Here is a 57671-nt window from a genome sequence, read left to right on the forward strand (position 1 = left end):
GTTGGCGCACCTTCAGGTATTCGGCGGTGACCTCGAGGGTCTTCTCCATCACCCCGATCAGCTCGGCGCACAGCGCCACGGTGGCGTGGGCCAGGCCTTCCTGCAGCGCCTCCAGGCCCTGGCCCGGCTCACCGAGCAGCGCCTCGCGGCCGATAGCCACGCCATCGAAGTGCAGTTCCTCGACCCAGCTGCCGTCATGCAGCGGCAACGCCTGGCGGTCCAGTCCGAGGAACTCGCCTTCGAGCAGCACCAGGCTCAGGCCAGGCACGTCGTCCAGCTGTACCGACACCAGCAGCGCATCGGCGCCGGGAGCGCCGAGCACCAGGCTCTTGCGACCGTGCAGTCGGTAACCCTCGCCGTGGCGTTCGCCCCGCAGCGCAACCGGCAGCGGCATGCCGCGCGAAGCCGGTTCGCTGTAGGCCAGCGCCAGGCGCAGCGAACCGTCGGCCAGTTGCGGCAGCAGACGCGCCTTCTGCGCCTCGCTGCCGCCGGCTACCAGCGTCTGTGCCGCCAGCACCGCGCAGCCCAGGTAGGGCTCCAGCACCAGGGCACGGCCCAGCTGCTGGGCGATGATCACGGTCTCCTGCAGCGAGCCGCCGAGGCCACCATAAGCCTCGGGCAGGGCCGCCATGAGCCAGCCGTTGTCGGCGAACACTTGCCAGTTGTCGGCGCGGCCGTTGCGGCCGCCCTTGAGCAGCGCGTTGCGTGTCTCGAAGCCGTAAGCCTTGTCGACATAACGGCGCACGCTGTCCTGCAGCAGCTGTTGTTCCGAATTCAGATCGAAATCCATACCCGTGTCCTGACTCAAAGTTGGAACAGCATCTTGGCGATGATGCCGCGCTGCACCTCGCTGGTGCCGCCGTAGATGGTCGAGGCGCGGCGCAGGAACATGTCGTTGGCAATGCCGCGGGCCAGCTCCTGTAACGGGTACGCCTGCGCCGGCGCCGCCTCGTGGGGATGCGCGTAAGCCACGGCACCGTAGTCGCCCAGCGCCTCCAGCTGCACCTCGGTGATGCGTTGCTGCAGCTCGGTCGCTCGGATTTTCAGCATCGAGCCCAGCACGTGCGAAGCCGGGTCGTGCCGCTGCTCCATCTGCGCGACGCGCTGTACCAGCATGCCGATGGCCTGCAGCTCGGCATCCAGGCGCGCCAGCTTCAGGGCGAACTCCGTACGCTCGATCAGCCGCCCCTCGCCGGCCGGAATGGCGGTGGCGAACAGGCGCAGCTCACGCATGTAGCGCTTGAGCTCGGGGAGGTCGGCGGTGGTCGCGTGCTCGTTGTTGAGCAGGAACTTGGTGATGTTCCAGCCCTGCCCTTCGGCGCCGATCAGGTTACCCACCGGCACCCGCACGTTGTCGAAGAAGGTCTCGTTCAGGTGATGGGCGTCGTCGATGCTGCGGATCGGCCGCACGGTCACGCCCGGGGTATTCATGTCCACCAGCAGGAAGCTGATCCCGGCCTGCTTCTTCACCTCGAAATCGGTGCGCACCAGCAGGAAGATCCAGTCGGCATGATGGGCGTAGCTGGTCCAGATCTTCTGGCCGTTGATCACGTAGTGGTCGCCGTCGCGCTCGGCGCGGGTGCGCAGCGCGGCGAGGTCGGAGCCGGCGCCCGGCTCGGAGAAGCCCTGGCACCACAGGCGCTCGCCGTTGAAGATGGCCGGCAGGTGCTCGGCCTTCTGTTCCGGCGTGGCGAAGGCATTGAGCACCGGGCCGAGCATCTTGTGCACGAAGGCGTCCTGGGTTGGGGTTCCGGCCGCGCTGCACTCATCGTCGAATACCAGGATCTGCGGCACCGACCAGCCGGTGCCGCCGTGCTCCTTCGCCCAGTAGGGCGCACCCCAGCCGCGCGCCTGCAGCAGCTTCTGCCAGCGCATGATCTGCTCGCGGGGCGAGCGCGTGCAGCGCTGCAGCCCCTTGAGCTCGGCCGGCACCTGGGCCAGGAAGTCGCGGACCTCCTGGCGGAACGCCGCGAGTCCGGCGTCAGGTTGAAAGTCCATGGCCGTTCCTCGTCAGTCTTTGCGGTACATGGTGACTACACAGGCGCCACCGATACCGATGTTGTGCTGCAGCGCGATACGCGCGCCTTCGACCTGGCGCTGCTCGGCCTGGCCGCGCAGCTGCTGGACCAGTTCGGTGCACTGCGCGAGGCCCGTGGCGCCGATCGGGTGGCCCTTGGACAGCAGGCCGCCGGACGGGTTGACCACGTAGCGGCCGCCGTAGGTGTTGTCGCCGTCGTCGACGAACTTCTGTGCGCCGCCTTCCGGGCACAGGCCCAGGGATTCGTAGGTAAGCAGCTCGTTCTGCGCGAAGCAGTCGTGCAGTTCGACGACGTTCACCGCTTCGGCGCCGATACCGGCCTGCTCGTAGACCTTCTGCGCCGCCGCGCGGGACATCGAGTAACCCGCCACGTCACGCATGTCGCCGGACTTGAAGGTCTCGGCGCCATCGGTGGTCAGCGCCTGGCCGGCGATCCACACGCGCGAATCCAGGCCATGCTTCTTGGCGTAGGCCTCGCTGCACAGCACCGCCGCCGCCGCGCCGCAGGTCGGCGGGCAAGCCATCAGGCGCGTCATGACTTCCGGCCAGACCACCTGATCGGCGAGCACGTCTTCGCTGCTCACGACCTTGCGGAACACTGCCTTGGGGTTGTTCGCGGCGTGGCGGCTGGCCTTGGCGCGAATCTTGGCGAAGGTTTCCAGGGGCGTGCCGAAGCGCTTCATGTGCTCCACCCCGGCGCTGCCGAAGATGCGCAGCGCCGCGGGGATTTCCGAGGCGCCGGGGATGGCCGCGTCGCACTGGTCGAGGAATAGCTCCAGCGGGCTGGGACGGTCGGCGAAGGCGCTGGGAATGGCCCCCGGGACCATTTGCTCGAAGCCTACGGCCAGGACGATGTCGACCATGCCGCTGGCGATCGCCTGGTTGGCCAGGTACAGCGCGGTGGAGCCGCTGGCGCAGTTGTTGTTGACGTTGATCACCGGGATACCGGTCATGCCCACGTTGTAGAGCACACGCTGGCCGCAGGTGGAATCACCGAAGACGAAGCTGGCATAGGCCTGCTGGACCGACTCGTAGCCAACGCCGGCATCTGCCAGGGCGATGCGTACGGCCTGCTCGCCCATGGCCACGTAGGTCTCGTTCTGGCCCGGTTTCACGAACGGGATCATGCCGACCCCGGCGACAACGACTTTCTGCGCCATTTGCTTCTCCTCAGAATTGCCAAGCCCACCGGGAACGCGGCGCCGCTGCGCGGCCGACGCGGATGGGCGTCATGAGTCTCAAGGATAGGCAGACCGTTCGCCCCGTCGCCCCTCCCGAATGGGATGGGTCCGCGGCCGTCGGGAGCGGCCGATCCTCACGTTTATTCGTCGCGCGCGCCCCGTGGCACAACGCGGATGTTTCATCGGGCCTACGCCCAGTCTCTCACGTCGTCGTATCGGCATCGGCCAGTACGACGGCAGGTCGAGCGCCGCTCAAGGTGCGAGGCGCGCTGCGCCGCGGTAGGGCAAGCCTTCCTTGGCCAGGAAACGGCGTACCGCCTCGGCGTGGTAGTTGCTGTCACCGCACAGCGACTGCGCCAGCGCCTCGAACTGGTTCATGGCGTGGCGATCGGTTTCGAAGCTGCGGTTGAGCAGAGTCTTCACCAGGCCCAGGGCATGGGTCGGCGCCTCGTCGAACTGCTGGGCGTATTCCAGCACGCTGTCGCGCAACTGCTCGGGCGCCACCACCGTCTGCGCCAGGCCCAGGCCGATAGCTTCCTCGGCGCCCAGCGCGCGAGCAGAGAACACGATCTCCTTGGCCCGCGCCAGGCCGATCAGGCGCGGCAGCACGTAGAGCATCGACAGGTCCGGCACCAGGCCCAGGCCGAGGAAGGTCGGCAACAGGCGGGTGCGCGGGGTGACGAAGACGAAGTCCGCCGCCAGCGCCAGGGAGAAGCCCGCGCCCACGGCTACGCCGTCCACCGCCGCGATCACCGGCTTCTCCAGATCCTGCAGCTCGCCAAACCAGCGGTGGAAGCCCAGCACCAGCTCACGCCCGGCGAACGCCGGCTCATCGCCCGGGTCCAGGCTGCCCAGGTCGAAGCCGGAACAGAAGCTGCCGCCGGCGCCAGTGAGCACCACCGAACGGACTTCGCGGTCCTCGCGGGCGGCCCGCAGCGCCGCCGGCATCGCCTCGCTGATGGCCTCGCACAGGGCGTTGCGTTTCTGCGGCCGGTTCAGCGTGATGATCGCCGTCCGCCCGACCTTCTCGAACACTACTGCGTCGTCTGTCACCTGCGTCTCTCCTCTTCGCCAGACGCCGCACGGAACGCGGGGCGCCGGCCGCTGGCTCAGCCCAGGTTGCGGGCGATGATCATCTTCTGGATGTGGCTGGTGCCTTCGTAGATCTTGGTCACCCGCACGTCGCGGCAGTAGCGCTCCACCGGGAAGTCGGCGAGATAACCGTAGCCGCCGTGAATCTGCAGGGCTTCGGAGCAGACTTTCTCGGCCATCTCGCTGGCGTACAGCTTGGCCATCGAGGCTTCCTTGGTGCAGGACACGCCGGCCGCGTGCAGACGCGCGGCATGCAGGGTGAACTGGTGCGCCACCTCCACCTGGGTGGCCATGTCGGCCAGGTCGAAGGCCACGCCCTGCAGCTGAATGATCGGCGCGCCGTAGGCTTCACGCTCCTTGGCGTACTTCACCGCGGCATCCAGTGCAGCTCGGGCGGCACCGACGGCCACCGCAGCGATACCGATGCGACCTTCGGACAGGGTGCCCATCAAGCGCTTGTAGGCAGTGCCCTCCTCCCCCAGCAGGTTCTCCGCCGGAACCCGGCAGTTGTCCAACTGGATAGCCGCTACCTGGGCGGAACGCTGGCCCATCTTTTCCTCGACGCGCGCCACGTTGTAGCCAGGGCCGCGCGGATCGACGATGAACATGCTCGCGCCCTTGCGGCCTTCCGGGGTATCGGTGTGAGCGGCAATGGCGAAGGCGATTCCGGCTTCGTTGCCGTTGGAGATGAACTGCTTACTGCCGTTGAGCACGTAGCCATCGCCGTCACGGCGCGCGGTGGTGCGGAAGGCGCCGGTATCCGAGCCGGCCTGCGGCTCGGTCAGCAAGCCGGCGGCGATCAGCTCGCCCGAGGCCATGCGCTGCAGGTACTTGTTCTTCTGCGCCTGGGTGCCGTAGCGGCACAGCATGTCGGCCAGGCCATTGTGTACGTGAAGGATGGTGGCGAAACCGGCATCTGCTGCGGCAAATTCCTCGATGGCCAGCACATACTCCGGGAAGGACATCGCCGAACCGCCGTACTCTTCCGGCAGGTGTATGCCAAGGAAGCCCAGCTCCGCTACCGCCGCCAGCTCATTGCGCGGCCATGCGCCCGTACGGTCACGCTCTGCGGCGGTCGCCGCCACCACGTCCTGAGCCACCTTGCGGGCGGTATCGCGGATCATGACTTCCTGTTCACTCAGGAACACTGCGGATGTATCGCTCATTTTCTTCCTCACGAATGGGATCGGGTTGCCGATGCTTTGCCGTGCGACGCGGCCTTGGCGGCGCACTTCGCAATGTCCGCAGGATGCCGACGCGCTTCAGGGGGGCGCGCCTCCCCTCTTGGTAGGGGAGCACCCTGCCGGGCACCTCCGCTCCGACGTCCTCAACGGATCAGCCCATGCTGGCGCGCCAGGCTGATGGCGGCGTAGCGGCTGGAAACACCGAGCTTGGCGAGGATGTTCTTCACGTTCCATTTCACCGTGCCGAAGGTGATGTTCAGGGTCAGCGCAATCCGCTTGTTGGACATTGCCTGGGCGATCAGGCCGAGGATTTCCACCTCGCGCGGGGTCAGGCTGGCGCGTTGCTCGCCGCCCGCCGCCCGCCGAGCCGGCACCGGCTCGGCGGCGCTCTCTGCAGGCGCCACATACGCCAGCAACACGTCGAGATAGCCATGCCCGGCCTCGTCCAGCCCCTCGTCCTCGCGCAGTGCCCTGAGCCGATCCAGCAGGCGAGGCCCCTCGTCGAGCAGCGTGCGTACCAGGCCGAGGCACGCACCAAGCCGGAGGGCCTCGCGCAGGCGTTCGCGGTGTTGCTCGTCCTGCCCGAGGTCATCGTGGGCAACTGCGCAGAGCAGCAAGGCCTTCACCCGCGTGCGACCGCGACCGTAGCCTTCTGCGAAGCATCCGATCAGGGCCAGCGACTCCAGCGCCGCCGCCGGCTCGTGCCCAGCCAGGGCTACGCGGGCGCGGGCGAAGGCAACCATGGTGGCAATCTCGTCCTGGCAATCGCCACGGTATTGCGCCAGCAGTTCTTCGAGACGTCCCAGGCGCTCGCCGGCGCGGCGCGCATCGCCCTGCGCCAGCAGAACCTTGACCTGTTCGGCGAGCATCAGGGCGAGCAGGCGATCCAGACCCAGCGCATGGAAATGCGCGGCCTGCGCCTCGAGGAACTCCAACAACGCCTGCGGCGTATCGCGCAACGCGGTGAGGCGCGCCCGGCACATCGAGGCGCGAGCCATCACATCGGGCATCGACGACTGCAGGATGCCGCTGCGATTGGCCAGCACGGCCAGGGCCTCGTCGATGCGATCGAGCTCGTAGTAGGCGTCGCACAGGTTCGCCGCGCACAGGTTCGCCGAGACCGAACCGCGCCCGTAGTCTTCTTCTGCCCGCGCCAGCAGGCTGGCCCCCAGGCGCGCAGCCTCGCGGGCATCGCCGATACGCAGCCAGGCCTGGGCCTGGGTGTTCTCGAAGACCATCGCCATGTCGTTGTCGCGGTCGCCCGGATCGATGGGATTTTCGTCGTGCAGACGACGCGCGGCGTCGATGCGCCCCAACGCCAGGTAGGCGCTGGCCAGCGCCGAGAGACTGATGTAGCGCAGCGAGCGGTTTTCCAGCGGCGCCTGGTGCATCGGCTCGAGCAGGCCGATGACCCGCCGCGGGTTGTCCAGCTGCAGGGCGATGGCTGCATCGGCCAGGGCGAAGCGCGACGACAGCGCAGGATTGCGCGCCGCTTCGGTACGGCGGATCTGCTCCAGCCAGCGCGCGGCCTTCTCCGGACGGGCGGTGAAGGCGTAGGTCAGGCAACCCAGGATGAACAGTCGCGGGTGAGCGAACAGGGTTTCCTGTGGCAGGCGTTCGAGCAAGTGCAGCATCGGGCTGATGTAGGCCATGCTCCAGGTGGCGCTGGCGGCCTGCTCCATGGCGGCGACGGCGAAGTCCAGGTCGCCGCCGAGGTTGGCATGGCGCACCGATTCGACTAGCAGCTCATGCTCGGCGAACCACTGGCTGGCGCGCCGATGCAACGCCTCCACTGCCGCCGAGCCCTGCTGTGCCAGGCGCTGGCCGAGAAATTCGCCGAACAGCGGGTGGAATCGGTACCAGGGCGTCTGGTCGTCAGAATCGACCCGGTAGATCAGCAGGTTCTCGTCCTCGACGCGCTTGATCAGGTCCGCCGCGTGCGAATTGCCGGTGACGAAGGCCGCGAGATCGGCGTTGAAGCGACGGAACGGCGACACCTGCTCCATCAGGCCGAGCAGTTCGGGCGCCAGGCACGCCACCACGTCCTCGGCCAGGTAGGCCTGCAGGTCCGCCGACTTCCACAGCAGCGAGCGCAGCTTGGGACGCTTGGCCGGGCGGTTGCGCAGCAGGGTGGCAATGGGTTGCAGGCTCGCCGGCCAGCCGCTGGTCAGCTCGTGAATCAGCTGTTCCTCGTCGGCGGTGAGCTTGAGATTGCCGAGGTTGTGCTCGAAGAAAACGCGAGTCTCCTCCAGGTCGAACGGCAGTTCGGCAAAGTCGATTTCCGCAACCTGGCCCTGCATACGCAAACGGCCGAGGCTCAGCGGCGGCGAGCTGCGCGAGGCGATCACCAGGTGCAGGTTGGGCGGACAATGGTCGAGCAGCTTCTGCATCAGTCGATGCGCCAGCGGCGCCTCAACGTGCTGGTAGTCGTCGATCAGCAAGTACAGCTCGCGGCCCAGTTGTTCGGCGATGCGCGTGACCTGCGCGACCAGCGCATTGAACGCGGCCTCGCCGCTGTCGCCGTGCAGCAGTTCCGCCTCGATGGCGATGTCCAGGCGCCGCAACGCCGCCAGCAGATAGGTCAGGAAGCTGGGAAACAGTCGGTCGTCGTGGCTGAGCGATAGCCAGGCGACGTCCAGGCCATCCTTGAGCAGCGCCTGGCGCCACTGCGCGAGCAGCAGGGTCTTGCCGAAACCGGCGCCGCCGGTGATCAGCGTGACGCAGCCCAGGCGCCCCTCCTGCAGCCGCTCCAGCAGGTGCGTGCGGGGAATGTGCCGGGTGTTCAGGCGCGGCGGGGAAAACTTGGTCGCGACCAGCAGGTCGTCGGCGTTCATTAGTGACGTTTGCATGTTGTCGTTCACTCTTGCTCTGGCGCATGCGGAGTCCACAGGACACCCCGCTGCAACGCTCTTTAAACGAATGGCCAGCCCCGGCGAGCGGCTTTGCGACCGCTCGGCTGCCTGGACGGCCAGGGCCATGCTGCAACAGCCACATCTCCGCCCGCCCCGTCCGCAAGGGGGGGGTACGCCAGGGAAACCCTGGCGTAAGTTCGATTGCGACTGGATTGACCGCTGTGAACGAGCGAGGAGCAGAAATGAGCGAGTCGGTTTCTTTTGAAGTGAAAGGCCAGGTGGGCTGGATCACCCTCACCCGTCCGAAGGCGATGAACGCGCTGAATCGCGAGATGCTCGATGCCATGATCGAGACCCTGAAAGCCTGGGAAGGCGATGCCGGCGTGCGCGTCGTCGCCCTCACCGCCACCGGCACTGCGTTCTGCGCCGGCGCCGACCTGAAGGCCACGGGCAGTGCCCAGCCCGGCGAGATGGACCTGCTGGACACCATCGTCGCCTTCTTCGACCGCCTGCGCGCCTTCCCCAAGCCGGTGATCGCCGCGGTCAACGGCCTGGCCCTGGCCGGCGGCCTGGAAACGGTGCTGTGCTGCGACTTCGTGATCGCCGCCGAGACCGCGCGCTTCGGCGACGCCCACTCCAACTTCGGCGTCTTCCCCGGTGGCGGCGGCGCTGCCGTGCTGCCGCGCAAGATTCCGGAGAACATCGCCAAGTACATGCTGTTCACCGGTGACGCCCTGCCGGCCCAGGACATGAAGCTCTATGGCCTGGTCAGCGAAGTGGTGGCCGACGCCGAGCTGGTCGGCCGGGTCCAGGCCATAGGCGACAAGCTGGCCGAGAAGAGCCCGCTGGTGCTGCGCAAGATGAAGAAGGTCGCCGACGAGGCCACCGACAAGAGCCGCGCCGACGCCCTGCGCCACGAGCTGCTGGAGCTGCGCAACCACCAGCGCTCCTACGACATGGCCGAGGGCGTGCGCGCCTTCGCCGAGAAGCGCAAGCCCGACTTCAAGGGCTATTGATCCCGCCCCCTTTCCGAGAGCGAATTCAGATGGAAAACGTATACATCGTCGGCGTCGGCATGACCGCGTTCGGCCGCCACACCGACAAGACCATCAAGCAACTCACCGCCTGGGCCGTCGAGGACGCCCTGGACGATGCGGGCTGCGACCGCAAGTGGATCCAGGTCGGCTTCTTCGGCAACTGCACCCAGGGCCATTTCGACGGCCAGCACATGATCCGCGGCCAGGTCGCCCTGCTGCCGCTGGGCCTGGACGGCATCCCGATCTTCAACATCGAAGGCGCCTGCGCCTCCTCCAGCCACGCCTTCAACCTGGCGGTCACCCAGCTGCAGGCCGGCGCCGCTGACGTCGCAATCGCCGTGGGCGCGGAGAAGATGTTCTACAGCGACAAGATGAAGATGTTCTCCGCCTTCGAGTCCGCCTGGGACATCGAGACCTTCGAGGAGAACAAGAACTACCTGGCCGCCATGGGCAAGAACATCGTGCCGCCGCCCGGCTCGCAGTCCGAAAAGCCCTACAGCCCGTTCATGGACGTCTACGCCGCCCTCGGCCGTGGCGGCCTGATGGAGCGCTACGGCATCACCCAGCGCCAGCTGGCCGCCGTGTCCTCGAAGAACCACGGCCACTCGGTGCACAACGTGCGCTCGCAATACCGCAACGCCATGAGCATCGAGGAAATCCTCGCCGCGCCGCCGATCACCTACCCGATCACCCTGCCGATGTGCTCGCCGATCTCCGACGGCGCGGCGGCAGCGATTCTCTGCACCGAGTCGGCGCTGAAGAAGTATGGTTTCGACAAGAGCCGCGCGATCAAGGTGCTGGCCAGCGTCGTGCGCTCGGCCTCCGCTCGCGCCGCCGAGGACTTCGACAAGGGCTGCACGCATTTGGCCGGCAAGGCCGCCTTCGAACAGGCCGGCATCTCCCCGCAGGACGTCGACGTGGCCGAGGTGCATGACGCCACCGCCATCGGCGAGCTGCTCGCCATCGAGGCCCTGGGCCTGTGCGAGCCGGGCATGAGCGGCGTGATGGCCGAGCGCGGCGACAGCGCCCTCGGCGGCCGTCTGCCGGTCAACCCGTCCGGTGGCCTGGAATCCAAGGGCCACCCGATCGGCGCCACCGGCATCGGGCAGATCTTCGAGCTGGTCGAGCAGCTGCGCGGCAACTGCGGCCCGCGCCAGGTCGAAGGCGCGCGCATTGCCCTGCAAGGCAATGGCGGCGGCCTCTGGCGCGTCGAAGAGTCCACCGAGCACGTCGGCATCTTCGCCCGCGCCTGAGGCCGGTCGGAGAGACTTTCGCGGAGGTGCCGCCCCGGCGACACTTCCACCTTTTTCCCTTAGTACCCGTAGGTGAACAACAATGACAATTCGCTTCGACGGCCGCGTGGCCATCGTCACCGGCGCCGGCAATGGCCTGGGCCGCATCCATGCACTGCAACTGGCCGAGCGTGGCGCCAAGCTGGTGATCAACGATTTCGGCGGCAGCCGTGACGGTAGCGGCAGCTCCTCCGAGGCCGCCCTGGCGGTGGTAGAGGAAATCCGTCGTGCCGGTGGCAGCGCCATCGCCAACGGCGCCAACGTCGCCGACTACGAGCAGGTCCAGGCCCTGGTGGCGCAGACCGTCGCCCAGTTCGGCCGCGTCGATGTCCTCATCAACAACGCCGGCATCCTGCGCGACAAGTCCTTCCCGAAAATGGAGATCGCCGACTTCCGCGCGGTGCTCGATGTCCACCTTATGGGCTCGCTGTACTGCACCAAGGCTGTCTGGGACCTGATGAAGGAACAGAACTACGGGCGCATCCTGATGACCACCTCCGCCGCCGGCCTGTTCGGCAACTTCGGCCAGGCCAACTACGGCGCGGCGAAGATGGCGCTGGTGGGGCTGATGAACATGCTCGCCATCGAAGGCCGCAAGAACAACATCCACGTCAACACCCTGGCTCCGATGGCGGCCACCCGCATGACCGAGGACGTGATGCCCGAGGAGTTGCTCAAGGCCAGCCGTCCCGAGCAGGTCAGCCCGGGTGCGCTGTTCCTGGTCAGCGAAGAAGCGCCGACCAAGCTGGTGCTGGGCGCCGGTGCCGGCGTGTTCTCCGCCGTGCGCATGGAAGAGACCGCGCCGGTGTTCGTCGGTGCCAACGTGACGCCCGAAGACGTCCAGGCGCATCTGGCGCAGATCACCGACTGGAACACCGCCGGTCCGCGCAACGATGCCAACCAGCAGGTGCAGATCTTCATCGAGACCGCCATGCAGGCCCTCAAGGGCGCCTGACGGCCGCGGATTCCGCTACGCCCGAACATCGCGGAGAATGCCGGCCCAACTGCTGGGCCGGCATGCCGGCTGCCCGCCCGGAGCCGCTGCCGTCCCTGACCGGCCTATGCTGATCGGCATGCGCGCTCACCTGGATAGCCCGTCACCTGGAACGCCCGTCGCCTGGGTCAACGGCAGGAGAACAAGAATGACACTGATGAACTTCGGCCGGACGTTCGGCAACCTTGCCGTCCGCTTCGCCGAGCGCGAGGCGCTGGTCAACATCGAGCGCAAGCGCCGCTACACCTTTCGTGAACTGCACGCACTGACCAACCGCATCGCCAACATGCTGCACGACAAGTTGCAGCTGGAGCGCGGCGACGCCTACCTGTGCATCCTCGACAACGACAACCTGTCCCTGCTGCACGCCTGGACCGCCATGAAATGCCAGGCGGCCGGCGCCTACGCCAACTTCCGCGACTCCCTCGAGGAGCATTGCGCGCAGATCACGCTGATCCGGCCGAAAGTGGTGTTCCTCGAGAACGCCCTGCTGGAGCACTACTTCGACGTGCTTCGCACCCAGGACATCCGTGTGGTCTGCATGGACCCGCCGGCACAGCCGCAGGACGGCCTGCTGTACTTCTGGGACCTGCTCGAAGGCGTTTCCGAGCAGACCCCCGACGTAGTCCGCGACACCCGTAACGAAGTGGTCTCCTACCGCTTCACCGGCGGCACCACCGGCGCCAGCAAGTGCGTGCCCTACACCACCGACAACTGGATGTCGCTGCGCGACTCCATGTACATGGACGGTGAGCAGCCCTACCAGGCCGACACCCGTTTCCTGCACATGGCGCCGATCAGCCATGGGTCCAGCCTCGGCTTGCTGCCGACCTTGTTCCGCGGCGGCTGCACCCTGACCCAGAACATTCCCGATCTCGCCCAGCTGTGTCGCAACATTGCGGCCGAAAAGGTCACCATGACCCTGCTGGTGCCGACCATGATCTACCGCCTGCTGGAGATGCCCGACATCGACCTGTCGTCGTTGCGCACCCTGGTCTACGGTGCCGCGCCCATGAGCCCGGCGAAGCTGCGCCAGGCCCAGGAACGCTTCGGCAACATCTTCATGCAGATCTATGGCGCCACCGAATGCCTGCACGCGGTAGCGCTGATGAACAAGGCCGACCACCTGGAGGCCAGCGACCGGCAGATCGGCTCCGCCGGCCGGATAGTCGCGGCTGCGGAGATCATGATCGTCGACGAGCACGGCCAGGAGCTCGCCCAGGGCAACACCGGCGAGCTGTGGATCCGCACGCGCGGTACCGTGTCCGGCTACTTCGCCAATCCCGAGGCCAGCGTCGCCGAGTTCACCGACGGCTTCTGGAAATCCGGTGACCTTGGCTACATCGACGAGCAGGGCTTCCTGTTCCTGGTCGACCGCAAGAAGGACATGATCATCAGCGGCGGCTTCAACGTGTATGCCGTCGAGGTCGAGGCAGCCCTGAACGCCCATCCAGCGGTGTCCAACTCCGCGGTAGTCGGCATCCCCCACGAGGAATGGGGCGAGGCCGTGCACGCCGAGGTGGTCCTCAAGGCCGGCGCCCAGGTGTCCGTCGAGGAGTTGCAGGCACATGTGAAGGGCCGGCTCGGGCGCTTCAAGGTGCCCAAGTCAATTCTCTTCGTGGAAACCCTGCCAGTCAGCGTGGTCGGCAAGGTCCTGCGCCGCCAGGTACGCGAGAAGTACTGGAAAGACCGCGAGCGCCGGGTGTCCTGACCCCCAGGCGAAGAACAGCTCCAAGCCCCCGAAGCGCCCGGTGCCCTGCACCGGGCGCATTGTCTTTCAGGGCATTCAAAGCGAGGTTCGCGAGCAGGCTCGCTCCTACGAAGAGCGGCATTTCTGCCCGAGCCGCCGTCCTGGTGGTTGACTCCACACCCTCTCCCGCAAACGATAGCAGGTGCTGTTCGGCGCGAGCGCAGATGGCGACACCATCCTGTAGCAGCGGATCTCATCCGCGAGAATCCCCACACCGGCGCCCCTGTGGGCGCGGGCCATGCCCACGATTCGCGGACTGGGTCCGCTCCTACGACCCGGGAGGGTGGCGCGAGGCAAATCCGGACTCGTAGGAGCGGCCCATGGCCGCGATTCGCCCCCTAGGCTTCAGGACAGCGGACGCAGCCCCGGCATCTTCCAGCCACCGTCGAGGATCGCCGGTTGCGGCAGGTAGTAGCGCACCATGTAGTTCCAACCCGGCATGATCGGCAGGCAGTTGTCGCTGTCGGCCGTGCAGCCGCCGAAGCGGATGCTGACCTCGCCGCCCATCCCCTTCTTCGCCGTCAGGTTGTTCAAGGTGTAGGCATTCAGCGAGTTGGGCTGGAAGCTCCCCTCGGCGTCGTAGACGCTGATCGACCAGAAGGCCCCCACCGGTACCGGCGGCACATCCAGACGATAGGCCGTGGTGCCGTCGTCGCGGGGCGGACGGACGATCTGGTAGAAGGCATCCTTCTCGGGGTTGCCGCCCCAGGCGATGGCGCTGCCGATCAGGTGGCGCAGCGGGTCGACTTCCGCGGGCTTGCCGAACATGCCGTGGGAGTCGCCGATGGTCTGGCCGAGCGTGACCAGCGCGGCGCGCAGCCGCTCTTGCCCCTGCTTGTCCCAGTTCGGCACCTCGAAGCGCCCCGGCCCGCCGGGCTGGCTGACACCGATGCGATCCTGCAGCCCATGGGCCTGCGCCATGTCCTGCGGGTTGGCCGGATCGACCAGGGTGCGGACGCCGACCAGGACGTAGCGAGTACCGGCCATCTGGCGACTGATGAGGTAGTGGCCCGCCTGGTAATGCATCGCGAGCACATGGTTGTCTTCGTCGATGATCGCCAGCGAGCGGTAGCGCTGGCCAGCGTCGGGCAGCTCGACGGTGACCGGGCCAGCGTCCAGGTCGAACACGGCGGTGGAGTACAAGGTATCGCGGTTGGGCCTGACCACAGTCTTGGTTCCTACTGGCATCAACTCGCGCCAATGGGTGAACTGGCCGAAACCGCCACGCATCACCGTGAGGCCGAAGTAGCGATCGGATTCGGCACGGCTGAAGTTGTCGACAGTGACCGCCACCGGCGTCGTGGAAGCGGTCTCGGCGTGGGCCGCGCCGGCAAGCAGCAGGCAAAGGACAGACGCCAGGGGCGTAAGGGAACTCTTGAGCATGAGGGGACCTCGGGGTAATTGCCGGCGGGCCGGGCGCCGTCTGACTGCGCCCGGCCCACCAGGCGGTCTCAGGAACGCTTGACCAGCACTGGCGGGAAGTAGCTGCCGTCCGCCACCGCGCCTTGAGCGCCGTAGTAGCGGAAGATCAGGCGGTATGGCAGGCCCGGGCGGGTCGGCAGCCAATTGCCCTCCGGTGCATCAGCCGGTTTCTGCGGGCCGAAGTACAGCGTCAGCGAACCATCCGCGCCGTAGGTCAGCTTCGAATGGTTGTTGAGCAGGAAGCGGTTCAGCTCATTGGGCAGCACATGGAAGGTCTTCGAGTCGGTCGCGGTGATCGACCAGAAGTAGTGCACCTGGCTCGCCGGCAACTGCGCCTTCGGGAAGGTCAGGCTGTAGGTCCTGGCACCATCCAGCGGCGCGCCGTCGGCGTCGAGGAAGCCGCGGAAGTAGCTCACCTCATCGCGGGTGTTGGCCCAGATGCCGCCATAGTCGATCAGGGTGCGGGTGACGTAGTTGCTGCCGTAGGTGCCTGTCGCCGGCGGCCGCGCCCAGCCGTTGCGAACCACGCCGCCGCCGATCGTCGGCGAGGCCTTGGCGATGTTGGCATAGGCGAGGGTATGGATCAGGGTGTCGATGCGCTGGCGCTGCTGCGCATTGGCGACCACGGCGGCGACGGCGCGCACCTTGGCCTGGATGTCCGCCATGCCGGGGTTGAGGTCGGTTTCCGCCAAGGCCGCCGGCGCCGTGTCGAAGATCTCCACGCCCGGCAGCATCGGCCAGGCGAAGGGCGCCGTCTGCGGCACCTCGGGAAGCCGTGGTGAGCCGGTTGGTTTCAGGGTGAAGGCATGCTGCAGGCGCTCGGCCTGTTGCGGATCGGCGCCCAGCTCGATACGGGTCAGCACGCGCGCTGAACGGACCGGCAGGTCGATGCGCTTCGTTGCGGCCGGCAGCTTGACCTTCGCCCCCTTCAGGCAGAAGGCGAACGAGCCGTCGCGGTGCTCGGGGTAGGTGCGCTCGTTGACGTTGGCCAGCGTTTCGCCCCAGCCGTTTAGCACCTGCGTGGTGTAGTAGCGGCCCTCGATCTTCGGTACGCCGAGCAGCGTGCAGCTGTGCTCGTCCAGCGCCAGCCAGGCCTCGGAGTAGGCGACGTCGAGGTTGGGATTAGCCCAATCCACCGCGCCGGGCTTGCGGTGCACCAGCTGGTTCCACCCCATGCCTTCGTGCACGTCGAGTTGCTGCTGACGCAGTACCAACGCGCGACCGAGCAGATAGACATAGGCGTCGCTGACATCCTGATCGGCGATGGCTGCGGGCGCTTCGCCGGCGCCAGCCGTGGCACAGGCCGACAACAGCACCCCCGCCGCGATGGCGCTGAGGGCATGTGGTATACGCATGACGCTTTTCTCCAGCAGGAAGGAAAGGGCTAGCGTAGTCCGCCCCTCCCTTCCACCGGCCCCCTTTTTAGTGGGGGGATCAGTCGCGCAGCGATGCCATGTCGATAACGAAGCGGTACTTCACGTCGTTGCGTTCCAGGCGCTCGAATGCCGTGTTGATGTCCTGCATGGCGATCAGTTCGCACATCGGCAGCACCTGGTGCTCGGCGCAGAAGTCCAGCAGCTCCTGGGTCTGATCCAGGCCGCCGATCAGCGAGCCGGAGATCGAGCGGTTGTTCAGCGCCAGCAACGCGCCATGGATCGGCTCCAGCGGCTCCAGCGCACCGACCAGGACCAGCTTGCCGTGGCGGCCAAGCAGCATCAGGTAGGGGTTGACGTTGTGCTTGCGCGGGATGGTGTCGAGGATGAAATCGAAGCGGTTGGCCGCGGCCTTCATCGCCTGCGCGTCGGTGGACAGCAGCACGTGGTGCGCACCCAGCGCCCGCGCATCGTCAGCCTTGCCCGGCGAGGTGGTAATCACCGTGACTTCGGCGCCCAGGGCGACCGCCAGTTTGACCGCCATGTGCCCCAGGCCGCCCAGGCCAACCACCGCGACCCGGTGGCCCTGGCCGATGTTGTGCTCGCTCAGCGGGGTCCACACGGTGATACCGGCGCACAGCAGCGGGCCGGCGAAACGCAGGTCCAGGGCCTCGGGAACCCGCAGGACGAAGGCATCGCGCACCACTATGTGCTGTGCGTAGCCGCCCTGGGTGACCTCGCCGGTGGCGCGGTCGCGGCCATTGTAAGTCGCGGTGATGCCGTGTTCGCAGTGCGGTTCCTCGTGGGACTCGCAGGCGGCGCAGTGCTGGCAGCTGTCCACCATGCAGCCGACCGCCACCCGGTCGCCGATCTTGTAGCGGCTGACCGCGGAGCCGACAGCCGTGACATGGCCGACGATCTCGTGGCCGGGTACACAGGGAAAAACGGTGCTGTTCCAGTCGTTGTGCGCGTAATGCACATCGGTATGGCACACGCCGCAATAGGCGATTTCGATGGCGACGTCGTCGTCGCGCAGGGCACGGCGCTCGATGCGCAGCGGCGCCAGTTCGGCGCGGGCTTCATGGGCGGCATAGGCAAGGCAGTGGGTCATGATCGGTTCTCGATAAATGGAAAAAGGCCAGGGAGCACTGGCCAAGCCCTCGCGCCGCCAGGCAGTCGTTCATGCCGCTGCGGCCACCGGACCGCAGCGGGACGTCCGCCCGCTCCTGGCGTGCGCGAAGGTGAAACCTCATATAGACGGGCGCAGCCAGGGCGCCGGGGTAGTCTTGGGCGCGGCTATCTGGTTGGAGATCCACTTGCCCATGCGCCGCATGGGTTCGATGGAGTCCTGCGGGGCGGCGAATTTCATGGCCGCGGCATAGCCCAGCGAGACGATGCGCTGCGCGCCATACAGCGGCAGTAAGTCCTTCAGTTGGTCCTTGATACTTTCCGGGTAGATGCCAACGGTCTGGGTGTAGGCGTCCACTGCGCCCATCACTTCGTCCAGTTCGTCGACCGGCACCAGGTTGGCGGTGCGGTCGTCGAGCAGCGTCGAGAAGGACACTGGCTCGGGAATCTGCGAGCAGATGATCGCGCCTTCGCCGTCCTTGCCACCGATGACGCGATACCACTCGTCATCCAGGCGCAACGCGTCGACGTGCGCCTTGAGGCCCTGGTCGTAGCGCTTGGGGTGGGTGCTCAGGGTATTGGGCAGCTTGAGCATCGCGTCGTAGACGTAGCTACCGAAGGTATTCAGCCGCTCCAGACCCGCCTCGTCGGTGCCCGACTGCACGTAGACGGTGCGCGCGCAGACGCAGCCCTTCTGGTTGATCGCGCCGATGTCGGAGGCCAGGCGCACCGCCGCTTCGCGCATGCTCGCCTCGCTGGCGAAGGTGTCCTGGCCGATGATGCTTGCGCTGCGCTTGGGGTCTAGGGAGATCAGTTCCAGGCCCGGCTGGATATAGCGGGTGACGTGCTTCATCGAGGCGAAGCCGCCCCAGGCAACGATCTTCTCCAGGTTCTGCGGCTGGTACAGGCGTTGCTCGAAGGCCTCGTCGCCGCCCTTCCAGTAGGCCACGGTCAGGTGCCGGGTCAGCGGGTGGTCCGGCGCCATGTCGATCATGGTGCGGGCGACGGCCAGAGCGGTGAAGGGGTCGTTGGACGGTGCCTTGATGATGGCGTCGCTGCGCAGAACCATGTTGCGGATGATGGTCCACATCGACAGCGCCACTGCGTTGCCGGCAACGATGTGCAGGGTGCGCGCGCCGAAGCAGCGCACTTCCAGTTCGGTGCCGTCGAGCAGGCGCCGCTTCACCCAGCCTTCCAGGTAGTTCACGCCCACCGTGGCTTCCGCCATCTCGCGGATCGACTCGCGGGTCAGCAGGTTGCGCAAGCCCATGTAGGAGCCGCGGACGATGCTCGGGGTGGTCGGCGCGGTCTGGTAGGACAGCTCGCAGGCTTCCTGCAGGTAGCGGTTGCTGGCGAAGTCCAGGCGCTCGCCGAGGGCGACGCAGTAGTCGAGGATGTCCTCGAAGCTCAGGCTGTACAGGTCGGCCAGCTTCGCCGGGTTGCCCAGCGGCAGGCGGTCGATGTAGCGGTGCGCGTCGGGCGTGAGGAAGGTCAGGTCGCCGCCGCGGCCGCCCACTTCGATCAGGTGGTCGGTGATGACTTCGCCACGGATGACCAGGGGCGCGATGGGATGGGTCATGGCTCAGCCCTCCAGGGTGTTGAGGAAGTCCATCGCCTCGCGATGGGACTGCTCGGACGCGGCGCAGGTGATCTTGTCGTCGCCGCAATTCTTCTCGCTGTAGCGCTGGATGGCGCCGACGACGTAGCGGCTCGGGCGGCCACAGGCGCAGGGCGCATCCCACTCGACGGTGACTTCGTCACCGGTAATGAAACCGCCCCAGTGCACGTCAGCGCCCAGGTCGAAGAAGGCCGCGCGGCCAGTCTGGCGCCCCTTGCGCGGCAGCGGCTTGCTGGTTTCGGGGTCGAGCAGGAACGGAATCGCGGTATGCGCGAAGTGGTAGTGGCCGTGCTCGCAACGCAGGTGCGAACCACTGACCACCTCGGACATTGCGTAAGACTCGTACAGCGCCTTCACGCCGGTGAAGCGCATCACCTCCTCGCGCCAGCCCTCGGGCTGGACCACGCCCTTGGCGCCGCCGGTGGTGATGATGTACGACTCGCGGTCGAACACCCCTTCCAATCCGCGCTCCAAGCCCGCCTTGGCCATGTTGTGGAGCAGGTTCCAGGTGCCGCCGATGTACACCCGCTTGCCCTTCAGGCGGGTGGCGATGTCCTCGAAGAAGGTCGCCAGGTGCTGCGGCATCTCGGCCTGCTGACGGTCGAAGGCCTCTTTCTTGGCCAGCATCTCCGGTGCCACCACCAGGCGGTCGAGGGTGCCCTTGGCATGGGCGGCGCGCAGCTTGGCGCCCAGGTGCAGGACATCGCTGGACAAGGTCGAGGGATAGGCCGGATGGAAGTGCGAGGCATCCGGCAGCAGTACGCGGGTGATCGCGGTGACGCCGCGCAGGTGGCTGAGATAGCCCTTGCTATAGTACGGATAGGCCGTGTGCATTTCCGGCTGCGGCGTCTGCAAGCCGCGCATGTTCCAGGCGAACAGCCGGCGCACTTGCGCCGCCTTTTCGAACTCGCGGGCACTGCACGGCAGGAACGACAGGGTGCCGGAGGTGCCGGAGGTATGGCTGATGATCAGCTGCGGCACCTCGCGATCCATGGTCTCGAACCAGTCGTCGAGCCCCTTGCAAGCGCTGACGTCAGCCGCGAGTATCGCCTCGCCGACCTCCGGGGTGACCAGTTTGGCTAGCCATTTGTTGATCGCGGTGAAGTTGTTCTTCTCCAGCAGCGACGGCGGATAGGACTTGAACACGGTGTGCTCGAACAGCAGCGGGACCATGTCGTCGAGTTGCTCGATGCGCTCCACGCCTTCACCTTCGGCGAGCTTCTTCAGCACCGGTATGCGCTCGCGCAGTTCGGCGAAACGGCGCTTGAGGCCGGCGAGCTGGAGCGCGTCGATCTCGGCGCGGGGCATCTGCTCCCAGGTCTGGCGGCAGTGGTTGGCGAGGGCTTCGGGATCGCTGAGCAGCAGCTCCACCCGTTGGTCGATTGTTCTTGTCATGGCGCATAGGTCCTAGATTCACCCGTCCGCGCCAAGGCGCGGAGGACCGGCCGCCCGCCGCGGGCTGCCTTCTTGGTGCAGCCAGTCTAGGGGCGCAAGAGGTTGCGCTGTTCCGGATTCCGGCACCCGAAAATTCATATTAAATATATGTTTTTAAAGGATTTTTTAATCCAACTCGATTTGGCTTCCGAATCTTCCGCGGTGAGCAGCGCATGGAGCATGCGCGCCAGCAGTCGCAGGGTGTCGGCTTCAACCAGGTAGTTCGGTCGCTCGATGACCAGCGCCCGCGGCAGCGCGGTCACCGCGTGGTAGGCCAGGAACCCCGCCTTCTCGCGGTCGCGCACCAGCACCTGCGAGGAGAAACGCCGTACCAGCGCCGGAATCGCCTCGGAGGTCCAGAAGCCTTCCGAGCGCACCATTTCCAGACGCATCAGCTCCGCGTGGTAGGCGGCCTTGACGCTCAGGTCGGAGTCCAGCTGCAGCCAGCGATGCAGGTTGGCGAGGCCGGTCTGCAGGAGCATTTCGATGCCGTCCAGCAGGGTCGCCGAGACCGGCAGCTTCTCCAGGCTGGTGATCACCTCGCGGCGCGCCTCGCGACGGTAGTCCTCGAAGATCGCCGCGACCAGCGATTCGATGGTCGGGAAGTACTCGTAGATGGAGCTGATGGCGACCCCGGCGTGCTCGGCGAGGCGGTGCACGCTGAGCGCCGCCCTGCCCTCGCGTTCGAGAATCTGCCGGCCGGTGAGCATCAGTGCTTCCACCAGAGCCACCGAACGCGCCTGGCGCGGCCGCTTGCGCTGACGTGCCGGCAATTCGACGCATAGCAACGGCTCTTCCGCCGGCGCAGGACCGGGGACGTCCCGCGGCGGCTTGCTGCCGGACTTGCGGGTCATGGTGTTTGGAGCGAGGCGGCGTCACCCAGCAGCGACTGGGCGATCAGTCGCTGGTGCCATTCGGTGCTGCCTTCGCAAAGCGGCAACGCGATGGCTTCCCGCGCCAGGCGCTCCACGTCGAAGGCCCTGGCCAGGCCATCGGCACCGTGCAATTGCACGGCGTCGCGGCAGACCCGCACGGCCATCTCCCCGGCGTACCACTTCGCCATGGCAACCTGCAGGTCGCAGGCCTGGCCGTCATCCAGCAGCTCATAGGCGCGTAGGCAGAGCAGCCGCGCCGCGTCCACCAGCGTAGCCATCTGAGCCAGCGGCGCCGCCAAAGTCATTGAGGCGTCCTCGCGGCGTCCGGCGCACTCCAGACATAGATCCAGCGCCGCGCGCATCAGGCCGACGCCAAGCAGGCCGGTGTCGATGCGTGCCGCCGTCAGCGCCCGCAGGCTGTCCCGCAGCTCGGCGCCCAGCAACTGGCTGGCCGGCACCCGCGTGCCGCTAAAGCAAATTTGCGCAGTGGAATGCGAGTTCAACGCGATCCGCTCGCTGTTGCGCGCCACGAACCCGTGGGCACGGCGCTCCACCAGCAGGTGAATGCAGCTGCCGTCCTCGATACGAGCCGCAAGCACGACAAAGTCGGCGTAGCGCCCATTGGCCACCCAGGCCTGCTCACCATCGAGGACGAACTCGTCGCCTTCCCGGCGAGCGGTCACCGTGCCAGCAGTCTCCGCCTCATCGAGGCAGAAGGCGCCGAAGCCCCGTCCGCTGAGGATGTCGGGCAGATATCGCTCACCGGCTGCCGCCTGTTGAGGCGGCAGTGCGGCCAGGAAAGCGGCGATGGCCTTGTTGGTCTTCACGCACAAGGCGACGTCCGCCGAAACCCTGGCCAGCTCCTCGAAGAGCATCGCCTCAGTATGCCGCGCCAGGCCCAGGCCGCCCTGCTCCTCGCTGAGGCTGGCGCCGGGCAGTCCGAACTCGGCAAGACCCTGGGTCAGCTCGCGCATATGCCCCTTGGGGATCGGCCGATCACGGGATTCCCGGACCACCGGCAGCACCTCGCGCTGGAGGAAGGTGCGAAAGCTCGCTACCGCCAGGCGCTGTGCGTCGTTCGGCATGTCGTTGTGCATGTCCTTTCTCCCATCCCCGTTATACCGGAGCCACTCGTAGTAGCGGCGATCGTGCAAGCCTATGCCGCGCGCGCGGCAGAGCGCCTCCCCCCACGGGGAGGGGTAAGCCTTATGCCAGGTTGCGCGAGATGATGAGCTTCTGGATGTGGCTGGTGCCTTCATAGATCTTGGTCACCCGCACATCGCGGCAGTAGCGCTCCACCGGGAAATCGGCGAGGTAGCCATAGCCGCCGTGGACCTGCAGCGCGTCGGAGCACACCTGCTCGGCCATCTCGCTGGCGAACAGCTTGGCCATCGAGGCCTCCTTGGCGCATGGCACCTCGGCCTCGCACAGGCGCGCGGCGTGCAGTAGGAACTGGCGCGAAAGCTCCACGCGGGTCGCCATGTCAGCCAGGTCGAAGGCCACGCCTTGCAGCTGGATGATTGGCGCGCCGTAGGCTTCACGCTCCTTGGCGTACTTCACCGCGGCATCCAGCGCGGCTCGGGCCGTACCGGTAGCCACTGCGGCGATGGCCACGCGCCCTTCGGACAGCGAACCCATCACGGCGCGGTAGCCGCTGCCCTCCTCGCCCAGCAGGTTATTGGCCGGGATCCGGCAGTCGTCCAGCTGGATCTGCGCAACGTGCGCCGAGCGCTGGCCCATCTTGTGCTCCACGCAGGCCACCACGTAGCCAGGATGCTCCTGCGGGTCGACGATCAGCAGGCTGCTGCCGCGCTTGCCGGCATTCTTGTCGGTCACCGCCAGCACCAGGCCGACCCCGGCCTCGCTGCCGTTGGAGATGAATTGCTTGCTGCCGTTGAGCACGTAGCTGTCGCCGTCGCGGCGCGCGCTGGTCCGGAAAGCGCCGGTGTCCGAGCCGGCATGCGGCTCGCTGAGCAGGAAGGCGCCGATGCGGCTGCCGTCGGCGATGCCCGGCAGGTATTTGCGCTTCTGTTCCTCGTTACCCAGGCGGGCGATGGCCATGCCCACCGAGTTGTGCACGTGGATCAGGGTGGCGAAGCCGGTGTCGGCGGCAGCGAATTCCTCGATGGCCAGGCAGTACTCGACGAAGCTGGTGCCCGAGCCGCCGTACTCTTCGGGCACCAGCATGCCCAGGAAGCCCAGCTCGGCCACGGCTTGCAGTTCGGCGCGCGGCCAGGCGGCGGTGCGGTCGCGCTCGGCGGCGGTGGGTGCCACCACTTCGGCGGCGACCTTGCGCGCCGAGTCGCGGATCAGCAGTTCCAGTTCGCTCAGGAAGACAGCGGATGTATCGGTCATGGTGCTTACCTCGAAATCAGCGTGAATCGTCAGGAATGCCGGCGCGCAACGGTGCCGCCGGCAGGATGGTCAAACGCAACGGGCTATCGGTTGATCGTGCCGTTCAGCCTGCACCGGCGAGGCCGCGACGCGGCGGCCGGGCTCGCCGCGGCCGCGCAGCAGGAAGTGCGAGAGCGCGGGGATCAGAACCAGGGCGCCGAGCATGTTCCAGACGAACATGAAGGTCAGCAGGATGCCCATGTCGGCCTGGAACTTGATCGGCGACCAGGCCCAGGTGACGACACCGGCGGCCAGGGTGACGCCGACCAGCGCCACCACCTTGCCGGTGAAGCGCAGGGCTTCGCGGTAGGCTTCGGCCAGGCTCGCACCGTTACGCTGGCTGGCCAGCTGGATGCTCAGCAGGTAGAGCGCGTAGTCGACGCCAATGCCGACGCCCAGCGCGATCACCGGTAGGGTGGCGACTTTCACGCCGATGCCCAGCAGTACCATCAGCGCCTCGCAAAGCACCGATGTGATCACCAGCGGCACGACCGCGACTATCACCGCGCGCCAGCTGCGGAAGGTGATGAAGCACAGCACCACCACGGCCGCGTAGACGTACAGCAACATGCTGAAGTTGGCCTTCTCCACCACGATGTTGGTCGCCGCCTCTATGCCGGCGGTGCCGGCAGCGAGAAGGAACTGGCGCTCCGGCGTGCTGTGCTCGTCGGCGAAGCGCGAGGCCGCATCGACCACCCGCTCCAGGGTGTCGGCCTTGTGGTCGGCGAGGTAGGCCACCACCGGCATGATCGAGCACTCAGTGTTGAACAGCTCGGGGTTGGTGGTGCTCGCGGTACGCGCTGCGTAGTTGAGCACGTCCTGGTTCGGCGACAGGGTCAGCCACTTGTTGCTGCCCTCGTAGGAGCCGGCGGTGATCTTGCGCACGGCGTCGGCCAGCGACACGGTGCTCTGCACGCCCGGCACCTGCTGCAGGGTCCAGCCCAGACGGTCGACCTCGATCAGCGTCCTGTAGTCCAGGCAGCCCTCGGCGGGCGTCTTGACGATCACCGCGAACTGGTCGCTGGAGAGTGTGTACTTGCCGGTGATGTAGGCGTTGTCCAGGTTGTAGCGCGAATGCGGGCGCAACTCGGAAGCGCCGGCGTCCAGGTCGCCGATCTTCAGGTGCGTGCTCACCGCGAAGCCGCCCGCCGCCAGCACGGCCGCACCGGCCAGCAGCAGCGTGGCCCAGCGCCGCTCGGTTAAGCGCTCCAGCAGTGTCCAGACACCGCCGATCTCGCGCTGCTCGGCACGCAGGCTGCGTGCGGCGGCGTGGGGGCTGACGCCGGTGTAGGACAACATCACCGGCAGCAGGATCAGGTTGGTGAACACCAGCAGCGCGACGCCGATGGACGCGGTGATCGCCAGGTCCTTGATCACCGGAATATCGATCAGCATGAGCACGGCGAAGCCCACGGCGTCGGCGGCCAGCGCGGTTAGACCGGCAAGGAACAGGCGGCGGAACGTATAGCGCGCCGCCACCAGGCGGTGAGTGCCGCGACCGATGTCCTGCATGATGCCGTTCATCTTCTGCGCGCCGTGCGACACGCCGATGGCGAAGACCAGGAACGGCACCAGGATCGAATACGGGTCCAGCTCGTAGCCCAGCAGCGCGATCAGCCCCAGCTGCCAGAGCACCGCGGCGCACGAGCAGCCCAGCACCAGCAGCGTGCTGCGCAGGCAGCGGGTCCAGGCGAAGATGATCGCCGCGGCGATGGCCGCAGCCACAGCGAAGTAGAGGATCATCTGGCTGAGGCCGTCGAGCAGGTCGCCGACTACCTTGGAGAAGCCGACAATGTGCACCTGGATGTCGGCGCTGCCTTGGGCGCCGGCGTACTTGGCGCGAATCGCTTCGAGGCGCTTGGACAGTTCCCAGTAGTCGATGGCCTTGCCGCTCTCGGCATCCCTGTCCAGCAGCGGGACGAACACCATGCTCGAGCGGTAGTCGCTGCCGATCAAGTTACCCAGCAGCTGCGCGCGGCCTATGTTCTGCCGCAGTTGCTCGATGTTGGCGGGCGAGCCGGAATAGTTGTCCGGCATCACCGGGCCGCCGGCGAACCCCTCTTCGGTGACCTCGTTCCAGCGCACCACCGGCATCCACAACGATTTCACGTTGGCACGGTCGACGCCCGGGGTTAGGAAAAGGTCGTCATTTATGTGCTTGAGCACCTGCAGGTAAGCCGGGTCGAAGATGTCGCCCTTGCGATTCTCGACCACCACCCGCACCGCGTTTCCCAGACCCTTGAGCTCGTCGCGGTTGGCCAGGAAGTTGCGGATGTACGGCTGGTTGTGCGGGATGGTCTTCTCGAAGGCGGCATTGAGCGTCAGCCCGCGCGTCTGCCAGCCGAGCAGCCCGCTGACGAGCACGCAAAGCAGCACGACCAGCAGTCGATTGTTGAAGATCAGGCGCTCCAGGCGGCTGCCCGAAGCGTGGTCGAAATCCCGCAGGTCGCTGATGCTCAGCAGCTTGTCGGTGGAATTGGTCGCAGTCATCACGTTACCCCGAATACCTTTGTTCTCACTGCGCGCGCTCCAGGCGCACACCACCGATGCCAGCCAACGCGACGCCCGCCTGCGGCGCCGGCGCCACCGCGAAGTTCGGTGCGACGCGGGCCAGCTTCACGCGCTGGAAGGTTGCCCCGCCATCGCGGGAGTGCAGCAGTTCGCCGGCCTGGCTGGCCAGCACGATGGTGCCGTCGGCGAGCACCGCGCCGCTGGTGAGGCCGGCGTCGGTGCCGGTCTCGACCTTGTGCCAGCTAGCACCGCCGTCGATGCTGCGGTAGGCGTTGCCGCGCAAGCCGTAGACCAGCACCGCATCGGCACTGCCGACCAGGCCGAAGAGCGTGCCCTGGTAGGGAAACTCCAGCGGTAGGAAGCGTTGCGTCGTGGCGTCGAACTTCAGCACTAGGCCCTGCTCGCCGACCACGAACAGCGTGCCCATCGCCGGGCGCATGGCGTACAGGTGCATGCCGCGAGGGTTGGAGACGTACTCTAGCCAAGGCGTCCAGTGCTGGCCGCCATCGCTTGTGCGCAGGATCAGGTTGAAGGCGCCTAGGGCATAGCCGTTGCGCTCGTCCTCGAACCACACGTCGAGCAGCGGCTTGTCGGCGCCCTGCGCCACGGCGGCCTCGGCGTCACGCTGCAGGCGCGCGGCCTCCGGATCGGCGGGATCGGCTGGGTGGCCGTACTGGCGCATCAGCAGATCGGCGATCTGAGGACCGTCCAGCTGCCGGCTCCAGGTGCGGCCGCCATCGTCGCTGTGCAGGATCACGCCCTCGTGGCCTACCGCCCAGCCTTGGCTGGCACTGGGAAAGGCCAGCGCGGTCAGGTCCGAGCTCACCGGCACCTGTGCCTGGGTCCAGTGTTGGCCGTCGTCCGAATACAGGATGTGGCCACGCTGACCGGCGGCGACCAGGCGCTGGCCGGCCAGCACCAGGGCGTTGAGCGGTACGCGAGCGGCCAGCGGCGACTGCACGGCCGGCTGCGCCAGCGGCGGAACGAAGGTCGGCTGCGCCTGCACCTGGCCTGCCAGGACGGCCAGGACGGCCAGGCCGAGCGCCAGCGGCGCCGCGAAAGTGATTCTGAACATCGATTGCCCTCACATCGAATTCGCCTCGGCTGCCGGCCCGCTCATGGCAGGACGGCGGGAATGCCGAGGTTGGCAATAGCGAAAGGAGGCGTGTCCGCCTCCTTCACCATCCGGGCGCGGCGCGTGGCGACGAAAGGCTTGTGTCGCCACGCGGCCCGGGCCAGCGCTTAGATGCTGGTCTTGAAGGTGAAGTAGACGGCGCCGCGGTCCTCGAGCAGCGCCTGGCTGCCGTTGGGGGTGAGCGCCGCACCGCTGGCGTTCTTCGAGTAGTCGCCGAAGTAGTCGACGTACTTCAGGTCGAAGCGGTAGCGGCTGTACAGGTCCAGGCCCAGGCCCGCGGCGTAGCTGCCGGCGTCCTCGCTGCCGCCCAGGGCGACTGCCGAGTTGCCGTTCAGACCTACCGAGTAGCTGACCGGCATCGACAGGTCGCCGCCGGGGAACACCTGGTACCAGGTTGGCGTGAAGTTCACCGCCATGGTGTAGGCGTTGCGGTCGACGGCATCGATGTTGGTGGACACCGAACGGTACTTCGAGCTGCCCTTGAACAGGTTCATAGGGTCGGAGTTCACCGAGACCCAGTGGCTCCAGGTCAGTTCGGTGGCCCAGGTCGCGGAATCGAACAGCGGGTTGGAACTGATCGAGCCGAGGGCGTTGACCACACCGTGCAGGGTGTCACCACGGGCGCCGAGGATGTCGCCGTCGTCCGGCAGTGCCTTGGCGGAAGTGACCACCGCCGCACTGCTGGCCAGCGGCATGTTGTGACGGTAGTTCAGGTCCGCGCCGAAGCTGATGCCGGCCACCTCTTTCGACAGGCTGATGCCGTACATGTCGATGTCCGAGGCGTAGTTCATGAAGTACTGCGGCTGCTTGGCCTGCAGCAGAATGACCTGCGGGACGGTGTCGGAGAAGTTGCGTACGTAGAAGCCGAGAGTGCCGTCGAGCCATTCCGGGCTCCAGCGCGCCATCAGGCCCCAGTCGCCGACATCCTTGGGCTCGATGTCGTCGCCATGCGTGGCACGCAGTTTCGGGCTGAGGATGTAGGACTCGCCGCCCTGCAGATAGATGTCGGAGAAGCCCAGGTAGGAACCCGACTCCGGCACGCGCGTGGGGCGCCATTCGAGGAAATACTGCGCACCGAAGGACCACTCGGGCGTGGCCTGGAACTGCGCCGAAAGCTGCGTGCGCGGGATGTACAGTTCCTTCGCCTCGATACCCGGCAGGGCCAGCGCCTTGCCCTGGTCGAGCGGGGCCTGGCCATAGGAAATGCCATTGATCGCGCCGCTGCCCAGCAACGACTCGCCCCAGTTCACGGTATGCCGACCGGCACGCAGCTGCAGCGGCGAGTCACCCAGGTTGAAGGTGCCGAAGACGAAGGCGTCGAGGATCTCGCCCGACGGACCTTCGTAGTAGCGGTTGGCGTAGCGGCTCAGGCCCAGGGCCGGCTTGCCGTCGCTGCCCAGGTGGTTCGACGTCGCCAGGCTGTCGTTGTCCAGCCCACCGGAATAGGCGTCGTCGTACCAGAGCGCGGCACTCATGCGGGCACCGTACTTGTCCTTGTAGACCAGGTCGGACTCGCTGAGGATGTCCAGGCGGTTGTTGACGATGCTGTTCTTCTTGAAGTTGCGATCGCCGTCGTCGTAGTTCGGGTTCTTCAGGATCGGAGTGCTCTGGTTCTCGACCCGCTTGCCCAGGTTGTAGCGGAAGGTGTTGTCGAAGCGTAGCTTCAGATCGTCGTTACCGGTGTCGATCTCGACGGCATGCGCGGTGCTCCAACCCATTGCGCACACCATCAGGATGCTCGTGCTCAGCTTGTGTGGAACGGGTCGACTCTGCTTCATCTTGTTCTTCTTGTTCGCCATGTTTTCCTCTCTCCCCTCGATTAACCAAGGCTCGGGCCGACGGCACCGAACCAGGAAGAAGCTCAATCAGTGATCGAGTGGGGCAAGGGTGCAGCGACGACCCGATTCTCTCCCCCCTATTAAATGGGGGCGTCCCCCCCTCCCTACCGGGCGAAACTCGTCACATGGCCGGCTTGCCAGCCCGCTTTGGAGGATCCGCAATGAACAAAGAGTTCGCCCCGCTTGCCGCCGATGACGCACTGTGCTTTCCCTGTGGCAGCCCGCCCGCCATCGGCGAGTGGTGTGAGGTGGCTCCGGGCGTGCACTGGACCTGCATGCCGCTGCCAATCTACGTTCCGACCATCAATCTGTGGCTGCTCGAAGACGGCCCTGGCGTCGCCGTGGTGGACACCGGAATCAACAGCAACGACACCCGCCAGGCCTGGGAGCGATTGTTCGACGGAGTACTACGTGGCAGGCCGGTGACTCGCGTGCTAGGAACGCATATGCACCTAGATCACATCGGTCTGGCTGGCTGGCTTGGCGAGCGCTTCGCCTGCCGTCTATGGATGACGCGCCTGGAGTACCTGCAATGCCGGATGCTTGCAGGCGATAGCGGCCGCGGCCCCTCCAAGGAAACCCAGGCGTTCCTCCAGCGCGCCGGCTGGAGCGAAGCCGCGCTTGCGCTGAACCGGGAGCGCGCCAACACTTTCGGCCATATGCTCTGGCCGCTTCCGGAGAGCTTCCGCCGCGTGAGCGATGGCGAGCGCCTGCGTATTGGTGAGCACGAATGGGAAGTCGTGGTTGGGGCAGGCCATTCGCCGGAACACGCTTGTCTTTACGAAGCCAAACGCAAGCTGCTGATATCCGGCGACCAAGTGCTGCCGCAGATCTCCTCCAATATTTCGGTACATCCCGGCGAGCCGGATGCCGACCCCATCAGCGATTGGCTCGATTCGCTGGCCATGCTGCGCGAACGCGTCAGCGACGAGGTGCTGGTGCTACCGGCACATGGCGAACCCTTCCGCGGCCTGCATGCGCGCCTGGCCCAGCTGGAGTCCAGCCTGCAACGCGCACTCGATCGGGTGCGTCGAGGACTGGATCGTCCAAGGCGAGTGGTAGATGTCTTCGAGCTGCTCTTCGCCCGGCAGATCCCAGCCAACGACATCGGCCTGATGGGCCTGGCCACCGGCGAAAGCCTCGCGCATCTGAATCACCTGCAGCAGCGCGGCGAACTATGTACGGAAACCGATCAGCACGGCGTCGTCTGGTATCGATTGACTCCCCGGGTCACCGAATCGCTGGTTCGAGATAACGAACAAGGATGAGCAACCCCGCCCCCGGGTCTCTCGACACCTGTGCCTACGCCCAGGCGATCCCGACGCGCGGCCCGATGACGATGCCACCGGCATTGCTCCAGGCGGTAGGGAAACTGTCTGCTGCAATAGAGCCTATCTAGGCCAACGAAAACGGCGCCTCGCGGCGCCGTCCGGGCGAAACAGCCAGCCCCCAGAACATCGGGATACAGGCCATTCAGGCCTGTGTCAGCGGGTGCCGCACTGGATATCGAGGGTCAGCGCGTTCAGGTAGGGGTTCTCGGCCACGTGACGGACCAACGCGGCGAACTCGCTCGGCTGCCCCATGCGCCGCGGGAACAGCAGGCTGCTGACAATGCTCTCGGAGACCTTCGCCGGCATACCGGCCGACATGCCGGACTCGAACAGCCCCGGCGCCAACGTCACCACGCGGATGCCGTGCTCGGCCAGGTCGCGGGCGATCGGAAGGGTCATGCCGATCACCCCGGCCTTGCTCGCACTGTAGGCCGCCTGGCCCATCTGCCCTTCGCGGGCAGCGCCGGAGGCGGTGTTGATGATCACCCCACGCTCGCCAGTGTCCTCGGGCTGGTTGGCGGTCATCGCCAGGGCAGCGTAGCGAATGATGTTGAAGGTGCCGGTCAAATTGACCGCCAGCACGCGGTTCCACAGGTCGCTGGGGAACGGCTGGCCCTTGGAGAGGGTTTTGCACGGGCCGAGGATGCCGGCGCAATTGACCGCGACATGGATGGCGCCAAGCTCGGCGACCACGGTGTCGATCGCCGACTTGACGCTCTCCTCGCTGGAAACGTCCACACCGATGCCGCGGACGCCCTCTCCCAGCGCCTCGTTCAGGCGAGCTTGGTCGAGATCCAGGCCCACCACACGTGCACCTGCAGTGGCCAACGCCCTGCAGGTGGCCAGCCCGAGCCCGGAAGCAGCCCCAGTGACGATCGCTACCTTGTTGTCCAGCTTCATGCGCTTGTTTCTCCTACGCTTACCCATTGAATGGGCGCCCAATGGGCGCGGATCATCGAGCATAAGCAGGGTGTTTTCGGCGTGTCCCCTCCCCTTGCGGACGCCTGTCAACGCCTCGGAAGTGCGCTGTATTAGAGGTTCTTGACGCATTTTTGGCACTCCAGTACGGTCACTCGAATAGCCGTTTTCATGCCTGCCCGCGAATGCCGCCGAGTTCCGTTCGCGCTCCCGGCCACTAGTATTTCCAGGGAAAAAATGACAATTAATCCCGCCCGCCACCTGGCTTCGACCAAGTTTTCGCCGCCGCGCATCGGTACCAAGCACGTGCCGCGCAACAACTTGATCGCTCAGCTGGACCAGATGCACGAATGCCGGCTCGCGCTGATCACCGGCGCCGCCGGCTACGGCAAGACGACCCTGCTCGCGCAATGGCGTCAGGACCGCCTGAAGGCCGGCGCGGAAGTCGCCTGGATATCGCTGACGAGCGACGACAAGGGCTATGCTCCGTTCTGCACGGCGCTCATCGAGGCCCTGCGCCGCCTGGGCATCGCCCTGGACTTCGACCTGCTGCAGGAGGACGGCACGGCCTCGGCAATGGACGCCATGGTCGCCGCCGTTGTCGAGGGCGCGGAAAACCTGTCGAAGGAGCTCTACCTGATCCTCGACGACTACCACCACGTCGAGGTACCGCTGGCCCACAAGCTGATCCAGAAACTGCTCGACCATGGGCCGGGCAACCTGCACCTGGTGATCGCCTCTCGGGTAGCACCGCCGCTGAGCCTGTCGCGGCTGCGGGTGATGCAGCAGGTTGTGGAGATCGAGAGTGTCACCCTGCCGTTCGACGCCACCGAAACCCGCGCCTTCATCGAGGAGAACCTGGGGCGAGACAAGCTCAACGCCGACGAACTGAGTCTGATCCATGAGCTGACCAGCGGCTGGCCGTCCTGCCTGCAGCTAATCGTGATCATGCTGAAGAACCGCCCGGACTCTCGCTCCATCCTCCACGACTTGGTCTGGCGTTCCAGCGACCTGCAGACCTACCTTAGCGAGGAAGTGGTGGAGCACTTACCGGCCGAACTCGTTGCGTTCGCCGAGGCGCTTTCGATCTTCCGCCGCTTCAACGCCCCCATGGCCAAAGCGGTCACTGACAGCGAAGAGGCCGGCGGGCTGATCAAGCGCATGGAAGACGAAAACCTGCTGATCTACCGGGTCGACTCGGATGATCGCCTGCCCTGGTACCGCTTCCACCCGCTGTTCGGCGAATTTCTCACCAGCCGCCTGGCACGCCACGGTGGCGACCTGCAGCAGTTGCACCGGCGCGGCGCGCGCTGGTTTGCCGAGCATCGCTGCCTGACCGAGGCGCTACGCCACGCCAGCCTGGGCGAGGACATCGACTTCGCCACCCAGGTCATTGAGCGTTCCGCGCCAGCCACCTGGAGCCTGGAATACCTGAGCCCGACGCTGCACTTGCTGGAGCGCCTGCCAGAGGACGTGCTGTTCCGCCACCAGCGCCTGCTCTTCCTTGCCTGCCTGACTGTGTCACTGACATCCCGTCCGGCGCGGGCGAAGGCCTGGCTGCAGCATCTACAGAACAGCGACCTGCAAGCCCATCCGGACATCGCCAGCGGCCTCCCGCTGATTCGTGGCGCAATCGCCGTGCAGGACGACGACACCGAACTGGCCATTGAAGTGCTCGAACCGGTACGCGATGCCAGCCTGGAAAACCCATTCCTGCGCTATGTGCTGCTGCTCGCCCTGACGGTCGCCTACACAGCCGCCGGGCGCTACGCCGATGCCCGCCGCCTGCACGACCAATACCCCATTCCGCCGGAGGACCGCGGTAACGACACGGCGATGGTTGCCGAGTTCACCAACACCACCAACCTGATCGCCGCCGGCTATGTCCGCGAGTTCGCGACGGTCGCCTCACAGTTGCTCGAACATGCCACCCGCGAGGGCGGCAGCCGCTCCATCTGCGCGAACCTGTGCGCCAGCGCCCTGACCGAGGCTTTCTACGAACTCGACCGCATCGACGACTCCCGCGAGACCATCGCCAACCGTTTCGGCCTGCTGCACTCCTCGGTGCCGGACGTGATAGTGCGCACCAACCTCACCCGCGTCCGCCTCGACTTGTTGCAGAAAGGCACCGAGGCCGCACTGAGCTTCCTCGAACAGCAGATCGCCCATCTGCGCTGCCTCGGCCAGGTCCGCCCTGTGGCCCACCTGGTGGCCGAACAGATTCGCGTACTGCTGCTCAAGGGTAGCCGCAACCGCGCCGGCGAACTGCTGGAAACCCTCGATGACCTGGTGCGCCGGCACGCGAGCGAGCGTGGCGCCCGCGCCGAGTTGCCGGCGATCGCCGCGCTCGCCCGCGCCCGCTACCTGAAGGCAGAGGATTCGACACAGACGCTTGCCCAGCTGCAGATCGTCCGAGCGTATGCGCAAGCGTTCGACCGCGGCCGCCTGCTGACACTCGTCGAGCTGCTCACCGCCTCCGCCCTAGACGACCTCAAGCGTCCAGAGGAAGCAATGCAGCACCTGCGCCAGGCGGTAACCGCCGGACAACGCTTCGGCCTAGTCCGGACCTTCATCGACGAAGGCGCGCTGTCGGAGAAGCTGCTAGCTCGCCTGGTCGAAGAACAGGCCGTCGAGGGCGAAGTGCTGGTCTACGCCGAGGAGCTGCTCGGCAAGCTCAACGATCCGTTCGCCGTCAACGCCAGCCAGCCGCGCACGCGCCGCGTCCAGCCGGCTAAGACCCAGGCGGTGCTGACCAAGCGCGAGATCGAGATCCTCGCCCTGGTGGCCCAGGCCATGTCAAGCAAACGCATCGCACTTACCCTGGACATCACCCTGGAAACGGTGAAGTGGAACCTGCGCAACATCTTCGCCAAGCTTGGCGTCTCCAGCCGCTACGACGCCATGGTCTGGGCGAAGAACCACAACCTAATCGACTAGCGCCGCCTCTCGCCTGCGTCGTGCCATGATGGGTGCGACGCTCCTGATGCCAATACGCCCAACCACGCTCGCATCCCCGTACCCCCACTCCAATCAAATTGCGTCGAGGCTCCTGGCATCCGCTCTGCTGGCGAGCCACACGGCATGACCGTCCGATGAGGGATGAGCCAATAGACGAGGTGGCGAAGCGCAAGAGCATGACCTGGATGGCGCTGGGCCTGTCCCTCTTGTTGCCAACGGCAACGGTACGGTCGGCGTCAGCATCTGGCTGCCTAGCGCGCTTAGCACCCTAGCCGCCGTGCCGGCAGAACCGGGTTGGAGCTTTCTTTTAATCTACTACCACGCAAGTGCCGACATCGGTGCCGACCAGCCTGGAGGGCACCAGCGACCTCTTTGTCGCCTGCACGCTGAAATGGAACCGCGGCGTGCACAACTTCATGGTCTATAGCATGGGCAACTTGCCGGCCGGCGCCTACGACCCAAATCGCCTGGTCAACCTGGGGCTGGGCCATGCCTCACCGGGCGCCGGCGGCGGCTACACCTACTTCAACAAGGACAATGAGCTCTCCTTGGTGGCCGGCCGACCTACAAACGGGAAAACACCGACACGCACTATCAGTGGTCTGTCCCGGGCTGAGTGGACACTGACTTAAGGTGGATAATGTCCACCGCAAGGAGTGTTCATGACCCAGACCAGACGACGTTTTCCCGAATCCTTCAAACGCGAGGCGGTAGACCAGGTGCTTGCCGGTACGCCGCTTCGTCATGTCGCCGAGACGCTGGGCATCGCCGAAAGCCTGTTGGGCAAATGGAAGCGCCAGTACGAGCAGCAAGGTGACGATGCCTTTCCGGGCAATGGCAAGCAGCGGGGCGAGAGCGCGGAGCTGCGTCGCCTACGCCAGCAACTGGCTCAGGTCACCATGGAGCGCGATGTTTTAAAAAAGGCGCTCGCCATCTTCTCGCAGCCCACGAAGTGAAGTTCCGCGCCATCGAGGCGTTGGCCGGTCGCTATCCCGTAGCGCCGATGTGCCGGCTGCTGCAGGTATCCCGCAGCGGTTTCTATGCCTGGCAGCAGCGGCCTCCCTCGGCGAGAGAGATGGCGAATCGGCGTCTGAGCAAGGAGATCCGCACCATCCACCACGAGGTGAATGGGATCTATGGCCATCGCCGAATCAAGGCCGAGTTGGCGGCCATGGGGCATGCGTGTGGTCGACACCGAGTCGCTCGACTGATGCGCGAAGCCGACCTGCGTGTTCGTTCGCGCAAGCGTTGGCGGCAGGTTTCCAGCAGTCGTCATGCTCTGCCGATTGCCCCGAACCACCTGGATCGCCAGTTCGCCTCGGATCGCGCCAATCGGCACTGGGTCTCGGACATGACCTACGTGCGGACGGCCCAAGGCTGGCTGTATCTGGCCGTCGTGCTCGATCTCTATTCACGCGCTGTCGTCGGTTGGGCGATGCACCATCGGATGCAACAGGCCCTGGTGCATGCTGCTCTGGAGATGGCCGTTGCACGCCGACAGCCGAAAGAAGAAGTGCTGCTGCACTCGGATCGTGGCAGCCAATACTGCGCGTACGACTACCAGGCCTTGCTTCGGCGACATCGAATCGTGCCCAGCCATTCACGTCCGGGGAACTGCTGGGACAACGCCGCGATGGAGAGCTTCTTCCGTTCGCTGAAGGCTGAGCGGGTTTACCTAACGCGCTATGCCAGCTACCACGAGGCGAAAACCGACCTGTTCGACTACATCCGCTTTTACAATCACCGTCGCCGCCACTCGACGCTGGGCTATCTCAGTCCGATGGAGTTTGAGCGGCGAAATGCGAGCAGTAACTCTTAACTACCTGTCCACCAGTTTCGGGACAGACCACAGATTTCCTGACCTAACAAAAGGCCTATCCTGGGGGCACTGCTCTTTCTTTCGTGTTCGCTCTGATGTACTTATCTCAATTTTCTATTTATAACTGCATGCTCTTCTACCTGTCTGGGTCGACTAATGCGCCAGAAACGTGATCGCTCAAAAAATGAAAACGTACTGCAATCTGCGATTATCGCCTCACTAATTGCCTATTGCCGCGACAACGGTATTCGGGTCAGTCATCTCGAGTATTATGCCAATCAACAGGGTGAAGGCCTGAATTTGGTTTGTGCTGACTTTCTTGCCACATTGGACGATTCAAGTCTCTTGTTGGCTGAGACTAAGGTGCAATCGGAAGGAAAGTTAATCAGCTTTGATCATGATCAGTTCGTGGATAATCTGACATTTGAGGGATTGGGGTTCCCTATTGTCTATGTCTACAACACCCTCCCGACGATGCCTTACTTCTATAAACCACAACCTTTTGACTATCCGGTGATGACCCTCAAGGCGACCAACTGCTCTCCGCCCTCCCAGCTGGCTGGCGAGGAACCTGACATAGCCAATCACTCCAGCCTGCTCCGCTGGCTAAGAGCTATTCCACGGGGCGGTGATAATACTACAAGATTTGCCGATATTTTTGGCGCAATCCGCTCAGAGGCTTTAATTACTAATGGGGTCATGATGCTGATCTATGGAACCAGCACAGTAACCTATATGGAAGATACTTCTGCGAAGAGTCTGGAACTTCTGATTAACGCATTGACCAGGGAGTCGACAGGAAAGTATCTGAACACCAGTCAGAAGGCCAAGCTCAGGGAGTTTCTCGACGAAGAGGCGGATGCATTCAATCGATGGTCAAACCTGGCAGGCGTTTACACAAGCCCATCGAATGGGCTTGGACAAGACCCTGAATACGACCCTGACAACGAGCCCGATAACGACGGAAACTTAAATAAACGTTCAAAATCGGGTTTTGACTTCAAGTTTTAACTGCTCTGGAGTGGCGTTTGTCGGCAGGTTGAACGCTTTGTTGCGCTTAGCTGTGACGGCATGCTATGCAGTCACCTTGCCATCACGCGGAGAGTGAATATGCCTGCGTTAGTCTCGGAGTTGGTGAATGCAGCGATAGATCCGACGGTTTCTTCGGCTGAACTCCTGCGCCGAGCTTTAGTCGTGACCAGGCGATTGGGCGTCTCAGTGTTGGTGGATTGGATTAACGGCGAGCTGAATGGTTATCACTCTGGCGAGGTGCCGCAGTACCGGCGAGTGAAAGGCCAGTTGGTTGTCGAGAATCCCATACATGGCCCGATTCCCCTTTTTGCTGACCCGGACTTTGTGGACGACTTAACAGACTTTCCTATCCGCCAGTCGCTGCCAGAGTTGATAGAGGTTTCCAAGAGCACCACTGGGATTTTCAGCCATTTCCCCACCAGCGTTGAGCAGCGCCTAATGCGCATGATCGAAGAGAGCAACGGCGTTGCTCTGAGGCCGGCGCTAAAGTTTTCCACCGTACAGATAAACGGGGTTATCGAGAAGGTCCGCAGTCGGGTGCTTGAATGGGCTTTGGATCTTGAGGAAAAAGGCGTGCTCGGTGAGGGCATGACGTTTTCACCGGAGGAGAAGCAGATCGTGCAGCAACAGCATTATCACTTCGGCGATGTCAGTGGATCGCAAATTCAGATCGGAACGAGTGAGTCGAGTCAGCATCAAGCTGGGGGGGATATGACGGCGCTAATGGCGTTGATTAAGCACCTAGCCGGCGTCATTCGAAAAGATGCCATTGACGTCGGCACGCGCACCGAGCTTGAAGCGGAGCTCGCAACGCTACGCGCCCAAGCCGCCTCTCCGAAGCCTAAATGGCCGATCATCAGGGCGACCGCGAGCAGTATCAAATCAGTCCTAGAGAACGCCGCAGGCGGGGCATTGGCCTCGCAAGCGTTGCCGTATCTGGCAGCGTTGATTCGATAGAGCTGGACAACTGTAAGAGCAGCGCCGCCGACCAAGCAAAACATCGCGTCACGGTGGCATTTCTACAGCAGGACTTGGCGGGCGCGCGGCGGCACCGCAATAACTTCAAGGTTGAAGGTGCAAGCAAATGGACAGAAGTGCTGTTGATACCATTCGTGGTTATTTTTATCAGTTCGACCTCTCCATCCTTAGCGTTCTGCAATTGCCCGGTCTGGATGACACGATTGAAATCGAGTGTACGGAAGATATCGATATCCGAACGGCTGACGACGCGACGGCAATGCAGTGTAAGTATTATGCGAAAACGGAATATAATCACTCCGTAATCAAAGATGCTGTTAAGCATATGGCGTCCCATTTTAAGGAAACCCTTTCTGGCGCCAAGCCTGGAATTAATTACTCGATAAAGGGTTACTACTCCTCTGGACAGGAGAAGCTCGATGGTGGAGTTGATCTTGATTTTTTAAAGAAACACTTCTTGACCTACACGAAGGACAAGATCACTCATTATCATCACGAAGAGCTTGGCCTCACTGATGCAGATCTTGAGGTTTTTCTGACACGGCTGAAAATTAATGTGAGAGCTCAGGAGTTCGAGGCTCAGTACGGCGAAGTGCTCCAGTCCCTGAGAGGGATTTTTCAAAGTTCGGCATTTTCGGCCGAGTATTTTTATTACAACAATGCTCTGTCGGTGATCCGAGACTTGTCAATCCAGGCTGCTGCGGCAGATAGGCTGATAAGCAAGAGAGCGTTTCTAGAGCGGATTAACACCGCCGATTTATTATTCAATGAGTGGTTCGTTCAGCGAAAGGGTAAAAAGTATCATTTAGCGGCGCTAAGGCGGCAATACTTTACAGAAGTCAATGTGTCGCCTTTCGAGCGCTTTTTTTTAATCGAAGTAGATCCGGGGTCCTATGTCCGTGGCGACGTAAAGGATTTGGTCCACGAGATATCTAGAAAGTGGTCGAAGCTCTCGGCTCGAGAACCGTCACCTTTCTGCCCTTACGTCTATATCCATGGGATCGTCGATGCTGAGTTGCTGGAGTTGAAGAAAGAGCTGCTTGCTGAGGGCTTCAGGTTCATTGATGGGCACGATTTTCATGGGGCGGAATTTGATTGCCAGTCGATTCTTCAGCAGGCTACCCATGGCAATGGCGTAAGGATTAAGTTCCTGAATACGATTGGGAACCTCGTTGAAGCTGTTGGGGCAATTAGGAAGACTCGCCAGGTTTACCAGTTTCATATAGAGGGTTGTTACTTTGAACTGGAAAATGCTGCGGTCAAACATGTGCGAATACAGATCGAGAAACTCTTAGACGTAAAATCCATTATCTAGCGCAGGGACGGGATCATGGCTACAGAGAATGACGAGAAAATCAACGCTCAAGTAATCGCTGTATTTCCTGACAAAGTACGGATCGTCGTAGATGACCTTGAGAACTTTAAGGTTGCGGAGGAATCCCTCAAGGTTGGGTCGTACCTGAAGATCGCGGACAACGAGAATGCCATTCTCATCGCGATAATAGAGAATTTCCAGATTGCAGTCAGCGCTACAGGCAAGCGTGACTACATCATTGAAGCTTTTCCGTTAGGAATTCTGCGGGACGGAAAATTTGAGCGAGGGGGTGACTCGCTGGCGATCCCACCCAAAGAGGTACAGCCTGCGACAATCGCCGACATCATGCGAATCTATGAAGATTCGGTGCCTGCCGAGACGCGTTTCGGCTTCTCCTCCTTGGCCTCTAATCCCAACGTTCCAGTACCGGTTAACGGTAATAAGTTCTTCAACAAGCACATCGCTGTGGTGGGGTCCACCGGCTCAGGGAAGTCACACACCTTGGCGACCGTTATTCAGAAGGCTGTAGCTGGCAAGAGCGGAGACTTCTCCCTAAACAACTCCCACGTGATCATCTTTGATATCCACTCGGAGTATAAATCCGCGTTTCCTGCCGCTAACCACATAGATATTTCGAATCTGGTGCTGCCGTACTGGATGCTAAACAGTGAGGAGCTAGAAGAATTTTTCCTCGACACTGAGGCGAACGATCATAATCAGCGTAATATTTTTAAAGAAGCGATCATTAAAGATCGGCGAGAAAAACTCCAGGGAACCGACGCCGACAAGCAGAAAATTCACTTGGACACGCCTATTCCGTTCGACATCAAAGCGGTACTGGCCTATGCCGTCGCCAAGAACAGCGAGATGATTGATACCGGCGAGGTTTATGCAGCTACCAATAAGGAGAAGGCCGGTCAGGCAAAGTTCACTCAGGGTAGCCTCTATGGCAAGCTGACTAACTTCGTCAACCGACTTGAAAACAAAGTTAATGACAGCAGGCTAGACTTTTTCCTGGGTGATAGATCAAAAGAGATTACATTCGAGGAAACGCTGGAGAAATTGCTTGGCTATCACGGCGATAATCGTTCTAACGTGACGGTAATTGATCTTAGTGGCGTTCCGTTTGAGGTGCTGAGTATCACCGTTTCGCTAATTTCCCGATTGATATTCGAGTATGGCTACATCTACAAACGTATACGCTGCGCTGCAAATCCAGCTGAAAAAATTAACAATGATGTGCCTATCCTCCTGGTTTATGAGGAGGCGCATAAATACGTTCCGAACAGTGAGCTTTCCAAGTACCGCTCCTCCAAAGTCTCCATCGAGCGAATCGCAAAAGAGGGGCGGAAATACGGCGTGACTTTGCTGCTTGCCAGCCAGCGGCCGTCCGAGATCTCCGAAACGATTTTCTCCCAATGCAGCAATTTCATTGCGATGCGGCTGACGAACCCTGCTGACCAGGGGTACGTGAAGAAACTCTTGCCCGACTCACTTGGTTCGCTCATCGACAAGATGACCTCGTTCCGTCAAGGCGAGGCTCTTATGGTCGGGGAGTCCATCATTCTTCCCTCCATAGTTCAGATTGAGCCCTGTGTGGATGCGCCGTCCTCTAATGACATTCCTTACTGGCAGCTCTGGATGGAGGAATGGAAGGGCATGGACTTCGTAGCCCTGAAGGCGGAGTGGTACAAGTGAACCAAGCGTTCGGTGCTGTCTATGAGATCCGCATGTTTCTCGGCTTTGTCGTAGGGTAGCGGCCCCTGGTGACTCCCCACGGCTGCCTGGGCGAGGCTCAGGCGCCTTGGGGTGGTCGCTTCCGCGTTCTGAGGTGAATCTCTTCTGCTCCGACGGAAGGTCGTCCGGCTCGAGAGCTTTCCTATTTTACAGGCACCCTTAAGCTCTCTAGCACGGCTCTTTTCGCGTCATTTTTCAGTCAGGCTTTCCGATTTTTTTTCGCATTTTTTTGTAGGTCACCGTCCTTACTTCTCCGCCGCGAGCGCCGGCCATTTCATATGGCGGCTGCTTACTACACTGCTGAAGGTTAGGCATGGGCGTCGCGAGTGAGCTTGGTGACCCTATCCGAAGTCCCGTAGAAGAAGCGAAGGACTTCAATGGCCGGGATGATGGTGTGATAGGGATCGTCATCGCGTTCAATGCCAACGAATTAGGTATACCTAACCTCTACATACTATTGAGAAATATAAATCTCTCGAAAGCAAAAGCTCATTAATACTAGCCCAGGCCGTTTTTTATCAGCCTCAACTATATCAAAAAATCGAAGACACCAATCACGATCAAACCGCTCTATTTCGGAAATCAAAAAGGCGCTGTACGCCCCAGGTTTCGCGCAGATCAATTCCCTTTTAAAAACCCACTGCCAGTTTATAGCGGGATATGTCCTACAGAGCACATCATATCCAGCCTCCAACCCTTCCAACAACCCACTAGAGCAAAGCCTCAAAAAATCTTCCACATCAAAAACAGTGGACAAATAGCAAATTAACAGCTCCAAATCCCCAACCTTGCCTAGACTAAAAAGTACAGGCCCGTGAAACTCATAATGTAGCAACCTTCTTGAGATATCATTATACCCATCAAGCTCCTTTACTCTAGAGACAATACAGCACTCATTCAAAATACATCGCCGACTCCACAAGTAATAATCCAGAACCCGTTCCAAGACTGAAATATCAAGACCAACCAAATTACAATCCAGAATTACTTTAAAAAACTTTGCGTATCGCAATCTTGCTGCGCAAGAGACATATTTTATTTCGCGTGGTGACTGCACGAGCTTTGCATAGCTTTTAGAAAATGAAAACTCGGAAAGCCGCACATAATCCAAAGCCATTAATTCAACACTATGCTTCCAACAGCAGCTAACACCAGGACACTGGTGCGCGCGATGCCAATAAGCCGCACCAAAGTCTTCAATATCGCTATCAAGGCATAATGGGCAATATTTTCTCTCAAAGAACGCTCCAGTGGTAACTCTCTCCTCAACATGTGCAGAAGGAAGATTTGACCTCACCATCTTTAGCTCATCAACAAAAGAGAAACTGGATAACAGAAAATAATAAGAGTGACACCTTAATAGCTCTTCAAAAAAACCCAAATCAGAATTTGAAACCCGATTCGAAAAATACAACAAATCCGCCTTACCAAGGCTTGCAGGACTTTTATTCATCCCAAATAAAACACATATAACCTCTCGAAACCCTTGAGAGGTAACAACACATTGCAAGTGCGTATATCTATAAATTAAAGACTCAAAGGACTCATCGGGAAGCGGACTGGGGAAGAAGCCTATTGGGGACATAAAGCTCTGACAGCAATCTCGAGGAAGTGGGCAAACATGTCAGAATTTATTATCTCATCATTCGCCAGTTTCTCCACACCTACTGTTTTTTTGTCAGAATTTATTCTCTTCTAGGCATTTGAGAACTCTATACAGCCCGCTGAACACCGACAGTCCGCTGTCAATATTTATTACTCAGGACCACGGGGCGATTCTGGCCATACCGCCACCGCTCTTTGTCACCGCTACCAGAGCGGCATCTGGTAGCTGATGATGACCCGCGTTTCGTCGATATCGTTGCCGAAGTCGCTGCGGAAGGCGCCGTTGCGCACCTTGAAACCCAGGTTCTTGAAGGGGCCGTTCTGCACCACGTAGCCGATGTCGGTGTCGCGCTCCCACTCCTTGCCGCGCCCCTGGCCATTGAGCAGGTCGATGTGGTCGCCCTGCAGGTAGCGGGTCATGAAGGTCAGGCCGGGCAGGCCGAGGCCGGCGAAGTCGTAGTCGTAGCGCGCCTGCCAGGAGCGCTCGTCCTTGTTGGCGAAGTCGCCGATCTGCACGAAGTTGGTCAGGTACGGGTCGGTGCCGGACAGGTAAGCGAAGCCGGTGTCGCCGGACATGCGCTGGTAGCCCACGCCGAAACCGCTGCCACCGATGCGGTAGGTGAACAGCGCATTGAGCGCGCGGTTGTCGACGTTGCTGCCGCCGTCGTCAGTGGAGCGCGCCCAGCGGATATCCGACTTGAGCGATTGGCCCTCGGTGATCGGCAGGGTGTGCACCACACTCAGGTAGTGCTGGCGGTAGAAGTTCTCCAGGCCGCCGTAGTGGTAGCTGGTACTGAGGTTGTCGGTCCAGCGGTAGGTGCCGCCGGCGAGGTTGAAGCGGTCGCTGCTGGTGTGGCTGCCGAGCACGATGTTGCGCTTGTTGCCACGGGTCATCGACAGGTCTTCGTCGTTGGTCGAGTCGCGCTGTTTCACTTGGCGCAATTGGCCGAGTTGCGCGGTGAGGCCGTCGATCTCGTTGATCTCGGCCAGGCCGCCCTGGAAGGTCTGCGGGTGCAGGCGCGTGTCGTTGTATTGCACCACCGGCATCTTCGGCAGCAGGGTGCCGACCTTCAGGGTGCTTTTCGAGGCGCGCAGCTTGGCAGTCACGCCCAGGTCGCTGTAGTCGTCGGCAGCACGCTTGTCGCTGGCCGAGTACGGCAGCAGGCCGGAGCCGGTGCGGTCCGGGCTGGAGTCCAGCTTGATGCCCAGCAGGCCGAGCGCATCGACGCCCACGCCGACCGTGCCCTCGGTGTAGCCCGACTCGAAGCGCAGCAGGAAACCCTGCGCCCACTCCTCGGATTTCGACTGCGCGGCACCGCTCTGGCGGTAGTCGCGGTTGAAGTAGAAATTGCGCAGTTCCAGGTTGGCCTTGCTGTCCGCGATGAAGTCCGCGTGGGCGAACAGGGGCAGGCAGGCGAAGCTCGACACGAGCGCCCGTACGGGAAGATTTTTCATTGTTGTTGTCTCTTCGTCAGGTGAGGTGGAGGCGGCGCCGCTCCTGAAGGCGCCGCGCTTGGGATCAATCGGAGAGCAGGCCCTCCAGTCGTTGGCGGATCAGGCCCTGCGCCTGCTCGACGATGCCGCGCAGCAGTTCCTCGCAACTGGGTTCGTCATCGATCAGGCCCTGGACCATGCCCGCCGACCAGATCCCCAGGTCGGTGTCGCCCTGCTCGTAGACCGTGCGCCCGCGCAGCCCGCTGACCAGTGCCGCAATGTCGGCATAGGTGGCGTTGCCGCGCGACTCGATGGCCAGCACTTCCTGGCTGATGGCGTTGCGTGCGACCCGCGCGCTGTTGCGCAGCGAACGCATGATCACGTCGGTGGAGCGCTCGTCGGCGGCACGGATCGCCGCCTTGACCTGCGGGTGGATCGGGCATTCGCGGGTGCTGAGGAAGCGCGTGCCCATGTTGATCGCGTCGGCCCCCAGCGCCAGCGCCGCCACCAGCCCACGGCCGTCGGCGAAACCACCGGAAGCGATGATCGGTACGCTCAGCCGGTTGGCCGCCGCCGGCAGCAGGACCAGGCCGGGAATGTCGTCCTCCCCCGGATGCCCGGCACACTCGAAGCCGTCGATGGATACCGCATCCACCCCCAGTTGCTCGGCCTTGAGCGCGTGGCGCACGGCGGTGCATTTGTGGATCACCTTGATCCCGTGCTGGCGGAACTCGGCGATATGCTCGCCGGGGTTATTGCCGGCGGTTTCGACCACGCGGATGCCGCCCTCGATGATCGCCGCGCGGTACTCGGCGTAGGGGATCGGCTTCTGCGTCGGCAACAGCGTGAGGTTGACGCCGAAGGGCTGGTCGGTGAGTTCGCGGCAGCGCGCGATCTCGTCGGCCAGCGCCTGCGGAGTCGGCTGGGTCAGCGCCGAGAGCGTCGCCAGCCCACCGGCGTTGGCCACCGCCGCCGCCATCTCGGCGCGGCCCACCCACTGCATGCCGCCCTGCATGATCGGGTGCCGCACGCCGAAGGTCTCGGTGAATCGGGTCTTGAACATGCGCCTGCCTCCGAAAGGTCAGATCGGGTCCCAGGAGAACACGTCCGGGCTGCGCGCCAGGTCCATGAAGCTGCCGCGCAGCGCGGGCATGCCGTGCTCGGCGATGCTCTGCGGGGTCCAGCCGTTGTCGCTGTGCACGCTGCGCAGCGGGCGGCTCTGGCTCATCAGGAATATCTCGTGGTTGCGCGCGGCGAACACCTGGCCGTTGACCGCACTGGCGGCGTCGGAAGCGAGGTACACGGCCAGCGGCGCGTTCTTGTCGGGCGTCATGCGCTGCAGGTTTTCCACCCGCGCCTTCTGCTCCGGCGTCTCGGCCGGGATGGAATCGGTCATGCGACTCCACGCGAAGGGCGCGATGCAGTTGGAGCGCACGTTGTAGCGCTGCATGTCGAGGGCGATGGACTTGCTCAGGGCGACGATGCCCAGCTTGGCCGCCGAGTAGTTGGCCTGGCCGAAGTTGCCGATCAGCCCCGAAGTGCTGGTCATGTGCACGAAGGCGCCGCTGTTCTGCGCGCGGAAGTGCTCGGCAGCGGCGCGGCTGACGAAGAAGCTGCCATTGAGGTGCACGTTGATCACCGACAGCCAGTCCTCGGCGCTCATCTTGTGGAAGATGGTGTCGCGCAGGATGCCGGCGTTGTTCACCACGATGTCGACGCGGCCAAAGGCATCGATGGCGCTGGAAACGATGCGCCGGGCGCTGTCCCAGTCCGACACGCTGTCGGTGTTGATCGCGCCGTCACCGCCGCGCTGGCGGATCAGCCCGAGGGTTTCCTCGGCCGGGGACGCAGAACCGCCTTCGCCTTGCAGGGATACGCCGATGTCGTTGATCAGCACCCGCGCGCCGCTGTCGGCCAGGGCCAGGGCGATCTCGCGGCCGATGCCGCCACCGGCGCCGGTGACGATCGCTACCTTGCCTTCGTTGAGTCGTTGGGTCATTGCTAATTCCTTACTGTTCGGTTCGTTCAATCGGAGAATTCGTTGCGCGCACGATCAGCTCGGCAGGCCGAGCACGGCCTTTGCCAGGATGTTGCGCTGGATTTCGTTGGTGCCGCCGTAGATGGTGGTCGGCCGCGACTGGATGAAGATGCCCGCCGGGTGCAGCTCGGGATCGTCGCTGAAGGGGTTGAGCAGCGCCGAATCGAGGCCGGCGATCTCCAGCCCCAACTCGCTGATGCGCTGGTACAGCTCGGACTGGTGGATCTTCAGCAGGGAAACGTCCGGCCCCAGTTCCTCGCCACGCCGCAGGCGTTCGGCGAAGCGCTCGTAGAGCGCCTTGTGGCAGTCCAGGTCCATGCTCAGTGCGGCGAAGCGCTGGGAGAACACCGGGTCGTCCCACAGCCCCTGGTGACGCGCCAGGCGCACCAGACGTTCGAGGGCGAAGGTGGCCTGCTTCGGCGAGCCGAGGAAGATGCGCTCGAAGCCCAACAGCGCCTTGGCCATGCCCCAGCCGTGGTTGACTGCGCCGACGAGGTTCTCCTCCGGCACGCGCACGTCGTTGAAGAACACCTCGCAGAACTCGCCCTGCAGTTCGAGGTTGAGGATCGGCCGCACCTCGACGCCAGGACTGTCCATCGGCACCAGCAGGAAGCTGATGCCCTGCTGCGCCTTGGCGCTGCGCTCGGTGCGCGCCAGCACGAAAATCCAGTTGGCCTCGGTGCCCATGGTGGTCCAGGTCTTCTGGCCATTGATCACCCATTCGCCGTCCCGCAGCACCGCCTCGGTGCGCAGGCTGGCGAGGTCCGAGCCGGCGTTGGGTTCGCTGTAACCCTGGCACCAGATGTCTTCGCCACTGAGGATGCGCGGCAGGAAGCGCTCGCGCTGGGCGTCGCTGCCGTAGCGGATCAGCAGCGGGCCGAGCATGGTGATACCGCTGTCGGGCAGGCGCGCGCAGCCGTAGTTTTCCATCTCCTCGATCATGATCAGCTGCTTGCCGGCAGACAGCCCCATGCCGCCGTGCTGCACTGGCCAGCCGGGGCACAGCCAGCCCTGCTGCGACAGCGCCTGGTACCACTCCCAGGTGTCGTCGCGACCCAGGCGGTGGGCCGGATTGCGGATGCGTTGCGGGTAGTTGGCGGCGACCCAGTCGCGCACCAGCCGGCGGAATTCGTCATCGCCCAGGGCGTTGTAATCGGTCATGTCACTGCTCTCTTGATTACTGGCCCCGGAAATTCGGGGAACGTTTTTCGAGGAAGGCGGCCTTGCCTTCGGCATGGTCGGCGCTGAGGAACAGCTGGCTCTGGAAGTCGCCCTCGCGTTCGAGCAGCAGTTCCAGGCCGTCGGCCAGCAGCGCCTTGGTCAGCGCCAGCGGCAGCGGTGCCTGCTGCTCGACCTTCGCAGCCAGCGCCAGCGCGGCATCCAGCGCAGCACCCGGCGCGCAAAGCTGGTCCACCAGGCCGATGCGCAGCGCCTCTTCGGCCTCGATCACCTGGCCGAACATCAGCACCTGCCGAGCACGACCGATACCGACGCGCGCCGGCAAGGTGTGCAATTGGCCGAGGTCGGCGATCAATCCGACCTTGCCAAAGCCGGCGGCGAAGCGTGCCGTGCCGCCGCACACCAAGCTGTCGCAGGCCAGCGCCACCGACAGCCCGGCACCCACCGCCCAACCTTCGATGGCAGCGATGATCGGCTTGCCCATGCGCAGCATCTGGCGGATCAGGTCGGCGTTCTTCTGCATGCGCACGCGGCCGGCGTTGAGGTCGGTGACGTGCATGTCGCTGAGGTCGCCGCCGGCGCTGAAGACTTCCGCCGAGCCGGTGAGCACCACGCTGCGTACGGCGGGATCGGCGTCCGCTTCACGCAGCGCTTCGAGCAACTCGGCACGCAGCGCGGGGGACAGCGCGTTGCGCCGCGCCGGATTGTTGAAGCGCAGCAAGCGCACCGAGCCGTGGGTTTCCTGCAGCAGCATCTCGCTCATCACGCTACCTCCGCATGCAGCAGGGCGATGTAGCGCGCCCGGTGGAAGGCCAGCGAGCCCTGGCTGTTAAGCAGCACCATGGCGCGTCGCAGGAACAGGCCGATGTCGGCCTCGTCGGTGTAGCCGATGCCGCCGTGCAGCTGGATCGCCTGGCGGGTCACCAGCATGGCCGCTTCGGCGGCGCGCACTTTGGCGGTGGACACCAGGCGCTGCACCTGCGCGACCGGCGCGCCTTCGTCCAGCGCGGTGGCCGCTTCGCCGACGATGGCGCGGGCCAGTTCGATCTGCAGCTTCAGGTCGACCATGCGGTGCTGCAGCGACTGGAAGCTGCCGATCTCGCGGCCGAACTGGCGGCGTACACCGAGGTAGTCGCGGGTCTGTTCGAAGGCTGCGTCCATCAGCCCGACCAGATACGTCGCGCAGGCCAGTGCCGATTCGTCGAGGGCAGCGGGAGAGGCTTCGACCCGTTGCGCCGGCGTGCCGTCGAAGCGCAGGCGCGCCAGGTGGCCGCCGTCCTGGGTCGGCTCCTGATGAACGCTCAGTCCTTCGGCATTGCGCTGCACCAGCGCGAGGCCGGCGTTGCAGGCGACCAGCCAGGCATCGGCCGCAGCGCCCAAGGCCACATGGGCGATCTCGCCGCGCAACTGGCCATCGCGCAGCACCGGCAACGCAGCGCCCGCCTCAAAGCCGATACCGGCGGGCAGGATCAACCGCTCGCCAGCCAGCAATGCATCGCGCTCGTCAGCCTGCAGCAAAGGCGCGACCAGGCTCGCCTCGATCAGCGGCTCGGGCAGCAGGCCGCGCCCGAGTTCTTCCAGCAGCGCGGTGTACTCGGCCATGCCCAGGCCGCTGCCGCCCAGCTCTTCAGCGAGGCGCAGACCCGGCCAGCCCATGGCGCAGACTTCGCCCCAAGCGTCGCGGTCAACGCCCGTCGACTGGAAGCGCAGGCGGCGTACCCGTCCCAGGTCGCCGCCGCGCGGGACCAGGGAGGCGGCGCTGTCACGGATCAGCCGCAGGCGCTCTTCGCGCTCCTCGGCCATCGCGGTGTGGTCGGTCATTTCATCATTCCCGTGTCGGTTGAACAGCTCCGGCCGCCGCGGGCCGGTACTTGAAACTGCCGGTGGCGCTGGCGATCAGCTCGCCGGCTTCGTCGTAGATATCCGCCGCACAGAAGCACAGCGTGCGGGTGCGCTTGAGCAGCCGGCCGACCGCGTTGATCTCGCCGCGGGTGCTGCCCATGAAGTGGGTGGCCATGTCGATGGTGACCATCGAGCAGCCCGGCATCTGCGCGCGGATCGCCCCGGCCATGGCAGCGTCGAGCACGCTCATCAGTACGCCGCCGTGGAAGCTGTCGATGTAATTCATCAGCTCCGGGCGGTGGCGCAGGCGTACCCGCACGACATCGCCGTCGATCCAGCGCTCCAGGCCGAGGAACTCCTGGAAGGTGTATCGATCGCGGGGGAACATGTCCGGCCCGGGCGCGTTGGCGGCGCTGGTGAGATCGGTCATCGCAGGCTTTCCTCGGTGACGGGTTGGCCCAGTGGGCGGGCAGTGCTGTGCGTCGACGCGCGCGCCGGCGCGCTGGGCTGCGCCGTGCGCGCTTCGCGGTTCGGGTCGTACAGCCGGTTGGGGATCATCAGCGCCGGGATAAGCCCGGTGATGACGTAGGTGATGCCCATCACCAGGAAGCCCGCGCCGATGGACACGTGGGAGGCCAGCAGGCCAATGGCCGCCGGGGCCACTGCCGCGCCGATGCGGCCGAGGTTGTAGGAAGTGCCCACGGCAGCACCGCGCACCTGGGTGGAGAAGCTCTCGGTCATGTAGGTGGCCAGCACGCCCACCGGTACGCCGTAGATGAAACCGAACAGGGCGAGGATCCAGACGATGTTGTCCGGCGTGTGCCAGAACACGATCACCGGCATGAAGATGGCGGTGCCGATGGCGCCGGCAGCGAAGGTGGCGCGGCGGCCGAAGCGGTCCGAGGCGATCCCGGCGAGCACCTTGCCGAGGATCATCGCGGTGTAGGTGCCGACCATGTAGCCGGTCATGGACTTGAAGTTCATGCCCAGCTCGCTCTCCAGGTACGAGGGCATCCAGTTGTTGGTGCCGTAGTAGCCGAACAGCAGGAAGCACGAGGTGAGGCTCCAGAGCACGAACATACGGCGGGTGGACGGGTCGACCAGCAATTGGCGCATGCCGCCGCTGCTGGCCGCCTGGCGGGTGGCGCCGGCAGCACGCTGCTGCGCCCGTTGCGCACGAGCCGCCAGCCACGACGGCGACTCAGGCACCCAGGGCCGCAGCGCCAGGCAGATCAGCGCCGCACCGATGGCGGTGAAGAACAGCGCGCGCCAGCCGTAGTCCGGAATGATCTGCCCGGCGAGGACGGTCGCCACCAGGTAGCCCACGGTCCAGCCGGCCTGCATGGTCGCCAGGATGGTGGTGCGGTATTTGGCGGTGACGAACTCGGACATCAGGATGTTGCAGGCCACGAACAGCGACCCCAGGCCCAGCGAGGAGACGAAGCGGATCAGCGCGAAGGCCCAGTAGTTGTGCGCCAGGCCCAGCAACGCGGTGCCGACGGAGAACACCAGGATGGTCCAGGTCACCACGCGCACCCGACCGAAGCGGTCGCACGCCCAGCCACCATAGATGCCGCCGATGGCCATGCCGGCCAGGGTGATGCTGCCCAGCGAGCCGGCCTCGAAGTTGGACAGGCCGAACTCGGCCTTGAGGCTGTTCAGGCTGTAGGCGAGGAACATCAGGTCGGCGCCGTCGGCGAGCAGACCCAGGAAGCAGAAGAAGAAGGCGATCACCAGGGTCCGTCGGGGTATCGCGGAGCCCTGGGCCAAGCTGTCGGATGCGTTCATTGTTGTTGTTCTCGCAGGTGAGTTGAGGTCGTCTTCGCGCTAGGCCATCCCGGCTGTTTCTCCGCTGTCCGGGGTGAGGCGTACGCGGCCGTTGTCCAGTACCACCACGTCGCGTTCGACGACGCGGGTGCGGAAGGAGCCGTCGTTCCAGATTTCGGTACGCAGGGTTTCGCCGGGGAACACCGGCGCGGAGAAGCGCACCTGCAGGTGCGCGAAGCGCTCCGCGCGGTAGTCGGCGTAACCGCGCAGCAGCGCGTGGAAGGCCACGCCGAGGGTGCACAGGCCATGCAGGATCGGCCGCGGGAAACCACCGCGGGCGGCCGCCGCAGGGCTGGCGTGGATCGGGTTGTCGTCGCCGTTGAGGCGGTAGTGCAGCGCCTGTTCGGGGCGCGTCGGCAGGTCGATGACCAGGTCCGGCGCCTGCTCGGGCAGACGGTGCGGCTGGCTCAGCGACTGGCTGTCGCCGCCGAAGCCGCCGTCGCCACGCAGGAACGTGGTACCACGGGCGATCGCCAGCACCTCGCCGCTCTGCGCATCGCTGACGACCTTCTCGCTGTAGAGCAGCGCGCCCTTGCCGGCGCCCTTGTCCACAAGACCCGTGACACGGGTGCGGCCAATCACTTCACCTTCCACCGGCAGCGGCTTGCGCCATTCGATGCTCTGCTCGCCGTGAACCAGGCGCAGGGCATCGACGCCGGTGTCCGGGTTGCCCAGCCAGAAGCCGGGATGGCCCAGCACCACGGCCATGCAGGGCAGCGCCTGGAGCTCACGATTGGCATCGACGAAGGTCAGCTGGTGCTCGTCCAGCGGGTCAGCCCCCAGCCCCACCGACAGCGCGTAGAAAGCACTGTCGTGACGGCTGAAGCGCTGCCGCACCTCGGGAATCGGGTAGTTCAGCAGGTGCTCAGGATTCAGCGCCATGGGCTACCTCCTCGACTTCCAGCACCGCGTCGGCGGCCCAGGCGCCCTGCCCCTCGGGCATGGCGAAGACCGGGTTGAGGTCCACCGAGCGCAGGCGCGGGCCGGCTTCGGCGGCGAACTGCGAGAGCTGCGCCAGCACCCGCGACAGCGCCTTGATATCGGTCACCGGACGGCCACGGGCGCCCAGCAGCAGCGGTGCCCCCTTGATATTGCGGATCATCTGCTCGGCCTCGTCGACGCCGAACGGGCAGCGGCGGAACACCACGTCCTTGAGGACTTCGACGAAGATGCCGCCGAGGCCGAACACCGCCACCGGCCCGAACTGCGGGTCGCGCTGGATGCCCATGAAGCATTCGACGCCGCCCTGCAATTGACGCGCGACCAACACACCGTCGAGGCGAGCGTTCGGTGCATGCTCGGCGGCACGTTCGAGCAGCAATGCGTAGCCCTCGCGCACGCCCTGGGCGCTGTTCACATTGAGCAGCACGCCACCGATTTCCGATTTGTGCAGGATGTCCGCCGAGGCGATTTTCAGCACCACCGGGAAGCCGATCTGCTCGGCGAAAGCAGCCGCTTCCGCGGCGCTTTTCAGTACCCGCTCGGGCGCCGATTCGATGCCGGCGCGGGCCAGCAGTTGCTTGGCCTCGGCCTCGCCGGGCGTGCTGGCCGGCAGTTCGACGCCGCCGGGCGCGGGAATCCTGCGCAGCGGCCGGGCGAAGGCCTCGCCCAGCTGGCCCATGGCCTGGATGGCGCGCACCGCGCGGGTCGGGTCTTCGAACAGGGCAAAGCCGGCCTTCTGGTACGGCGCCAGCTCCTCGCCTTCGCCCATTACAGAGACGACGAACAGGCGGTCCGGATGGTCGGCCTTGATCCGCGCAAACTGCTCGGCCAGGTGTGGGCCGATGGAGGCGGCGGTACCGGCCTGGGTGAAGAAGGCGATCAGCGAACGGTAGCCACCGTCCACCACCATGGATTCGGTGAAGTCGTGGACCAGGCTCAGGTCATTCAGCGCCTGGGCGGTGCAGTCCACCGGGTTCAGCGGCGAGGCATAGTGCAGGCGCTGTTTCAGGCGCGCCTGCGCCGCTTCGGGCATCGGCGGCATGGGCAGGCCGACGTCCTCGGCAGCGTCGCTGACGATGATGCCGGCGCCACCGCTGACGGTGATCATCCCCAGGCTGTTGTTCACCGGGTAGATGCGCTGGGTGGCGAGGTAGGCGATGTCCACCAGTTCCTCGGTAGTGCGTGCGCGGACCACCGCGTAGTCGGCCAGCACCGCGTCGAGCACTTTGTCGTCGCCGGCCAGGGAAGCGGTGTGGGACATGGCCGCGCGGCCGCCCAGCTCGCTGCGCCCGACCTTGTGCAGGATCACCGGCTTGCCGGCGCGATGGGCCGCTTCCAGGGCGGCCAGGAAGCTGTCGACGTTGCGGATGGATTCGGCATAGGCCATCACCACGTCGATCTCCGGCGATTCCACCAGCCAACCGATGGCGTCACCCAGGGTGACGTCGGCTTCGTTGCCGGTGGCGACGCAGATCGGCGTGCCCAGCCCGCGCTGCCGCGACAGGCCCAGCAGGTGCGCGCCATAGGCACCGGACTGGGTGGCGATGCCGACGCGCCCGGCCAGCGGAATGCCGCGCTCCAGGCTGGTGGAGAAGAAGGCGTAGTAGCCCAGGTTGGCGTTGAACACGCCCAGTGCGTTCGGCCCCAGCAGGCGCATGTTGGCCGCGCGGGCAGCCTCGACGATGGCGTCCTGCATGGCCACGCCCTCCTCGCCCACTTCGCTGAAACCGGAGGAAAACACGATGGCACTGCGCGCGCCCTTGCGGCCCAGCGCCTGGACGGTCTCCAGCACCTGTGGCGCGGGCACCGCAATGATCGCCACGTCCGGCGCCTCGGGCAGCGCGTCGACGCTGGCGTAGGCCGGCAGGCCCTGGATCTCGGTGCGGTTGGGGTTCACCGGCAGGATGCGGCCGCTGAAGCCGTTGCGCAGCATGTAGGCGATGGGGCGACCGCCGATGCGGTGCGGGTCGCTGGAGGCGCCGACCACCGCGACCGAGCGCGGCTGCACCAGCGGGGTGAGACTGGAGAAACCGGTGTGTTGCAAGTGACTCACTGACATGACGTTCCACCTGAACAAGTAGCGGGTGCCGGCCGTTTGTGGGCCGGCGCGAGGGCGAGTGCGTCCACGGCGGGCCGTCTGCAACGGCCACCGGGAGCTTCGAACCCGAATCTCAGAGCACGTTCTGGGTGCCGAGCAGCGCGGTGACCTGACTGGACAGCGTGCCGCCGTTGCCGTGCAGCAGGGCTATATCGGCTTTTTTCAACTGCCGTTCCCCGGCCTGACGGCGCAGCTGGGTGACTGCCTCGATGATCAGGAACATCCCGTACATGCCCGGATGCACACAGGACAGCCCGCCGCCGTTGGTGTTAACCGCCAGCTCGCCGCCGGGGGCAATGCGCCCGCCCTGGACGAAGCGACCGCCCTCGCCCTTCGGGCAGAAGCCGAGGTCTTCAAGGAACAGGATCGTATTGATGGTGAAGGCGTCGTAGACCATCACCAGGTCGATATCCGAATGCTGCACCCCGGCCATCTGCATGGCACGCGGGCCGCTCTCGGAAGCGGCGGTGACGGTGAGGTCGGGCATGGCCACGATGGAACGGTGCCACTGTGCGCCGGCCGCACCGAGGAAGTAGATCGGCGCCTTGGGCAGGTCCCGCGCACGGTCGGCACGCACCATCACGCAGGCGCCGCCGCCATCGGTGACCAGGCAGCAGTCGGCCTTGCTCAGCGGATCGCTGACCATCCGCGCGGCAAGCACGTCGTCGATGCTCAGCGGGCCCCGGGCAAAAGCTTCGGGGTTGAGGTTGGCCCAGCCGCGTGCGGCCACAGCCACTTCGGCCAGGTGCTCGCGGGTGGTGCCGTATTGATGCATGTGGCGGCTGGCAGCCAGGGCGTAGGCGGTGATCGGGTGGCGCGGCTGGTAGGGCGTCTCGTGCCACTGCGGCTCGCTCATCGACACCAGCTTGCCGCCGGCGGTGCGCTGGTTGGAGCCGTAGCAGATCAGCGCCGCGTCACACAGGCCGGCCTCCAGGGCCAGGGTCGCCTGCAGCAGGTGCAACTCGAAGCTGGAGCCGCCGACGTTGGTGCCGTCGACGAATTTCGGCTTGATGCCCAGGTATTCGCAGACCGAGAGGGTCGGGAAGGCGTGGGAGCTGGTGGCCGAGAATACGGCGTCGATGTCCGAGAGCTTCAGTCCGGCATCGGCGATAGCCTTCATCGAGGCCTGGCCGAGCAGTTCCATGGCGCTGTAGCCGTGGGCTTCGCCGATACCGGCGCTGCCGATGCCGACGATGGCGGTCTTGCCGCGCAGGACCTGGCTCATGGCTGCACCTCCGCCAGGGGCTCGAAGACAACGACGGCACCGCTGTCCTGCTGGGCGATACGCGCCTTGACGCGGGTGCCGATGGGCAGGCTGAGGTGTCCTTCGATGCGCGACATCATGCGCACGCCTTCATCGAGGTCGACCAGGGCGACGTTATAGTCACCGCTGCGGGCGCGGTTGACGGTCAGGGCATAAAGGGTGCCCAGGCCACTGGCGGGGACCCATTCCAGGTCCGTTTCGCCGCTGCCGGGCACCTGGGTGCGCGGGTAGAACACGTGACGGCCGGTGGAGGCGCTGCGCTGCAACATGAAGCGACCCTGGGCGAGGAAGGCGAGGTACTGCGCCTCCGGCCCTGGCATGTTGCGGTCGGGGAAATCCACCATCGAGGTTTCTCCTTTGTTCTTGTTCTGCCTTTGTTGCAAAGTGCGTTACCGCCCATGCCAAGCCAGCTTCACGGAAGCCGTTGCAGGCGTCGCAGGGTCAGAATACATTCACAATACTGAATGTCAATCAGAATACAGAATATGACCACTGAAAAGACCGTCGAAGAAGCCAGCAGCAAACGTACCGGCGGCGCCAAGGATGTCGGCGCCGTGGTGAACGCCATCCAGATCCTCCGCCACCTGGCCAACGCCGAGGGCCCCGAGGGCGCGACCGCCATCGCCCGCGCCACCGGCATCAGCCCGAGCACCACCTTCAATATCCTGCGCACGCTGAGCAACGAGCAGCTGACCTCCTTCGACAACGAGACCAAGACCTACCGCCTGGGCCTGGGCCTGTCGGAGCTGGCGGTGAGCTTCATCGGCCGCAGCTACGCCGACCTGATCCAGCCGGAACTGGAGCGCCTGAGTACCAGCCACAACATCCTGATCACCCTGTGGCAGGTCACCGACGACGCGCACATCCGCGTGATTGCCGTGTCCGCGCCGACCGTGGCGCACGTCAATGTCGCCGTCGGCTCGCGCCTGCCGGAGCTGGTGGGCGCGGCGGGGCGCTGCATCGCCGGCCTGCGCAATCTTCCCGAGGATGAACTGCGCCGCCGCCTGACCCGCGTGCGCTGGGAGACTCCGCCCAGCCTCGAGGAGTACCAGCGCGATGCTCGCAACGCCCTGGAGCAGGGCTGGGCGATCGACCAGGACCACCTGTACCGCGGCGTCAGCATGGTCGCCAGCGCGATCACCGATCACGACCGGCAACCGCGCTTCGTGATCTCCGGCATCGGCATCAGCGCCCAGCACGAGCGCGAGAAACTGGAGCAGATCGGCGCCAGCCTGCACGAAACGGCCCGCTTCATCAGCCGCTCACTGTTTCCGCAGCAGGCGTCTCGCACACCTGACTGACGCGACAGATATTCCATATGGAGAACGGCATTCATGAATTAATGAATGCCGCGGTAAAAAACCTATAAAAGGCAATGGCTGCCGCCTGCTGCACTCCACGACACCCGGCCGGCGGCACCCGACGCCCCAAGCGACTGATGGCAGGGATATTCGCGGGGCGGCTCCCACAGCCGCGGCTATCGCCGGTATCATGGCTGTCCTGGTGGAGTCCTGGCGGCCCCCTCCCGCGAGGGACGTCGCTCCCCGCGCAGCGCAATCCCGATCGATTCAGGCAGCGCCCGCCGTCAGGGTCCCGAAATCACCATGCGGAGGCTCGCCCGCCATGCCCTGGCAGACGATTGGCCGCAGGCAATCCCATTGAATGAGGCAACCATGGCACAGAACGACATCGATTGGGGCGCGCTCGGATTCGATTACATCAAGACCGATTTCCGCTACATCTCCCACTGGCGCGATGGCCTGTGGGACGACGGCAAGCTGACCGAAGACAACACCCTGCACATCAGCGAGGGTTCTTCGGCGCTGCACTACGGCCAGCAGTGCTTCGAAGGCCTCAAGGCCTACCGCTGCAAGGACGGCTCGATCAACCTGTTCCGCCCCGACCAGAACGCCGCGCGCATGGCCCGCAGCTGCGCTCGCGTACTGATGCCGCAAGTCTCCGAAGCGCAGTTCATCGAGGCCTGCAAGCAGGTCGTGCGCGCCAACGAGCGCTTCATTCCGCCGTACGGCTCGGGCGGCGCGCTGTACCTGCGCCCGTTCGTGATCGGCGTGGGCGACAACATCGGCGTGCGCCCGGCTCCGGAATTCATCTTCTCGGTGTTCTGCATTCCGGTCGGCGCCTACTTCAAGGGCGGCATGAAGCCCCATGACTTCGTGATCTCCACCTACGACCGCGCCGCGCCCAA

At 64.4% G+C, this 57671-nt stretch carries 45 protein-coding genes (2 of these 45 cut by a window edge); 14 read left to right on the plus strand and 31 right to left on the minus strand.

Annotated features, from left to right (window positions below):
* From IB274_RS22315 to IB274_RS22340, 6 genes are all read right to left on the minus strand, one after another.
* On the minus strand, nt 1-790 hold the 5' portion of the coding sequence (locus IB274_RS22315; RefSeq protein WP_138212016.1) for an acyl-CoA dehydrogenase family protein. It extends 350 nt beyond the left edge of the window; 790 of the gene's 1140 nt are visible here — the first part of the coding sequence; the start codon lies at nt 788-790; its stop codon lies off the left edge, out of view.
* 14 nt (nt 791-804) lie between these two features.
* A complete protein-coding gene (locus IB274_RS22320) occupies nt 805-1998 on the minus strand; it encodes an acyl-CoA dehydrogenase family protein (protein WP_138212015.1) in 1194 nt (397 codons plus the stop codon).
* Between the two features lie 12 nt (nt 1999-2010).
* Nucleotides 2011-3198 carry a lipid-transfer protein gene (locus IB274_RS22325; protein ID WP_138212014.1) on the minus strand — a complete coding sequence of 396 codons (1188 nt, stop codon included), beginning with the start codon at nt 3196-3198 and terminating at the stop codon, nt 2011-2013.
* A gap of 273 nt (nt 3199-3471) precedes the next feature.
* Nucleotides 3472-4272: an enoyl-CoA hydratase/isomerase family protein gene (locus tag IB274_RS22330; RefSeq protein WP_138212013.1), complete on the minus strand. Its 801-nt coding sequence runs from the start codon at nt 4270-4272 to the stop codon at nt 3472-3474.
* A gap of 56 nt (nt 4273-4328) precedes the next feature.
* A complete protein-coding gene (locus IB274_RS22335) occupies nt 4329-5477 on the minus strand; it encodes an acyl-CoA dehydrogenase family protein (RefSeq protein ID WP_138212012.1) in 1149 nt (382 codons plus the stop codon).
* 161 nt (nt 5478-5638) lie between these two features.
* Nucleotides 5639-8344: a LuxR C-terminal-related transcriptional regulator gene (locus IB274_RS22340; protein ID WP_138212011.1), complete on the minus strand. Its 2706-nt coding sequence runs from the start codon at nt 8342-8344 to the stop codon at nt 5639-5641.
* A 245-nt stretch (nt 8345-8589) separates the two neighbouring features.
* On the opposite strand from IB274_RS22340, the gene IB274_RS22345 reads away from it, so the two are divergent.
* The 4 genes from IB274_RS22345 (at nt 8590) to IB274_RS22360 (ending at nt 13381) form a co-directional block, all read left to right on the plus strand.
* On the plus strand, nt 8590-9363 hold the full coding sequence (locus tag IB274_RS22345) for an enoyl-CoA hydratase/isomerase family protein (RefSeq protein WP_138212010.1): 774 nt from the start codon (nt 8590-8592) through the stop codon (nt 9361-9363).
* 29 nt (nt 9364-9392) lie between these two features.
* Entirely contained in the window at nt 9393-10637 is a 1245-nt protein-coding gene (locus IB274_RS22350) for a thiolase family protein (RefSeq protein ID WP_138212009.1), read from the plus strand.
* Between the two features lie 82 nt (nt 10638-10719).
* The gene (locus IB274_RS22355) at nt 10720-11631 is read left to right on the plus strand and encodes an SDR family NAD(P)-dependent oxidoreductase (RefSeq protein ID WP_138212008.1); all 912 of its coding nucleotides are present in this window, start codon (nt 10720-10722) and stop codon (nt 11629-11631) included.
* Nucleotides 11632-11818: 187 nt separating this feature from the next.
* On the plus strand, nt 11819-13381 hold the full coding sequence (locus IB274_RS22360; protein WP_138212007.1) for an AMP-binding protein: 1563 nt from the start codon (nt 11819-11821) through the stop codon (nt 13379-13381).
* A gap of 384 nt (nt 13382-13765) precedes the next feature.
* Here IB274_RS22360 and IB274_RS22365 read toward each other — a convergent pair whose 3' ends face one another.
* The 11 genes from IB274_RS22365 to IB274_RS22415 all read right to left on the minus strand — a co-directional run bounded on the left by IB274_RS22365 (nt 13766) and on the right by IB274_RS22415 (nt 29109).
* Entirely contained in the window at nt 13766-14803 is a 1038-nt protein-coding gene (locus IB274_RS22365) for a DUF1254 domain-containing protein (RefSeq protein WP_138212006.1), read from the minus strand.
* Nucleotides 14804-14871: 68 nt separating this feature from the next.
* The gene (locus IB274_RS22370) at nt 14872-16197 is read right to left on the minus strand and encodes a DUF1214 domain-containing protein (protein ID WP_138212005.1); all 1326 of its coding nucleotides are present in this window, start codon (nt 16195-16197) and stop codon (nt 14872-14874) included.
* Nucleotides 16198-16276: 79 nt separating this feature from the next.
* Nucleotides 16277-17326, minus strand: coding sequence for an NAD(P)-dependent alcohol dehydrogenase (locus tag IB274_RS22375; RefSeq protein ID WP_138212004.1), 1050 nt, complete (start codon nt 17324-17326; stop codon nt 16277-16279).
* 138 nt (nt 17327-17464) lie between these two features.
* Entirely contained in the window at nt 17465-18922 is a 1458-nt protein-coding gene (locus tag IB274_RS22380) for an acyl-CoA reductase (RefSeq protein WP_138212003.1), read from the minus strand.
* A 3-nt stretch (nt 18923-18925) separates the two neighbouring features.
* Nucleotides 18926-20356, minus strand: coding sequence for a hypothetical protein (locus IB274_RS22385; protein ID WP_138212002.1), 1431 nt, complete (start codon nt 20354-20356; stop codon nt 18926-18928).
* A gap of 134 nt (nt 20357-20490) precedes the next feature.
* Nucleotides 20491-21249: a TetR/AcrR family transcriptional regulator gene (locus IB274_RS22390; RefSeq protein WP_138212001.1), complete on the minus strand. Its 759-nt coding sequence runs from the start codon at nt 21247-21249 to the stop codon at nt 20491-20493.
* Nucleotides 21246-22367, minus strand: a complete 1122-nt coding sequence (locus IB274_RS22395; RefSeq protein WP_138212000.1) for an acyl-CoA dehydrogenase family protein — start codon at nt 22365-22367, stop codon at nt 21246-21248. Before IB274_RS22395 ends, IB274_RS22390 begins: the two co-directional genes overlap by 4 nt.
* A gap of 109 nt (nt 22368-22476) precedes the next feature.
* Nucleotides 22477-23625, minus strand: coding sequence for an acyl-CoA dehydrogenase family protein (locus tag IB274_RS22400; protein WP_138211999.1), 1149 nt, complete (start codon nt 23623-23625; stop codon nt 22477-22479).
* Between the two features lie 69 nt (nt 23626-23694).
* Nucleotides 23695-26154, minus strand: a complete 2460-nt coding sequence (locus IB274_RS22405; protein WP_138211998.1) for an efflux RND transporter permease subunit — start codon at nt 26152-26154, stop codon at nt 23695-23697.
* Between the two features lie 25 nt (nt 26155-26179).
* Nucleotides 26180-27250, minus strand: a complete 1071-nt coding sequence (locus IB274_RS22410; protein WP_138211997.1) for a WD40/YVTN/BNR-like repeat-containing protein — start codon at nt 27248-27250, stop codon at nt 26180-26182.
* A 167-nt stretch (nt 27251-27417) separates the two neighbouring features.
* The gene (locus tag IB274_RS22415) at nt 27418-29109 is read right to left on the minus strand and encodes a DUF1302 domain-containing protein (RefSeq protein ID WP_138211996.1); all 1692 of its coding nucleotides are present in this window, start codon (nt 29107-29109) and stop codon (nt 27418-27420) included.
* Nucleotides 29110-29309: 200 nt separating this feature from the next.
* Here IB274_RS22415 and IB274_RS22420 point away from each other — a divergent pair, with 200 nt between their 5' ends.
* Entirely contained in the window at nt 29310-30416 is a 1107-nt protein-coding gene (locus IB274_RS22420) for an MBL fold metallo-hydrolase (protein ID WP_138211995.1), read from the plus strand.
* 216 nt (nt 30417-30632) lie between these two features.
* On the opposite strand, the gene IB274_RS22425 is transcribed toward IB274_RS22420, so the two are convergent.
* Nucleotides 30633-31379, minus strand: coding sequence for an SDR family NAD(P)-dependent oxidoreductase (locus tag IB274_RS22425; protein ID WP_138211994.1), 747 nt, complete (start codon nt 31377-31379; stop codon nt 30633-30635).
* Between the two features lie 255 nt (nt 31380-31634).
* Here IB274_RS22425 and IB274_RS22430 point away from each other — a divergent pair, with 255 nt between their 5' ends.
* The 7 genes from IB274_RS22430 to IB274_RS22465 all read left to right on the plus strand — a co-directional run bounded on the left by IB274_RS22430 (nt 31635) and on the right by IB274_RS22465 (nt 41197).
* Nucleotides 31635-34334, plus strand: coding sequence for a LuxR C-terminal-related transcriptional regulator (locus IB274_RS22430; RefSeq protein WP_138211993.1), 2700 nt, complete (start codon nt 31635-31637; stop codon nt 34332-34334).
* A 359-nt stretch (nt 34335-34693) separates the two neighbouring features.
* Nucleotides 34694-34987 carry a transporter gene (locus IB274_RS22435; RefSeq protein WP_242015286.1) on the plus strand — a complete coding sequence of 98 codons (294 nt, stop codon included), beginning with the start codon at nt 34694-34696 and terminating at the stop codon, nt 34985-34987.
* A gap of 30 nt (nt 34988-35017) precedes the next feature.
* Nucleotides 35018-36174 (plus strand): IS3 family transposase gene (locus tag IB274_RS22445; RefSeq protein ID WP_412548445.1). Its coding sequence is split into 2 segments (ribosomal slippage): nt 35018-35278 and nt 35281-36174, totalling 1155 coding nucleotides; the frame shifts between segments, so codons are not numbered across the junction.
* A gap of 156 nt (nt 36175-36330) precedes the next feature.
* Nucleotides 36331-37185, plus strand: coding sequence for a hypothetical protein (locus IB274_RS22450; protein WP_138216947.1), 855 nt, complete (start codon nt 36331-36333; stop codon nt 37183-37185).
* Between the two features lie 99 nt (nt 37186-37284).
* Nucleotides 37285-38163, plus strand: a complete 879-nt coding sequence (locus tag IB274_RS22455; protein WP_171039479.1) for a hypothetical protein — start codon at nt 37285-37287, stop codon at nt 38161-38163.
* A 127-nt stretch (nt 38164-38290) separates the two neighbouring features.
* Nucleotides 38291-39499, plus strand: coding sequence for a DUF4297 family anti-phage-associated protein (locus IB274_RS22460; protein WP_138216946.1), 1209 nt, complete (start codon nt 38291-38293; stop codon nt 39497-39499).
* 15 nt (nt 39500-39514) lie between these two features.
* Nucleotides 39515-41197, plus strand: coding sequence for an ATP-binding protein (locus IB274_RS22465; RefSeq protein ID WP_138216945.1), 1683 nt, complete (start codon nt 39515-39517; stop codon nt 41195-41197).
* Between the two features lie 493 nt (nt 41198-41690).
* Here IB274_RS22465 and IB274_RS22470 read toward each other — a convergent pair whose 3' ends face one another.
* From IB274_RS22470 to IB274_RS22530, 13 genes are all read right to left on the minus strand, one after another.
* The gene (locus IB274_RS22470; protein WP_138216944.1) at nt 41691-42821 is read right to left on the minus strand and encodes a TniQ family protein; all 1131 of its coding nucleotides are present in this window, start codon (nt 42819-42821) and stop codon (nt 41691-41693) included.
* Nucleotides 42822-43045: 224 nt separating this feature from the next.
* Nucleotides 43046-44296 carry an OprD family porin gene (locus IB274_RS22475; protein ID WP_192434861.1) on the minus strand — a complete coding sequence of 417 codons (1251 nt, stop codon included), beginning with the start codon at nt 44294-44296 and terminating at the stop codon, nt 43046-43048.
* 64 nt (nt 44297-44360) lie between these two features.
* Complete coding sequence (locus IB274_RS22480; protein WP_192434863.1) at nt 44361-45338, minus strand: NADH:ubiquinone reductase; 978 nt, start codon at nt 45336-45338, stop codon at nt 44361-44363.
* 18 nt (nt 45339-45356) lie between these two features.
* Nucleotides 45357-46274, minus strand: coding sequence for an SDR family NAD(P)-dependent oxidoreductase (locus IB274_RS22485; protein ID WP_015475457.1), 918 nt, complete (start codon nt 46272-46274; stop codon nt 45357-45359).
* 54 nt (nt 46275-46328) lie between these two features.
* Nucleotides 46329-47474 (minus strand): acyl-CoA dehydrogenase family protein, encoded by a 1146-nt coding sequence (locus IB274_RS22490; protein WP_192434864.1) that lies wholly within the window; start codon nt 47472-47474, stop codon nt 46329-46331.
* 16 nt (nt 47475-47490) lie between these two features.
* Nucleotides 47491-48246: an enoyl-CoA hydratase/isomerase family protein gene (locus IB274_RS22495; protein WP_192435077.1), complete on the minus strand. Its 756-nt coding sequence runs from the start codon at nt 48244-48246 to the stop codon at nt 47491-47493.
* 8 nt (nt 48247-48254) lie between these two features.
* Nucleotides 48255-49313 carry an acyl-CoA dehydrogenase family protein gene (locus tag IB274_RS22500; protein ID WP_192434866.1) on the minus strand — a complete coding sequence of 353 codons (1059 nt, stop codon included), beginning with the start codon at nt 49311-49313 and terminating at the stop codon, nt 48255-48257.
* Between the two features lie 4 nt (nt 49314-49317).
* A complete protein-coding gene (locus IB274_RS22505; RefSeq protein WP_192435079.1) occupies nt 49318-49722 on the minus strand; it encodes a PaaI family thioesterase in 405 nt (134 codons plus the stop codon).
* Nucleotides 49723-49760: 38 nt separating this feature from the next.
* Nucleotides 49761-51122 (minus strand): MFS transporter, encoded by a 1362-nt coding sequence (locus tag IB274_RS22510; RefSeq protein WP_192434868.1) that lies wholly within the window; start codon nt 51120-51122, stop codon nt 49761-49763.
* Between the two features lie 39 nt (nt 51123-51161).
* Nucleotides 51162-52043: a MaoC/PaaZ C-terminal domain-containing protein gene (locus IB274_RS22515; RefSeq protein ID WP_138520128.1), complete on the minus strand. Its 882-nt coding sequence runs from the start codon at nt 52041-52043 to the stop codon at nt 51162-51164.
* On the minus strand, nt 52027-54162 hold the full coding sequence (locus tag IB274_RS22520; protein ID WP_192434870.1) for an acetate--CoA ligase family protein: 2136 nt from the start codon (nt 54160-54162) through the stop codon (nt 52027-52029). The genes IB274_RS22515 and IB274_RS22520 overlap by 17 nt, the downstream gene beginning before the upstream one ends.
* 112 nt (nt 54163-54274) lie before the next feature.
* A complete protein-coding gene (locus IB274_RS22525) occupies nt 54275-55426 on the minus strand; it encodes a thiolase (protein ID WP_192434872.1) in 1152 nt (383 codons plus the stop codon).
* Nucleotides 55423-55809: a Zn-ribbon domain-containing OB-fold protein gene (locus tag IB274_RS22530; RefSeq protein WP_192434878.1), complete on the minus strand. Its 387-nt coding sequence runs from the start codon at nt 55807-55809 to the stop codon at nt 55423-55425. The genes IB274_RS22525 and IB274_RS22530 overlap by 4 nt, the downstream gene beginning before the upstream one ends.
* A 141-nt stretch (nt 55810-55950) precedes the next feature.
* Here IB274_RS22530 and IB274_RS22535 point away from each other — a divergent pair, with 141 nt between their 5' ends.
* Together IB274_RS22535 and IB274_RS22540 are read left to right on the plus strand one after the other, a co-directional pair.
* On the plus strand, nt 55951-56766 hold the full coding sequence (locus tag IB274_RS22535) for an IclR family transcriptional regulator (RefSeq protein WP_192434880.1): 816 nt from the start codon (nt 55951-55953) through the stop codon (nt 56764-56766).
* A gap of 372 nt (nt 56767-57138) precedes the next feature.
* Nucleotides 57139-57671 carry the 5' portion of a branched-chain amino acid aminotransferase gene (locus IB274_RS22540; RefSeq protein WP_192434882.1) on the plus strand. 490 nt of this gene lie beyond the right edge of the window, so 533 of the gene's 1023 nt are visible here — the first part of the coding sequence; it begins with the start codon at nt 57139-57141; its stop codon lies off the right edge, out of view.

The organism is Pseudomonas sp. PDM18 (genome assembly GCF_014852585.1).
GTDB lineage: Bacteria > Pseudomonadota > Gammaproteobacteria > Pseudomonadales > Pseudomonadaceae > Pseudomonas.

Bases quoted from the DNA above. Each gene is read 5' to 3' on its own strand.
- IB274_RS22320 (WP_138212015.1), bottom strand. From the start codon at position 1,998: ATGGACTTTCAACCTGACGCCGGACTCGCGGCGTTCCGCCAGGAGGTC.
- IB274_RS22325 (WP_138212014.1), bottom strand. From the start codon at position 3,198: ATGGCGCAGAAAGTCGTTGTCGCCGGGGTCGGCATGATCCCGTTCGTG.
- IB274_RS22335 (WP_138212012.1), bottom strand. From the start codon at position 5,477: ATGAGCGATACATCCGCAGTGTTCCTGAGTGAACAGGAAGTCATGATC.
- IB274_RS22340 (WP_138212011.1), bottom strand. From the start codon at position 8,344: ATGCAAACGTCACTAATGAACGCCGACGACCTGCTGGTCGCGACCAAG.
- IB274_RS22345 (WP_138212010.1), top strand. From the start codon at position 8,590: ATGAGCGAGTCGGTTTCTTTTGAAGTGAAAGGCCAGGTGGGCTGGATC.
- IB274_RS22350 (WP_138212009.1), top strand. From the start codon at position 9,393: ATGGAAAACGTATACATCGTCGGCGTCGGCATGACCGCGTTCGGCCGC.
- IB274_RS22355 (WP_138212008.1), top strand. From the start codon at position 10,720: ATGACAATTCGCTTCGACGGCCGCGTGGCCATCGTCACCGGCGCCGGC.
- IB274_RS22360 (WP_138212007.1), top strand. From the start codon at position 11,819: ATGACACTGATGAACTTCGGCCGGACGTTCGGCAACCTTGCCGTCCGC.
- IB274_RS22365 (WP_138212006.1), bottom strand. From the start codon at position 14,803: ATGCTCAAGAGTTCCCTTACGCCCCTGGCGTCTGTCCTTTGCCTGCTG.
- IB274_RS22370 (WP_138212005.1), bottom strand. From the start codon at position 16,197: ATGCGTATACCACATGCCCTCAGCGCCATCGCGGCGGGGGTGCTGTTG.
- IB274_RS22375 (WP_138212004.1), bottom strand. From the start codon at position 17,326: ATGACCCACTGCCTTGCCTATGCCGCCCATGAAGCCCGCGCCGAACTG.
- IB274_RS22380 (WP_138212003.1), bottom strand. From the start codon at position 18,922: ATGACCCATCCCATCGCGCCCCTGGTCATCCGTGGCGAAGTCATCACC.
- IB274_RS22385 (WP_138212002.1), bottom strand. From the start codon at position 20,356: ATGACAAGAACAATCGACCAACGGGTGGAGCTGCTGCTCAGCGATCCC.
- IB274_RS22390 (WP_138212001.1), bottom strand. From the start codon at position 21,249: ATGACCCGCAAGTCCGGCAGCAAGCCGCCGCGGGACGTCCCCGGTCCT.
- IB274_RS22395 (WP_138212000.1), bottom strand. From the start codon at position 22,367: ATGCACAACGACATGCCGAACGACGCACAGCGCCTGGCGGTAGCGAGC.
- IB274_RS22400 (WP_138211999.1), bottom strand. From the start codon at position 23,625: ATGACCGATACATCCGCTGTCTTCCTGAGCGAACTGGAACTGCTGATC.
- IB274_RS22405 (WP_138211998.1), bottom strand. From the start codon at position 26,154: ATGACTGCGACCAATTCCACCGACAAGCTGCTGAGCATCAGCGACCTG.
- IB274_RS22410 (WP_138211997.1), bottom strand. From the start codon at position 27,250: ATGTTCAGAATCACTTTCGCGGCGCCGCTGGCGCTCGGCCTGGCCGTC.
- IB274_RS22415 (WP_138211996.1), bottom strand. From the start codon at position 29,109: ATGGCGAACAAGAAGAACAAGATGAAGCAGAGTCGACCCGTTCCACAC.
- IB274_RS22420 (WP_138211995.1), top strand. From the start codon at position 29,310: ATGAACAAAGAGTTCGCCCCGCTTGCCGCCGATGACGCACTGTGCTTT.
- IB274_RS22425 (WP_138211994.1), bottom strand. From the start codon at position 31,379: ATGAAGCTGGACAACAAGGTAGCGATCGTCACTGGGGCTGCTTCCGGG.
- IB274_RS22430 (WP_138211993.1), top strand. From the start codon at position 31,635: ATGACAATTAATCCCGCCCGCCACCTGGCTTCGACCAAGTTTTCGCCG.
- IB274_RS22450 (WP_138216947.1), top strand. From the start codon at position 36,331: ATGCGCCAGAAACGTGATCGCTCAAAAAATGAAAACGTACTGCAATCT.
- IB274_RS22455 (WP_171039479.1), top strand. From the start codon at position 37,285: ATGCCTGCGTTAGTCTCGGAGTTGGTGAATGCAGCGATAGATCCGACG.
- IB274_RS22460 (WP_138216946.1), top strand. From the start codon at position 38,291: ATGGACAGAAGTGCTGTTGATACCATTCGTGGTTATTTTTATCAGTTC.
- IB274_RS22465 (WP_138216945.1), top strand. From the start codon at position 39,515: ATGGCTACAGAGAATGACGAGAAAATCAACGCTCAAGTAATCGCTGTA.
- IB274_RS22470 (WP_138216944.1), bottom strand. From the start codon at position 42,821: ATGTCCCCAATAGGCTTCTTCCCCAGTCCGCTTCCCGATGAGTCCTTT.
- IB274_RS22475 (WP_192434861.1), bottom strand. From the start codon at position 44,296: ATGAAAAATCTTCCCGTACGGGCGCTCGTGTCGAGCTTCGCCTGCCTG.
- IB274_RS22480 (WP_192434863.1), bottom strand. From the start codon at position 45,338: ATGTTCAAGACCCGATTCACCGAGACCTTCGGCGTGCGGCACCCGATC.
- IB274_RS22485 (WP_015475457.1), bottom strand. From the start codon at position 46,274: ATGACCCAACGACTCAACGAAGGCAAGGTAGCGATCGTCACCGGCGCC.
- IB274_RS22490 (WP_192434864.1), bottom strand. From the start codon at position 47,474: ATGACCGATTACAACGCCCTGGGCGATGACGAATTCCGCCGGCTGGTG.
- IB274_RS22495 (WP_192435077.1), bottom strand. From the start codon at position 48,246: ATGCTGCTGCAGGAAACCCACGGCTCGGTGCGCTTGCTGCGCTTCAAC.
- IB274_RS22500 (WP_192434866.1), bottom strand. From the start codon at position 49,313: ATGACCGACCACACCGCGATGGCCGAGGAGCGCGAAGAGCGCCTGCGG.
- IB274_RS22505 (WP_192435079.1), bottom strand. From the start codon at position 49,722: ATGTTCCCCCGCGATCGATACACCTTCCAGGAGTTCCTCGGCCTGGAG.
- IB274_RS22510 (WP_192434868.1), bottom strand. From the start codon at position 51,122: ATGAACGCATCCGACAGCTTGGCCCAGGGCTCCGCGATACCCCGACGG.
- IB274_RS22515 (WP_138520128.1), bottom strand. From the start codon at position 52,043: ATGGCGCTGAATCCTGAGCACCTGCTGAACTACCCGATTCCCGAGGTG.
- IB274_RS22520 (WP_192434870.1), bottom strand. From the start codon at position 54,162: ATGTCAGTGAGTCACTTGCAACACACCGGTTTCTCCAGTCTCACCCCG.
- IB274_RS22525 (WP_192434872.1), bottom strand. From the start codon at position 55,426: ATGAGCCAGGTCCTGCGCGGCAAGACCGCCATCGTCGGCATCGGCAGC.
- IB274_RS22530 (WP_192434878.1), bottom strand. From the start codon at position 55,809: ATGGTGGATTTCCCCGACCGCAACATGCCAGGGCCGGAGGCGCAGTAC.
- IB274_RS22535 (WP_192434880.1), top strand. From the start codon at position 55,951: ATGACCACTGAAAAGACCGTCGAAGAAGCCAGCAGCAAACGTACCGGC.